Here is a 40,744-nt window from a genome sequence, read left to right as displayed (position 1 = left end):
ACGTTAAACCGCAGTAGAAATACTGCTTGATGCCAATACGTTTTGTATATACACTTTGCGCATGGAGTTCACTTGGTCAGAAACAAAGCGTGCTGCGAACATCAAAGCCCACGGCCTTGACTTCTTGGATGCTGCAAGCGTTTTTGATGGCGTGACATTTACTTTCGAGGATGACCGTTTCTCCTACGGCGAGCAACGCTTCGTTACGCTGGGCATGCTCGCTGGCATCACTGTTTCAGTCGTACATACGGAGAATGAACATGAAATCCGCGTCATCTCGTTCCGAAAAGCTACCAAGCGCGAGTCGCAAATCTACTTCGATGAAATCCAAAACTGATTGGGCACGCCTGAAGTCCGGTGCGGGTGATGCAAAACCGACGTCCGAACACCCTGAGGCCGATGTAAAGCACATTGTTCGCGGCTTGGTTCGCAAGGGTTTGAAGCCGTTGCCGGCCAAAGCATCCATTTCGCTGCGAGTGGATCAAGATGTGCTTGAGTGGTTCAAGGCACAAGGGACTGGCTACCAGACACGGATCAATACAGTGCTCAGGGCGTTCCGTGACGCTTCGGTTTAACAGGTTGCTCGTCGCGGACACGCAGCCTCAGGTTGCCGCTTCGCGGCGCATGCTGCGTGCCGGACAGCGCCGACGTTGTCTGGAAACCATGAGCAACTGCAGGCGCTGATTTCCGCCGTTGCTGCGCACGGTTGGCAGGTTCAAAAAATCTTTTGAGCCATTTTTTAAGGTCAAATCGCCCTCCAGCCCAATCAGTGCGTGCGCAATAAGCTATCAAATTTATAGCATACAAAAAACCACGCCTAGTCTTCCGGCTCGGTTTTTCGCGGTGGCTTGGGCCGTGGCGGCTGGCTGGTGTGGATCAGCATGGTGGCTTTTTCCATCTCGCCGGCCAGCAGCTCGGGCACCGCCTTCAGGCAGCGCGCAATCGCGTCTTCCATCGCCGTGCGGTGTTCGGCCGAGGGCTTTTTCAGCACCCAGCTCACCACCTCGGCCTTGACGCCCGGATGGCCGACGCCGATGCGCAGGCGCCAGTAGTCGGGCGTGCCGAGTTGCGCATGAATGTCGCGCAGGCCGTTGTGGCCGGCATGGCTGCCGCCAAACTTGAGCTTGACCTGGCCCGGCACGATGTCCATCTCGTCGTGCGCCACCAGCACTTCGCTGGGCAAGACCTTGAAGAAGCGGGCCAGCGCGGCGACCGACTTGCCCGAGACATTCATGAAGGTCAGGGGCTTGAGCAGCCACACGGTTTGCCCGTTGACCGTGGTGCGGGCAACCTGGCCGTGGTAGCTTTTGTCCAGGCTGAGCGGCGCCTTCAGCTCACGCGCCAGTGCGTCAAGCCACCAGAAACCGGCGTTGTGGCGCGTCGCTTCGTATTCCGGGCCGGGGTTGCCCAGGCCAACAAACAGTTTGATCATGTTGCGTGATTGAAAGAAGGGTAGGCCCAGCGGGGCGGGCGCGTCGGGCAATTATCCGGCCTGATGCCTGCGCCCACGGTGGCGCGGCCAAAATGACGCGGGCAAAATCATGCAGCCAGAATGACGGGGCCAAAAGAAACGGCCCTTGTCCTCGGGCGAGGGCAAGGGCCGCAGACCTTTTCAGGTCAATGCTGCAAAGCGCGGTGCTTACTTTTTGGCGGCAGGCTTGGCGGCAGGCTTGGCAGCGGGCTTGGCCGCAGCTTTGCCACCCTTGGCATCGGCAGCGGGGGCGTCGGCGGCGGCCGGTGCGGCCTCGGGCTCGACCAAGAGGGCGGCAACCGACACCAGAACCGGGTTGTCCTGACCCTTGGCCACAAACTTCACGCCTTTTGGCAGCGTGATGTCCTTGACGTGCAGCGAGGTGCCTTTTTTCAGGCCACTCAAATCAACCGCGATGAACTCGGGAATGTCGGCCGGGAAGCACGACACGGTCAGCTCGGTCAGCACATGGTTGGCCAGGCAGTTTTCGGTCTTGATTGCCGGGGACTCTTCTTCGCCGCTGTAGTGCAGCGGCACTTTCACGGTCATGCGGGTCTTGGCTTCGACGCGCTGGAAGTCGATGTGCAGGATCTGCTGCTTGAACGGGTGCATCTGCAGGTCACGCAGCAAGACCTTGTGTTCTTTGCCGGCCAGTTCCATCTGCAGGATGGAGGCGTGGAAGGCTTCTTTCTTGATGGCGTGCCAGAGGGCGTTGTGATCGATCTCGATCAGCGTGGCCTCGGCGGTTCCACCGTAAACGATACCGGGCGTGCGGCCCGTGATGCGGAGACGGCGGCTCGCACCCGTGCCCTGCTTGGCGCGCTCAAAAGCGACGAATTTCATAAACTACTCCTTAAAGGGGCGGGCCGCGACCAGCTTGCCCCGACATAAAAAGGCTGCTCTGGCGCGCGAGTCAAAGGCTCGGGCGCCGGGCAGCCACCTTTTGGTTTCAGCTCAGAACAAACCGTCCTGCTCTGAAAACAAACTCATGACCGACTCTCCCTTGGAGATGCGCTGCATGGTTTCAGCGATCAACGGTGCCACGGAGAGTTGGCGAATTTTTTTGCAGGCCCGCGCGTGGTCGCTCAGCGCAATGGTGTTGGTGATCACCACTTCGTCGAGCGCGTCGCCCTGGGCAATGCGTTCAATCGCCGGACCCGAGAAAACCGGGTGCGTGCAATAGGCATAAACTTTTTTGGCGCCGCGGTCTTTCAGCACTTCGGCGGCCTTGACCAGCGTGCCGGCGGTGTCAATCATGTCGTCCATGATGACGCAGTTGCGGCCGTCGATGTCGCCAATGACGTGCATCACCTCCGACACATTGGCCTTGGGGCGGCGCTTGTCGATGATGGCCATGTCGCAGCCCAGCTGCTTGGCCAGCGCGCGCGCCCGCACTACACCGCCCACATCGGGCGAAACCACCATCAGGTCGGTGTAGTTGCGCTGGCGCAGGTCGCCCAGCAGCACCGGCGACGCATAGATGTTGTCGACCGGGATGTCGAAAAAGCCCTGAATCTGGTCGGCATGCAGGTCCATGGTCAGCACGCTGGTCACGCCGACGGCCTGCAGCATGTTGGCCACCACCTTGGCCGTGATCGGCACGCGGGCCGAACGCGGGCGGCGGTCTTGCCGGGCATAGCCAAAATAGGGAATCACGGCGGTGATGCGCTCGGCCGATGCGCGCTTGAGGGCATCGACCATGACCAGCAGTTCCATCAGGTTGTCGTTGGTCGGCGCGCTGGTGGACTGCACCACGAACACGTCGCGGGTGCGCACGTTTTGCTGGATCTCCACCGTGACTTCACCGTCTGAAAACCGGCCCACATGGGCGGCGCCCAGTGAAATGCCCAGGTGCTGGGCGATCTCGGAGGCCATGCTCGGGTTGGCATTGCCGGTGAAAACCATGAAGTCGGGGTGGTGCGTTTGCATGTGGGACTCAGCGAGAGTTGGACTTGAACGTGGCTGAAATTTCTATCGGGGCAAAAGACGCACGGGTAGCACGGGTTGCAACAGGGACTTGGCAGTGAGTGCCCCATACCGAAAATTGCTGCGTTTCCCAAAACATACAGACCCGCAAGCGGGCCTGTATTTCTCATTGAGATCCACCGCCCTCGGGGCGGGTCTCAACTTCAGCCGCACTTTGGGCGACTGATTCAAATTTTGGCAGGGGTGGAAGGATTCGAACCTGCGAATGCCGGAATCAAAATCCGGTGCCTTAACCAACTTGGCGACACCCCTACACAGGACAATTGCCGGTTTGCGCACCGGGACTTGAAGCAGCCCCAACACACCCACCGCAACCAACCTATAACCTGTCTGTCAATCGTCATCTGTCAATCGTCGTCTGTCAATCCTCGTCCGCTAACGCTTTCTCAAGGGCCGGATTTTACCAACCCGCCAGAGGGTGCGTTTGCAGATTGCTGCATTTTTGAATTTTCCAGTCGCCCGGAGCGTCTGATAAATCCTGCAGATCGACGTCTTGCAGCAACTGCGCAAACACCGCACTTCCAGAGCCGGTCATGCGTCCTTCAAGCCCCTTTGCAGCCAGCCAATCGAGCGATTGAACCATCTGCGGGCAGAGCAACTGCGCGACCGGCTGCAAGTCGTTATGGCCAAATCTGAAGATCAGATTCTTGTCGCCATTAGCATTTGCAGCAAAGCCTTGGATTGTAGCAGTTTTGGTATCGCGTTTTAGGCCGGGCGCGCTGAAAATGCTTTGGGTCGGCAGCCCGGCCGCGGGCTTGACCACCACAAAGTGCGCCGGCGGCAGGGCAATCGGGGTGATGGCCTCGCCAATGCCTTCGACCCAGGCATGGCCGCCGGAGAGGAAAAACGGCACGTCGGCACCCAGCGACAGGGCGATGGCGTGCAGTTTGTCGGGCGGCAGGCGCACGCCCCAGAGCCGTTGCAGCGCCAGCAGGCAGCTCGCCGCGTCAGACGAGCCGCCGCCCATGCCGGCCTGCGCGGGAATGCGTTTTTCAAGGCTGATGTGAACCCCCAGCGCGGTGCCGCAGGCCGCCTGCAGGGCTCTGGCGGCGCGCACGGTCAGGTCGTCGGCCGGCAGCGCCTCTGGGGCAGTTTGCGCCGGCCCGCCCAGATCGGCCCGGCTGATCCGGCCGTCGCTGCGCAGTTCAAAGTGCAGGGTGTCGCACCAGTCGATCAGCATGAACACCGACTGCAGCAGGTGGTAACCGTCGGCCCTTTGCCCGGTGATGTGCAAAAACAGGTTGAGCTTGGCGGGTGCGGGGACGTCGTAAAGGGCTTGGAGTGGGCGGGTCACGTGGGCAGGATGCAAAAAAAGCGCGAGACGGCGGCCAGCCTTATTGATCCAGCACGACCCGCAGGTCGGCCTGGGGCAGGGGCTGGGCTCGGGTGGCGGTGATGCGGCCTTCGCTGCGGCGCGACAGGTCGGCCGACCAGCCGCTGACGCTGGCGTTGTCGCCCTGCAGCCAGGCGAACAACGCGCTGAGCGGCACAGCGGCGCCGGTGGCCTGCGCCATCAGCTCGTCAACCGAGGCGAAGCGCTGAATCTTCTGGTTGCCCGAGTCCAGCGTGGCCTCGCCCGGCGCCCAGCGCAGCACGCCCAGCACATTGCCCAGCGGGCTGATCAGGGTCAGCTCGCCGCGCTCGGGCTGGCCCTTGAGCTCAAAGCCGGCCGAAAACGACTGCGCGGTCTCGCTTTGGACCTGCAGGCTGATGCGGCCCGACCAGAACGATGATTTGGAGTCAATTAGCGGGCTGGTCGAGGCAGGACGTGCGCAACCAGCTATTAAAATAATAGCAAATAGCAGTGCTGAAAGCGGCGCAAGGCGCGGGCGGAGCGTGCTGAACAAGGGGACGGTCCGGGTTACAGCTTCACGCGCAGGCGCTTGAGCGTCTCGAGCAGGGTTTCGTTGTCCGGATTGAGCAGCTTGCCTTCCTTCCAGATCGCCACGGCGCGGTCGCGCTGGCCCATGCTCCAGAGCACCTCACCGTAGTGGGCGGCAATTTCGGCGTCGGGTTTGGCCTTGTAGGCGGCTTCAAAAATCTGCACCGCTTCAGCCTTGTTGCCCATGCGAAATTCGACCCAGCCCAGGCTGTCCTTGATGAAGGGGTCGGACGGCGCGTATTCCAGTGCCTTGCGAATCAGGTCACGCGCTTCCGGCAGCCGCACGCTGCGTTCGGCGAACGAGTAGCCCAGCGCGTTGTAGGCATGGTGGTAGTCGGGCTTTTGCTGTATCACCAGGCGCAGCAGGCGTTCCATCTGGTCCAGGCGGCCGAGCTTTTCGGCCATCATGGCCTGGTCGTAGATCAGATCAGGCTCGTTGGGCGTTTTGACCAGGGCCTGCCCCAGCACATCGTAGGCCAGCTGGTAGTGCTTGAAATCGCGCAGCAGGCTCACCTCGGCCGTGACCTTCATGCGCGCGTCGGCGGGGCTGCGCTCGGGCAACTGGCGAATCAGCTGGCGGCCTTCTTCGAGCTTGCCCTGGCTGGCCAGAATGGACGCGCGCCGGGTCTGCGCCAGGCCGAGGTCGGAGGGGTTTTCGATCTTGTTCAGCCAGCCTTCTGCGGCGGCATAGTCCTTGCGCTTTTCGGCCACTTGCGACAGCGCCAGGTAAGCCTGGGCCAGGCCGCGGTTGCGGTCGGCTTCGGCGCTGGTCTTCAGGGCCAGGGCGACATAGCGCTCCAGCGAAGCCTGCGCCGGCGCCAGCTGGTTGTCCTGCAATTGCAGGGAACCCAGAACCAGCCAGCCCTCGGGATAGTCGGGTTTTTCGCGGGTCACGATCTGCAGCTGCGCGGCCGCTTCGGCATAGCGCTGCAGGTCCAGCAGGGCGCGTGCATAGCTCATGCGGATGTCGGGCTGGGCGGCGGCGTTGCCGCTGAGGTAGGTTTTCACCAGCGCCTCGGCTTCGGGCAACTTCGGGTCTATCAGTTCCAGCGCCACCAGCAGCGGGCCGTCGGCGCGCGGGTCCAGGGCCTGGCCGCGTTTGGCAGCGTCCAGCGCGCCGCGGTTGTCGCCCGCAGCCAGACGCATGCGCCCCACGGCGGTCCAGGCGGCGCTGGCGATGGCCGGATTCGCGGCATTGTTCAGGTAGTCGGCCAGGGCCGCTTCCACCACCACCGCGGTCTGCTTTTTGTCGGTGACGCGGGCGTAAACCCGCGGGACTGCCGTCAGCGCGGCGGCGCGCTCACCGGCGCTGGCCAGCGCAATCTCGGTTTTCAGGGGATCGGCCGAATCGGCGATGCGGTTCAGGGCAATTAGGATCTGCAGCACATAGCGGTTGGCCTCGCGCGAAGCGGGCTGGGCCTGTTTCCAGGCGGTGGCCGCCTGCAGCGCCGAATCGCCCGAGCGCGACTGCAGGGCAATGTCGGTGGCGCGCTGGTAAAGCTGGGCATCGCCGGTTTTCCGGGCGGCATCTAGCATCAGGGCAAAGCCGGCGGCGGGCTCGCCCTCCTGCGTGGTCAGTTCGCCCACCAGCAACTGGTAAAACAGTGCGCTGTTCAGGGTCGATGAGGGCGCGGACTCCTGCGCCGCCTTGGCTTCGGCAAGGCCCGAGCCCGCGGGTTCGGGTGCCGCGGTCTGCGCCAGCACCCAGGGAGCCGCCAGCCACAGGCAACCAAAAGCAATGCCAAGTTTTTTCATCATCAGCCATGATAATTGAAGCTCCAGGCAAGCGGTTTTCAAGACCGTCCTTGGGCTTGATGCCGGTGTTGATGTTGCTACCCCCTTTATTTGTGAGCCCATGCCTGAACTGCCCGAAGTTGAAGTGACCCGCCTGAGCTTTGCCGGCCGCATCGCCGGTGCCAGCATTGAGGCCGTGGCCCTGGGCAAGCCGCTGCGCTGGCCGCTGGGCTGCGAGCCGCAGCGACTCGTTGGCCAGCAGGTGCTGGGCGTGCGCCGGCGCGGCAAATACCTGCTGGTGGACCTGAGCGACGGCCTGCTGCTGCTGCACCTGGGCATGTCGGGCAGCCTGGGTTTTGGCAGCGGCCTGTCCGCGCCGGGCAAGCATGACCATTTTGAACTGGTCACCAGCCAGGGCACGCTGCGCCTGAACGACCCGCGCCGCTTTGGCGCCGTGGTGTATGCGCAGAGCGAAGCCGACCCGGTGGCGCACAAACTGCTGGGCCGGCTCGGCGTGGAGCCGCTCAGCGAGGCCTTTGAGGCGGCCGCCTTTCACCAGGCGCTCCAGCGCCGCCAGACCGCCATCAAGCAGGTATTGCTGGGCGGCGAGGCAGTGGTCGGCGTGGGCAATATTTACGCCTCCGAGGCCCTGTTTCTGGCCGGCATTAGGCCCACCACGCCGGCCTGCCGCATCAGCAGGCCGCGCGCGGCGTTGCTGCATCGCGCCATTCGGGAGGTATTGACACAGGCGGTTACAAAAGGGGGCAGCACCCTGAAGGACTTTTCCAATGCGCATGGCGAGGCCGGTTATTTCCAGCTGGAAGCCATGGTTTACGACCGCGGCGGGCTGCCTTGCAAAGTGTGCACAGCCAGCATCAAGAGCATCCGGCAGGGACAGCGTTCGACTTTTTACTGTGCCCGCTGCCAGAAACCGTAAATTCCACACGGCTTCGGCCATGGTCGTTTCGGGTGGGCGATGCTATATTGGCCAGTCACACTTTTACGGTTGTTCATGTCTTTTAACGAAAAATTTGACCAGCATGGTGTCTGGCGGCGCGAATTTGCGCTGCGCCTGAAGCTGCTCGCCGAGTGGATGAAAGACCACGACCTGCTGGACGCCGCGGTCGAGGAGCGGCTGCACCGGCTGGAATCGCAGGTGCGCTCGGACAAGGTCATGGTGGCTTTTGTGGCAGAGTTTTCACGCGGCAAGTCCGAACTGATCAATGCCATTTTCTTTGCCGGTTATGGGCGCCGCATCATGCCGGCCAGTGCCGGGCGCACCACCATGTGCCCGACCGAGCTCGGTTATGACGCCGAGGTGCCGCCCAGCCTGCGCCTGTTGCCGATCGAAACCCGTCTGCAGCCGCAGGCCCTGGTGGAGTGGCGCCTGGCACCCGAAAAATGGACCCGCATCGACCTGGATGTGAACAACCCGGCGCAGCTGGCGCAGGCTCTCGAAAAAGTGGCCGAAGTGCGGCAAGTCAGCAAGGATGAAGCCCGGGCGCTGGGCTTTTGGCATGACAGCAGCCCCGATGACAACCCGCTGGTGGGCGCGAACGGACTGGTCGAGGTGCCGAAATGGCGCCATGCGCTGATCAATATTGCCCACCCCCTGCTCAAGCAGGGCCTGGTCATTCTGGACACGCCGGGCCTGAACGCGATCGGCGCCGAGCCCGAACTGACGGTGAGCCTGATTCCGCAGGCGCATGCGGTGGTTTTCATTCTGGCGGCCGATACCGGCGTGACCAAATCCGACCTGGCGATCTGGCGCGAACACCTGATTACCGAAGGCGAGGCCAGCGACGGGCGGCTGGTGGTGCTGAACAAGATCGACACGCTGTGGGACGCCCTGAGCTCGCCCGAACAGGTGCAGGCGCAGATTGACCGGCAAAGGGCCACCTCGGCCGAGATCCTGGGTCTGCCCGAATCGCAGGTGATTCCGGTTTCGGCGCAAAAAGGGCTGGTGGCCAAGGTCACGCACGACCAGCAGCTGCTGCAGGCGAGCTGTTTGCCGGCGCTTGAAAAAGCGCTGGGCGAGGGCGTGATGGGCCAGCGCCAGAAAATTCTGCGCGCTGCCGTCGCCGGCGGCATCAACGAGTTGCGGGCCGAGGCTGGCCGCGCCATGAGCATTCGCCGCCGTGACCTGGCCGAGCAGATGATGGAGCTGCGCGGCCTGCGCGGCAAAAACGTCTCGGTGATCCGGCATATGCGCAGCCGCATCGAGCAGGAGCAGGCCGAGTTTGACGGTAGCGGCGCCAAGATTTACGCGGTGCGTTCGGTGCACCTCAAACTGCTGCGCGAGGTGTTCAATCTGCTCAGCACGCCCACGCTACGGGCCGAGCTGGCCGAGTTGACGCATGCGCTCAAGCAGCCCGGCATCAAGCTGGGTGTCAAACGGGCCTATGGCCAGACCTTTTCGCGGCTGCGCGAAGGCCTGCAAAAGGCGCAGATCCTCAGCACCGAAATCCAGTCCATGCTGACCGCATCGTTTCGCCAGCTCAATGCCGAATTCAGTTTTTCGCTGCAGGCGCCCAAAGAGCCCGAGTTGACGCGTTACATCCATGACCTGGACCAGATTGAGCGCAGCCATTTGCAGTACCTGGGGGTCAGCAATGTGCTGAAACTCTCGCAGGCCGAATTTTCCGAGCGACTGGTGCGCGCCCTGGCCACGCGTCTGCGCGGGGTCTACGAATCCGCTCTGGGCGAGGTGGAGCTCTGGAACAAGTCCGCCGCATCGCAACTCGATGCGCAGTTGCGTGAGCGGCGCCGCAATTTTGGTCGCCGGCTGGAGGCCATAGAGCGCATCCAGCAGGCCGCCACCGGGCTCGATGAACGGATTGCGGAAATTGACACGCAGGAAGGCGTGCTCAACGAGCTCGACGCCAAGCTGACGCAGCTGACCTCGCACCTGCTGAGCGGGTCTGCGCCGCAAGCCAGGGCGTCCGTCAGCTTCAATGCCGCGGAACCCGTGGCACTGAGCCAGGCGGCCTGAGGCTTGACGCAAGAAGCGCTTTCAGGCTTTGCCGCGGACATCGTGCGCTGGCAAACGGCGCACGGGCGCAACAGCCTGCCCTGGCAGAACACGCGCGACCCTTACCGGGTCTGGCTGTCCGAAATCATGTTGCAGCAGACCCAGGTAGCCACGGTGCTGGACTATTACCCCCGGTTTTTGCAGCGCTTTCCCAGCGTGGAGCAACTGGCCGAGGCCGACCAGGACGAGGTGCTGGCGCTGTGGAGTGGCCTGGGCTACTACAGCCGTGCGCGCAATCTGCACCGGGGAGCGCAGGCGGTGATGGCGCTGCACGCCGGGCAGTTTCCGCGCACGGCGGAGCAGCTGCAGACCCTGCCCGGCATAGGCCGCTCGACGGCGGCCGCGATTGCCTCGTTCTGCTTTGGTGAGCGGGTTGCCATTCTGGATGGCAACGTCAAACGCGTGTTGACGCGGGTTCTTGGATTCTCGGATGACCTGGCGCAAAGCGCCCATGAACGGGCGCTCTGGAGCCGGGCCACCGAGTTGCTGCCCAACAACCATTTGGCCGACACCATGCCGCGTTACACCCAGGGGCTGATGGACCTGGGCGCGACGATTTGCCGGGGCCGCCAGCCGCAGTGCCTGCTGTGTCCGGTGCAGGCCCGCTGCCGCGGCCTGGCGAGCGGCGAACCCGAGCGCTACCCCGTCAAGACCCGGAAATTAAAGCGCAGCGCGCAGGCACTCAGCCTGCTGTGGGCGCAGCGCCCCGACGGCTCGGTCTGGCTCGAAAAGCGCCCCAGTCCCGGCATCTGGGGTGGCCTGTATTGCCTGCCCGTGTTTGAAAGTGACGAGGCGCTGAAAACCTTGTTGCCGCCAGGCCTGCGGGCCAGGCTCGAGCCGCTGCCCGGGTTTGTGCATGTGCTGACGCACAAGGACTTGCACTTGTCGCCCTGGCGGGCCGGCTTTCGGGCCAGTCAGACCTTGCCCAAGGCCATGGCTTCAGCGCAGCGTCCGGGTGCCTGGTTTGGCTCGGCGGCCTGGCCAGGTCTGGGGCTGCCTGCGCCGATCAGAAAACTACTCGAATCAAGCTCTAGCCCAGTCGCAACAAGCGTATCTAGCTATTAATTTTGTAGCATTCAGCCCGCGTCGAGTTCGCGGTGGCGCTTCAGGGTGGGCCAGTGCCGGGCGAAGGCCGCGCTCAGCTTTTCGACCAGGTAGACCGACCGGTGCTGCCCGCCGGTGCAGCCTATGGCCACCGTGACATAGCTGCGGTGGTCACGCACCAGCGCCTGCAGCCAGTGGCTGAGGAATTGCTCGATGTGCCCGAACATGTCGTCCACTTCTGAGTACGACTTCAGGTAGTCGGCGACAGGCTGGTCACGCCCGCTCAGGTGGCGCAGCGCCGGCTCGTAGTGCGGGTTGGGCAGCATGCGCACGTCAAACACATAATCGGCGTCCAGCGGCACGCCGCGCTTGAAGGCGAAGGACTCAAACACCAGCGTCAGCTGGGTCGCCGGTGTCGAGATCAGCGACTTCACATAGCCCTGCAACTGCGCCGACCGGATCATGCTGGTGTCCAGCACATGGGCCTCTTCGCGCAGCTCGCTAAGCAGCTCGCGCTCCAGCTCGATGGCGTCGACCAGCGCCCGGTGCTGGTCGGAGGCGTCCATGCGCGACAGCGGGTGCAGCCGCCGGGTTTCGGAAAATCGCCGCACCAGGGTTTCGGTATTGGCGTCCAGAAACAGCGACTGCACGGCCACGCCCTGGTCGCGCAATTGCCGCAGCTGCTGCGGCACCAGCGGCAGCGAGGTCGCGCTGCGCACGTCCATCGCGATGGCTACCTTGCGCGCGCCAGGGCGCTGCTCCAGCGCCACGAAAGGGGTGAGCAGCTCGGGCGGCAGGTTGTCCACGCAGTAGTAACCGGCATCTTCCAGCGCATGCAGGGCCACCGACTTGCCGGAACCCGACATGCCGGTGATCAGCACCATTTCCAGCGTCATCGTCATCGCTCCAGCATTTCCTTGGCGTGCGCCAGGGTGGTGCCAGACAGGCGCTCGCCGCCCAGCATGCGGGCGATTTCTGCCACGCGTTGCTCGCCGTTGACATGGTCCACGCTGCTGAAGGTGGCATTTTTCTCGCTGCGCTTGGCCACCACCAGATGCTGGTCGGCGCAGGCCGCGACCTGGGGCAGATGGGTCACCGCCAGCACCTGCCGGTCCTTGCCGAGCTGCTTCATCAGGCGGCCCACGGTTTCGGCGACGGCGCCGCCCACGCCGGAATCCACCTCGTCAAAGATCAGGGTTTGCGCCTGCCCGAGCTGGCTGGTGGTGACGGCAATGGCCAGCGCAATCCGCGACAGCTCGCCGCCAGACGCGACCTTGCCGACCGGTCTGGGCGTGCTGCCGCTGTGGCCGGCGACCAGAAACTCGGCCTGCTCCAGGCCATGCTGGGCTGGCTGCTCAAGGGGGGTCAGCGCGACCTCAAATTTTCCGCCCTGCATGCCCAGGCCCTGCATCGCCAGCGTGATGGCCTTGGCCAGCTGGGGTGCGGCCCTGCCGCGCGATTTTGAAACCAGCCGGGCTTCCTGCAAATAAGCGGCTTCGGCCTGATGCTCGTTTTTCTCGAGCTGGGCCAGGTCGGCCGCTTCGTCGAGCTTGTGCAGCTCGACCTGCCAGGACGCCAGCAACTCGGGCAGCTCGGCCGGCGGGCGTTTGTAGCGCCTGGCCAGGCCAACCCACAGCGACAGCCGTTCGTCCAGCTCGGCCAGGCGCTGCGGTTCCAGCTCGGCATGCCGCGCGTAGCCGTGCAGGGAATGCACGACGTCTTCGATTTGCGCCAGGGCACCATTCAAAACCTCGGTTAGCCCTTTGAATTCGCGCTCTATATGCTCCTGATTTTGTAGCGCATGAAGGGCGCGCGAGACCAGCGCGGCGGCGTTGTCGTCGGCTTCCTGCAGGGCTTCGACGGCGCTCTGCACCGCGTCGCGCAGGGCCTGCGCGTTGGACAGGCGGCCGTGCTGGGCATTGAGTTCGGCCCATTCATCGGCACCTGGGGCCAGCTTGCCCAGTTCGCCGATTTGCCAGGCCAGGCGCTCGCGCTCGCGCTGCAGGCTGTCCTGCGCGGCGCGCGCCTCGGCCAGTGTTTTCTGGGCCAGGCGCCATTGCTGCCAACGCAGGCTCAAGGCTTCGGTGGACAGCTGCGCATACGAGTCGAGCAGGCCGCGCACCGCGTCGGGCCGGGTCAGGCTTTGCCAGGCGTGCTGGCCATGAATGTCCACCAGCCGGTCGGCGATGTCCTTGAGCTGGGTCGCGGTGGCCGCGCTGCCATTGATCCAGGCCCGGCTCTTGCCCTGCGCATCGATCGTGCGGCGCAGCAGCAGGCTGTCTGCCGCCTCGAAACCCGCTTGTTCCAGCCAGGGCATCAGCGCAGCGGGGCGGTCGAACTCGGCGCTGATTTCGCAGCGCTGAGCGCCTTCCCGGATCACGCTCACATCGGCGCGCGCGCCCAGCGCCAGCTGCAGCGCATCTATCAAAATCGACTTGCCGGCCCCGGTTTCGCCGGTGAGCACCGTGAACCCGTCGGACAGGTCCAGGTCCAGTTCTTTGACGATAACGAAATCGCGAAGCGAAATGCTTTTAAGGCTCATAAGTTGGGGTCAATCCGGAGCAGGGCAGGGCATGCCGGGTTCAGGCAACGCCTTCGTTCCAGTGAAGTTTTTTGCGCAGGGTATCAAAGTAGCTCCAGCCCTTGGGATGCAGGAAACGCATCTGGTGCTCCGAGCGCCTGACGGTGATCCGGTCGCCGTGCAGCAGGCTGGCCAGCGACTGCATGTCAAAGTTCGCGCTGGCATCCCGGCCTGCTACTATTTCGATAGCAATTTCGCCAGAATCCGAAAGGACTATCGGCCTGTTTGATAGCGTATGCGGGGCGATGGGGACGAGAATCCAGCCGGGGATGGAGGGGTGCAGCAGCGGGCCGCCGGCCGACAGGGCGTAGGCGGTGGAGCCGGTCGGCGAGGCAATGATCAGGCCGTCCGCGCGCTGGTTGGCCACGAAGCGGCCATCGACTTCGACCCGCAACTCGACCATGCCGGCGGTGGCGCCGCGATTGACGACGACGTCGTTCATGGCCGTGGCACTGAAGACGCAGTGGCCGTCGCGCACCACCTTGGCCTGCATCATCCAGCGCCGGTCTTCCTCATACTCGCCGCGCAGCATGGGCCTGAGCGTGCTCTGGTAGTCTTCAAAGGCGATGTCGGTGATGAAGCCGAGCCGGCCCTGGTTGATGCCGACCAGCGGCACGCCAAACTGGGCCAGCAGCCGGCCTATGCCGAGCATGGTGCCGTCGCCGCCAACCACCAGCGCCAGGTCGCATTGGGCGCCTATCTGGGCCGCATCCAGCGTTGGAAACTGCGTCAGCCCGGTGTTGCTCGCAGTGTCCTGCTCCAGCGCCACATCGCAGCCCTGGGTGCCCAGAAAATGTGCAATGTCTTCCAGCGCAGAACGGGACCCCTGGGCGTGGTACTTGCCGATCAGTGCGACATGGCGGAATTGCGACTTCATCAGCAAATTACATCACAACACGGTGACCGAAGCTTCGTAGAATGACTGCATGCTTGATGATCGTGCCCGGTTGTTGCTCAAAGCGCTGGTGGAGCGCTACATCGCTGATGGCCAGCCGGTGGGGTCGCGCACGCTGTCCAGGGCCTCCGGCCTTGAACTGTCGCCCGCCACCATACGCAACGTGATGAGCGACCTTGAAGAACTCGGCCTGATCGTCAGCCCGCACACTTCGGCCGGCCGCATCCCCACGGCCAGGGGCTACCGGCTTTTCGTCGACACCATGCTGACCATGCAGCGCGACCCGCTGCCCTCCGGCGTTCACATTCCGGTGCCCAGACTGGCGCCCGACCAGCCGCAAAAGGTTTTCAGCAACGCGGCGCACATGCTGTCCAGCCTGTCGCAGTTTGTTGGTGTGGTGATGGCACCGCGACGCACCTCGGTGTTCAGGCATATCGAGTTCTTGCGCCTGTCAGAAAGGCGTTTTCTGGTGATCATCGTCTCGCCCGACGGCGATGTGCAAAACCGCGTCATCTTTACCGAGGCCGACTACACCCAGTCGCAGTTGATAGAGGCGGCCAACTTTCTGAACTCGCACTATGCGGGCATGGCGATTGAAGAGGTGCGCGAGCGCCTGAAAAATGAGGTCGAGGCCCTGCGGGGCGAGATCGCCAGCCTGATGCAGGCGGCGGTGCTGGTCAGTTCCGAGGCCATCGAGTCGCGTGATGAAGTGGTCGTCTCGGGTGAACGCAACCTGCTGGCGGTTAGCGACTTTTCGGGCGACCTGGGCAATCTGCGAAAGCTGTTCGACCTGTTCGAGCAGAAGGCACAATTAATGCGCCTGCTGGATGTTTCAAGCCGGGCCGAAGGGGTGCGAATTTACATTGGCGGCGAGAGCCAGGTCATCCCCTACCAGGAGCTGTCGGTGGTGACGGCGCCGTATGAAGTCGATGGCCAGGTCGTTGGAACGCTGGGCGTGATTGGCCCCATGCGAATGCCTTACGAAAAAATGATCCAGATTGTCGACATTACGTCCAAGCTGGTTAGCTCGGCCCTCAGCCACAGCAAGTAGGCCCTTACAATCGCAGTCTTGGGGGGCGTTAGCTCAGTTGGTTAGAGCAGAGGACTCATAATCCTTTGGTCGAGTGTTCAAGTCACTCACGCCCTACCATTTAAAACTACGCTATAATTTAAGGCTTAGCGGCTGTAGCTCAGTTGGATAGAGTACTTGGCTACGAACCAAGGGGTCGTGGGTTCAATTCCTGCCAGCCGCACCAAACGTCAAGCCCTGGAACTGCAAGGTTCCAGGGCTTTTTCGTTTGCGCTTGTTCGGATATGCTCAGAATGCCAAACCCCAAAGCCATGGTGCTTGCCGCATGAACAAAGCCTTTACCAAAGAAACCGACGCGGACGAGGAAGAACTGCAACTGCCGCCACTGCCGGTGGGCGGCAAAAACTACATCACGCCGCAGGGCTACCAGCGCCTGCGCACCGAACTGCTCGATCTGATCGACAACGAGCGGCCCAAAATTGTGGAGATTGTTCACTGGGCGGCCAGCAACGGCGACCGCTCGGAAAACGGTGACTACCACTACGGCAAAAAGCGCCTGCGCGAGATTGACCGGCGCATCCGTTTTTTGACGAAAAGACTGGAAATTGCCGAAATCAGCAATCCGTCCCTGCATCACGGCAGCGACCAGGTATTTTTTGGCGCCACGGTGACCTATGTTGATGAAAACGGCAGCGAGCGCTGCGTCACGATTCTGGGCATTGATGAAGCAGACAGTGCCCAGGGTCAGGTCAGCTGGATATCGCCGGTGGCCAGGACCCTGCTCAAATCAAGGGTGGGCGATGAGGTCAACCTGGTCACGCCGCAGGGGGTGCAAGTGCTCGAGGTGTTGAAGGTGAGCTACCCAGCCCCCACGGGGGCAGCGCAGCACACGCAGTGAAAAGCGTGGGGGCCGGGCGAACGCCGCGAAGGGCCGCCCCGAGCAAGTTCAGCCCCCTCGGGGGGCAGCGCAGTGCACGCAGTGACCAGCGTGGGGCCAGTCAACCGGTTGACCTGGCCCGCTGCACCCGCAAGACGGACGGCGTGCGCTTGACGCTGCGCAGTGCCGACGCGAGGTGAATCCGGTCGCGCACCGAGACGCCAAAGCGCAGGTCGGTCGCATCATGCGCGGGCTCGTGCCCCATGTCGACATGGGTGATGTCGGCTTCCGCGTTGGCCAGCGCAGCCGCAACCCGCGCCAGCACACCCTTGCCGTTCGAAACCGTGACCAGGAGATTGGTCTCAAAGGTACGCACCGGCTCGTCCGACCAGTCCACGGCAATAAAACGTTCGCTGTCGCGCAGCAGCAGGCGTTTGGCCACGGCGCAGTCGTCGGTATGCACCACCAGCCCTTCTCCCCGACCCAGATAGCCGACGATGCTGTCACCGGGAATCGGCAGGCAGCAGGGGGCAAACTGCACCGAGGCGCCTTCGCTGCCGTCCAGCAAGAGCGCACCCTGCGACACCGATTCATGCGAGGTGTAGCGTTCACGGCTCATGGTCAGGGCGTTGGGCCTTTCGCCGATTTCGGCCAGCAGGGTCACGATGCGCTTGGCCACCATGCTGGCGATGCGCTTGCCCAGGCCGATGTCGGTCAGCAAATCGGCGCGCGTGCGGTTGCCGGTAAAGCGCAGGATTTTTTCCCAGGTGGCGTGATGGGCTTCGTCGTCCTCGGCCAGGTGTTCACGCTCTATGCCCTCGGCGCGCAGTGCCTGTGCCAGCATTTTTTCGCCCAGATCCTGTGATTCCGTCAGCGCCATGGTTTTGAGGTGATGGCGTATCTTGGAGCGCGCCTTGCCGGTGCGCACAAAGCCCAGCCAGCCCGGATTGGGGCTGGAAACAGAGGCGGTGATGATCTCGATGACATCGCCGTTGTGCAGCTCGGACCGCAGCGGAACCTGCTCGCCATTGACCTTGGCCGCGACGGCACGGTGTCCCACGTCGCTGTGAATGGCATAGGCAAAATCGACAATGGTGGCGCCTCTTGGCATCGCCATGATCTGGCTTTTGGGAGTGAAGACATAAACCGCTTCGGGAAACAGGTCAATCTTGACGTGGTCCCAGAACTCGGCGGCGTCACGCGTTTCCTGCTGGATATCGAGCAGCGACTGCAGCCATTGCGAGCCCAGGCGCTGAGACGCGTCACTGTCCGGGTCGGTCGCCTTGTAGAGCCAGTGGGCCGCCACACCCGACTCGGCCACCACGTGCATGGCCTCGGTTCGCATCTGGAACTCGATGTTGGTGCCGAACGGGCCGATCAGCGTGGTGTGCAGCGACTGGTAGCCGTTGATTTTCGGAATCGCAATGTAGTCCTTGAATTTTCCGGGCAGCGGCTTGTACAGCTGGTGCGCAACGCCCATGGCGGTGTAGCAGGCCGTCAGGTCCTGCACGATGACGCGAAACCCATAGAGGTCATTGACCTGGGCAAAGGACAGGTGTTTTTCGTCCATCTTGCGGTAGATGGAATACAGCGTCTTTTCGCGTCCATAAATACTGACCGGGATTTTGGCGGTGACAAAAGCCGCCTCGACCTCGGCCTGCACCCGCTTGATCACGTCGCGGCGCCGGCCGCGGGCGCGCTGCAAGGCCTTGGCCAGAATGGCATAGCGCCAGGGGTGCAAATGCTGGAACGACAGGTCCTGCAGTTCCCGGTAGGTGGTGTTCAGGCCCAGACGGTGCGCAATTGGGGCATAAATGTCCAGGGTTTCGTGCGAAATGCGATTCCACTTGGAGCGCGGCGCATCGCTCAGGGTGCGCATGTTGTGGCTGCGGTCGGCCAGCTTGATCAGGATGACACGGACATCGCGCGCCATGGCCAGCAGCATCTTGCGAAACGATTCGGCCTGGTTTTCTTCCCGGGTGTTGAACTCCAGTTTCTCCAGCTTGGTCAGGCCGTCGACCAGCTCGGCCACCGAGGCGCCAAAGCGCTCAATCAGTTCCGGCTTGGTGACGCCGCAGTCCTCAATCGCATCGTGCAGCAGGGCCGCCATCAGCGCCTGAGCGTCAAGCTTCCATTCCGCGCATTGCTGGGCGACCGCAATCGGATGGGTGATATAGGGCTCGCCGCTGTTGCGCAGCTGGCCCAGATGGGCTTCGTCGGCGAAGCGGTAGGCCCGGCGGACATTGTCAATGTCCGCGGCACTCAGGTAGTCAAGTTTGGACGTCAGCGCAGCAAAGCTCGCCGCTGCGGCGTTGGCGGCGGCCGGGGTCGACTTGCTGGAAATGACGGGCGAAAGCATGGCGCTCATGCATTAAATGTATCGTGGCATGAAAAAGACGTGAAAAAAAGTGGAATATACCGCCGCCAGAATGAAAAAAGCACCGGCAAGCGGTGCTTTTTCAGTCAGCCTGGGCTGTATCAGTTGGGGACTTTTTTCAGCATTTCCAGGCCAATTTTGCCATCGGCAATTTCGCGCAGCGCGGTCACGCCGGGCTTGTTCTTGCTTTCAATCTTGGCGGTGTGGCCCTGGCTGAGCATGCGCGCCCGGTAAGTGGCGGCCAAAACCAGCTGAAAGCGGTTCGGGATTTTTTCGAGGCAGTCTTCAACGGTAATGCGGGCCATGGTGATTCTTTCGCTGTGATCGATAAAAGAGGACGTCAGACTTTAAGGAATTTGAAGGGCCTCGAAAGTTTCGGCGCGGGCACGTCGCTGGGCCGAAAATTTGAGCCTTTGGGCATGAACAATGGTTTTCAGGTCGAAAACTGCCCGCTCAAACAACTCGTTGATTATAACGAAGTCGAATTCCCGGGCCTGCGCCATCTCTATTGCGGCATTCTTGAGCCGCAGTTCTATCACTTCGGCCGCGTCTTCTCCGCGCCGCTGCAGCCGAGAGCGCAATTCTTCCCAGCTCGGGGGCAGGATGAATACCAGCACGGCGTTCGAAAAAATCCGTTTGATGTTGATGGCCCCCTGAAAATCAATTTCCAGAATCACATCGGCACCGTGCGCGATCCGCTCTTCAATGGTGTGGCGCGAGGTACCGTAACGGTGGCCGTGAACATGGGCCCACTCCACAAACGCATCGCGCAGCACCATGCTGTCGAACTCTTCAGGCGATAAAAAGTAGTACTCCCGCCCATGCTTTTCCTGTCCGCGTGGCGGGCGGGTGGTGTGCGACACGGCGGGCTGGATGCGTGAATCGAGCTCCATCAGAGCCTTGACCAGGCTGGACTTGCCGGCCCCGCTGGGGGCCGCTACTACAAACAGATTTCCGGGATAATCCATGTTTTACGGGCACTGGTTGCTATAAATTTGGTAGTAAAAAGCTCTAAAACCTAGCTCGGGCCTCGCCTGAAGCCCTCAATCTTCATTCGATGTTCTGCACCTGCTCACGAATCTGCTCGATCAGCACCTTCATGTCGACCGAGATTTTGGTCAGTTCCAGAGACGCGGATTTGGAGCCCAGGGTGTTGGCTTCGCGGTGCAGTTCCTGAATCAGGAAGTCCAGCCGTTTGCCCAGTTCGCCCCCGCTGGCCAGCAGGCGGTCAATTTCGTCCAGGTGCGACGACAGCCGGGTGATCTCTTCGGCCACGTCAATGCGGATGGCAAAGGCGGTGGCTTCGGTCAGGGCGCGGTCCTGCGCCACTTCGGGCAGGGCGGTGCTGCTGCCCAGTGCCATCGCCTCCTTCCAGCGTTCCAGGAAGCGGGCCTTTTGCTGCTCCACCAGCCTGGGAACCATGGGTTCGGCCAGCGCTGCCAGGGTCCGCAACTGCGCGGTTCGGTCCAGCAGCATGGTGGCCAGGCGGGCGCCTTCGCGCTCGCGGGCCGTCATCAGCTCTTTCAGGGCCTTTTTGCTGAGTTTGAGCAGTTCGTCGCTGTGGTCGTGTGGTTTTTTGTCTTCGTTGGTGGCGATTCTGAGGACATCGGCCACGCTGAGGACCGCGGCCTGGGGCAGCCACGACTTGATGCTGTCTTCCAGCGAACCCAGACGCTGCAGCGTGGCTGACGAGGGCGGGCGCAGGCTGCTAAACAAGGAGCTTTCAAGCGATACCCGAAGCTCGATCTTGCCGCGTTTGAGCTTGCCGGTCAGCAGTTCACGCAGCGCCGGCTCGGCCTGGCGCAGTTCATCAGGCAGGCGAAAGGCCAGGTCCAGGAAGCGGCTGTTGACCGAGCGTATTTCGACGCCGAGCCGCGAATTGGCGTCCTGGCCGGGATCAGCTTCCGTGGCCGACTGCGCCGTGCTGGATTGCACGGTCGCGTAACCCGTCATGCTGTAAACTGACATTTGCTAATACGCTTTACTAAAGAGAGAGAACAAGACGTGGTTGACGTGGTCACCATGGCTCATCCCAAATTATGTCAAAGGTCAAGCCCGCACCACTGCCGCCCGACACCGTGATTGGTGGCTACCGCGTTGTGCGAAAGCTTTCGGCCGGCGGGTTTGGTGTAGTTTACTTGGCCGTTGACAACGAGGGCCAGCAAATCGCGATCAAGGAGTACCTGCCCTCATCGCTGGCCAGCCGGGCGCCCGGCGAGTTGCTGCCGCAGGTGCAGCCCGACAAGCTCTCGCTGTACCGGCTCGGGCTCAAGAGTTTTTTTGAAGAAGGCCGGGCGCTGGCGCAGATTTCGCACGGCTCGGTGGTGAGCGTGCTGAACTTCTTTCGCGAAAACGAAACGGTTTACATGGTGATGAACTACCTGGAAGGCGGCACGCTCCAGGACTTCATCATCACGGCCCGCGAACTGAAAAAGCAAAAGGTTTTCCGCGAATCGACCATCCGCTCGCTGTTTGACGAAATCCTGCGCGGCTTGCGCATCGTGCACCAGCACAAAATGCTGCACCTGGACATCAAGCCCGCCAACATTCTCATCACCGACGACAACCGCGCGGTGATGATTGACTTTGGCGCGGCGCGCGAGGTGCTGAGCAAGGAAGGCAACTTCATCCGGCCCATGTACACCCCTGGCTTTGCCGCGCCCGAAATGTACCGCCGCGACTCCTCCATGGGGCCGTGGACCGACATTTATGCGATTGGCGCCTGCATCTACGCCTCGATGCAGGGCTACCCGCCCAATGATGCGCCACAGCGGCTGGAAAAAGACCGCCTGTCGCTGGCCCTGTCGCGGCTGCGCGGTGTCTATTCGGACAACCTGATTGAGGTCGTCGAGTGGTGCATGTCGCTCGATCCGCTGTCCAGGCCGCAATCGGTGTTTGCCTTGCAAAAGGAATTGAGCCGGGAAGGTGAGCGCCGTTACACCAAGCTCACCGTTAGCGAGAAGGTGCGCCTTCAGTTTGACAACATGGTGTCCGATACCAAAAAAACCGCGCGCCGGGCCACTGGCTTTGCGACCAAATTGAAATGAAATTTTCTGTCTTTCAGGTTAGCCGCAAGGGCGGGCGCGAGAACAACGAAGACCGCATGGGTTACTGCTACACGCGCGAGTCCGGCCTGTTTGTGCTGGCGGACGGCATGGGTGGCCACCCGGAAGGCGAGGTGGCGGCGCAACTGGCGCTGCAGACCATTTCGGCCCTTTACCAGAAGGAAGCGCGTCCCACCATCAGGGACACCGCCGCGTTTCTCACCAGCGCCCTGATGGCGGCGCACCACCAGATCATTCGCTACGCCAGCGAAAAAGGCATGCTGGACACGCCCCGCACCACGCTGGTGGCGGCCATTTTGCAGGGCACCGGGGCGACCTGGGTGCATTGCGGGGATTCACGCCTTTATGTGGTGCGCGATGGCGAGTTGCTGACGCGCACGCGCGACCACTCCTACCTGGAGCAGCAGGGCAACGGGGTGATCAAGCTGGCGCGCATCAATCGCAACATCCTGTTCACCTGCCTGGGTTCGCCGACCAAGCCGGTGTTTGACATTGCGGGCCCGGTGGTGCTGCAACAGGGCGACAAGCTGCTGCTGTGTTCTGACGGCCTGTGGGGTAGCCTGAGCGATGACGAGATCGTGCGCGAACTGGCCAGCAAGGGGGTGTCGGACGCGGTGCCCGACCTGGTTGAAAATGCCTTGCGCATAGGCGGCGAGCACGGCGACAACGTCACGGTGCTGGCCATGGAGTGGGAAACGCCCGACGCTTTCGAGTCCACCCGCGGCGTTTCCACCGACAGCATCATGGACGGTGTGTTTGCCTCCACCATTCAGGCGAGCATGCTCGACACCGGGGCCGACGAGCTGGATGAGGCGACAATCGAACGTTCCATCGCTGAAATCAACGAAGCGATACGCCGCTCGGCCGCCAGAAAAGCCTGATCGGGCCGACGGCCTCCGCCAGGTACGGCTCGCGTTGCGCACCGCAGGGCCTTGTTTCGCCCTTTCCTTTTCCATTCGCGCGGCGTTTCGTCGCCAGAAAGCCTCACCATGACCCAGTTTGCCAGAGCCGATGCACGCGCTGCCGACGCGCTGCGCCCCGTGCGCATCACCCGCCATTACACCGTTCATGCCGAAGGCTCGGTGCTGATTGAATTTGGCGCTACCAAGGTGCTGTGCACCGCCTCGGTCGAGGAAAAAGTGCCTGGCCACAAAAAGGGCAGCGGCGAAGGCTGGGTTACCGCCGAATACGGCATGTTGCCGCGCGCCACCCATACCCGCAGCGACCGCGAAGCCGCCCGCGGCAAGCAAAGCGGCCGCACCCAGGAAATCCAGCGCCTGATCGGCCGCTCCATGCGCTCCGTGTTTGACCTGAAAAAACTGGGCGAACGTACCATCTACCTGGACTGCGACGTGCTGCAGGCCGACGGCGGCACCCGCACCGCCAGCATCACCGGCGCCTTTGTGGCGGCGCAGGATGCGGTCAACCGCCTGCTGGCCGACGGCAGGCTCAAGGAAAACCCCATTCTTGACCACGTGGCCGCCATCTCGGTCGGCATTGTCGAGGGCACGCCGCTGCTGGACCTGGAATACACCGAAGATTCGGCCGCAGGCACCGACATGAATGTGGTCATGACGGGCGTGGGCCATTACGTTGAAGTGCAGGGCACGGCCGAAGGCGCGGCTTTTTCCCGCCAGGAGATGGACGCCTTGCTGGTGCTGGCTGAAAAAGGCATCGCCCGGCTGGTCGCCTTGCAAAAACAATCGCTATCAAATTAATAGCTACATGCGCACTTTCTATATGGGCTGGTGCCACTTTTAATGATGAAAATCGTTCTTGCATCGAATAACCACGGCAAACTCGCCGAGTTGCAGGCCATGCTGGCGCCGCTGGGGGTGCAGTTGCTGCGCCAGGCCGAACTGGGCATTCCAGAGGCTGAGGAGCCGTTTCGCACCTTTGTCGAAAACGCGCTGGCCAAGGCCCGCCACGCATCCCGGCTCAGCGGCCTGCCGGCACTGGCCGATGACGCGGGCCTGTGCGTCAACGCCTTTGGCGGCCTGCCCGGCGTGGACACCGCGTTTTATGCGACGCAGTTTGGTTATGCCAAGGGGGACGACAACAACGTCAGGGCCTTGCTGGAGCAGATGGCCGGCATCACCGACCGGCGCGCGGCGCTGGTCAGCACGCTGGTGGCGCTGCGTTCGGCAGACGACCCGGAACCGCTGATTGCCAGCGGCCGGGTGCCGGGCGAGATCGCGCGCGAGCCGGTGGGCGGCAACGGCTTTGGCTTTGACCCGGTGATGTTTATTCCCGAATTCGGCCAGACCTTTGCCCAGCTGCCGGTCGAGGTAAAAAACGCCAACAGCCACCGCGGCAAGGCCACACGCCAGATGATGGCGCTGATGCGTGAGCGCTGGATCTGATGTTGACCCCCACGCTTGCCACTGCATGTGCTGCGCTGCCCCCCGAGGGGGCCGGCAACGCTTGGGGCGGCCCGGCGCTGGTTGCCATGATTCCCCCCCGTTGCCGGCGCACTGCGTGTCGCGGCCTCCCCCTCAGGGGGCGACGCCTGCGGCCCGGCAAAGCCGGTTACGCGGCGTCCGCTGGTTCATACCGTGAGAGTTGGGGTGCAACATGGTGACCGACATTCAGCACTACATGCGCAGCGGCACGCTGCAACTCAGCGCGCTGCCGCCGCTGTCGCTTTATGTGCATCTGCCCTGGTGCCTCAAAAAGTGCCCTTATTGCGACTTCAACTCGCATGAGGTGGCTGGCGAGATGCCCGAGCAGCGCTACATCGACGCGCTGGTGGCCGATCTGGAGGCTTCGCTGCCCCTGATCTGGGGCCGCACGGTGCACAGCATTTTTATTGGCGGCGGCACGCCCAGCCTGTTTTCGCCGCAGGCCATTGACCGCCTGCTGGGCGACCTGCGGGCGCGCCTGCGGCTCGAGGCCGATTGCGAAATCACCCTCGAAGCCAACCCCGGCACCTTTGAAAAAGACCGCTTCAGGGCCTTTCGCGGCGCCGGCGTGACGCGGCTTTCGGTCGGCGTGCAGAGCTTTGACGACCGCCACCTCAAGGCGCTGGGCCGCGTCCATGACCGCGCCCAGGCGATTGCCGCGGTGGAAGAAGCGGCGCAGGCGTTTGACACCTTCAACCTCGACATCATGTACGCGCTGCCGGGCCAGACGCTGGAAAATCTGGAGCAGGACATGCGCCAGGCGCTGGCCCTTGCGCCGCCGCATATTTCGATTTACCACCTGACGATTGAGGCCAACACCTACTTCGCCAAGTTCCCGCCGGTGATTCCCGAGGACGACGCGGCCTACGCCATGCTCGACAGAATCACCGAGCTGACCGAAGGCGCCGGGCTGCAGCGCTACGAAGTGTCGGCCTACGCCAAACCGGGGCACCGCTGCTTTCACAACCTCAATTACTGGCAGTTTGGCGACTACCTGGGCATCGGTGCCGGCGCGCACAGCAAGCTCAGCTTTGCCCACCGCGTGGTGCGCCAGGTGCGTTACCGCGAGCCCAAGCTCTACATGGACAAAGCCCTGGCCGGGGGCGCGGTGACGCAGGAAACCGAAGTGAGCCGTGCCGAGCTGCCGTTTGAATTCATGCTCAATGCGCTGCGCCTGAAGGATGGCTTCAGGTTGCAGGACTTTGCCGAAAAAACCGGCTTGCCCGTCACGGCGATCCAGCAGGGGCTGGCCGAGGCCGAGCGCAAGGGCTTTATTGAGCGCGACCTGGTGCGCATCCAGCCGACGGCGCAGGGCTTTGATTTTTTGAACGACCTGCAGGCGCTGTTTCTGTAGCGCCGCCGCCTACGCCCTGAAAGTATGGAAACCTCAAGCATCATTCTGCTGGCCGTCAGCAGCGCCGTCAGCTTTGGCCTGGGCCGAACTTTTGTGCACTTTCGGAATAAAAAACGCAAGCAACAGGAAGATGCGTTGCGCCAGCGCCAGGCCCGGGCGCTGCGCAAGGCGCCGCCCGAGCCCGAATCCAGAAACAAGGCCAAGCGCAAACGGCAGTTGCAGCAGCTTGAAAAAACGGCCAAAAAGCCCTGAGTCAGGATTGAGTTAGCCCCGCGGCGACGCGCCGGGGCTTGTTCAGCCGCAGTTCACGCGCGTGACCCGGCCGCTGGCGTCCAGCGTCAGGTTCAGGCGTTCCGCGCTGAAATCCATCGTCACCACCTGGTTCGGCCGCAACACCCGCACAATTTGCGCGCCGGCGCGGGTTTTGGCATCGAGCTCCAGCGCCGCATCGGCCACGCGGCCCACGGCAAACTGCGCCGGTGCGGCATTGCAACGCCCCGACAGGGGCGCGGGCGCCGGCAGGGTGGGCGCGGCCGTGTAGGCGCATGAGGAAAGCAGAAGAAGGGCTGCCGCGGCAAGACCGATGGGGGGCAGTCGCATGGCGGATTCCTCTTGGGACTCTGGACTCTTGGGGGTAGGGGCCCTTAACCAGGGCCCATAAATGGCGGAAGCGGTGAGATTCGAACTCACGGAGGACTCGCATCCTCGGCAGTTTTCAAGACTGCTGCATTCAACCGCTCTGCCACGCTTCCGGGTTGGTGATTCTAACCGCTGGTCACGCGGCCCCTGGTCGCTGCCGCCCACAATGGCCGGTTGCCGGCCCGGCGCGGCCCGGTTTCAAGCGCAGTTTTGGCAGAACGCTATAATCAGGGGTTCGGTAAAGCATCAGCTTTTTACATCGAAGCCCTTTTCATCCGCGGCTTCCTTCTCAATGGCGGCGCTTCTCAGAGCCCGAATTTCCAGTGCCTTCAGTGCCCAGACAGCACTGAGCCCCACCCGCACTGTTCTATTTCCTGGCGAGCACTTCCCCCAACGGTGCCCACTTCAAGGCTCAACCGGCCCCGTTCTTTTTTAAAGAGCGTGGCAGGCAGAAACCGAACACCGTTGGCTTGCTTGCAGGCCCGTTATTTCTTATTATTTTCTTTTATATCAAGCCGGGAAAAATACCCGGCCCAGGACTTTTATGAACAGTGATCACACCCCGATAGCGGTGGGCAAATACCTCGTATCGCCGCTGGCCAAACAGCAGGGCGAAGGCCGTTTTGCGGCATCGGTTTCCATCCGCTCCGGACGCGGCAGCGCCACGCACGACCGCGTGATGCGTTTCAGCGGGCTTTTTGACAACGCCGCCAGCGCCTTGCATTACGCCACCGAGCATGCCCTGGGCTGGATTCGGGAACGCTCGCTCCCGGCCTGTGTCTGACCTGAACAACACCCGCCTTATCCCAGAAATTTTCCCCAATCTCAAGGAGTTACATCATGGCCAAAGAAGAACTGATTGAAATGCACGGATTGGTAGATGAAGTGTTGCCGGACTCGCGTTTTCGCGTGACCCTGGACAACGGCCACAAGCTGGTGGCGTACACCTCCGGCAAGATGCGCAAAAACCATATCCGCATTCTGGCCGGCGACCAGGTGTCGCTGGAGCTGTCGCCTTATGACCTCAGCAAGGGCCGCATCACCTTTCGTCACATCGCCGGTCGTGGACCCGGCCCCGCGCAACGCAACGCGCACTAAGCAGACCTTTTCTCTCAGGTCTAGCGAGCCGCCCCGCTGCCACCGTCACCGGTGCCTGCAGCCGGGCGCGCCATCCACGCAATCAGCGAGGAGCGCATCGCTTCCTCCACCGACATGGCTATGGGTTGCACCCAGTCGGTCGGCACAAACACGGTGTAACCGCCAATCATGTAGCCCATCGGCAGGTATACGGCCACGCGCTCGCCCGGCAAAAAGCCCGGCGGCAAATCGGCAAAGCTGCGCCGCGTGATCAGTCCCACAATTTCCAGTGCGTGCCCCGGCATGCGCAAAATCACCACGCTTTGTTCGCCCTGCTTGCCCGTGGGTGAGAAGTAGTCGGCAAAACTCTTGAGTGACGAGTAAATGCTTTTCACCACGGGCAGATTGGTGAAGGGCAACTCGGCAAACGACAGCAGCTTGCGCACGCCTGGCTTGGACACCAGGTAGCCAATGGCCAGGATGCCCAGAATGCCAAACAGCAGGCCCAGACCGGGCACATAAAAGCTGCCAATCAGCGGACGCAAAACCCACAGCGCCGCGGTTTCCGTCCAGTTCAGGAACAGATAAAGCAGGTACAGCGTCAGGGCCACCGGCAAGATGGTGATGAGGCCGCGAAAAAAATATTTGTACAGGCTTTTCATGAGTGCTTTGCCGGGTTGCTACGGGGTTGCTACGGGGTTGCTACGCGGTTGGGCGGGGCGCGAGCCCATCCGCAATATAACCAGTTCGGGAATACGTCCGGTCCGTACGGGCCAGGGCGCCAGCCCATCCGTTTTTTCCTACAGACACGGGCTCCAAAACACTGCAGACGCACGGTCGGCGGTTTCTTAAAGTTACTTTATCAGGCGGCCTGTTGGCTTGTTCCGCGCAGGTTAGCCACTACCTAAAGGGCTCAACGATTTAAAGGGGTCAGCGATTGACCCGCACCGAACCGACCATGCTTGCCGCAAGCTCCCAGGCGTTCACGCCTTTCCTGACAACTCCAAACACCAATTTCGATAGAACCGGTGCCGCCAGCCATTGCCGCAAGCGCGCTGCGCCCGTACCGGTCTTTCCAGGGAACCCACACCATGAGCCATGCCACTTTGTCCACTTTGGTTAACGCGCAACTTCAAATGCCCTTGCGGGCACTGGCCTTGACGGTCGAAGAAGACGGCCCCGGCGAATTTCGCTGGCGTGTTCTTGAACGCCGGGGCCAGGCGCCGGTTTTTGAGGCGCTCGCCTGCTCCGACATCACCTTCGCCGCCTATGACACGGCGCTGGCCAGCGGCTATGGCGAATTGCAGCGCCTGGTCGGGCCTGACCTGCAATACGGCCCGCGCCTTGAGCCGGATTTTTCCGGTAATGGCGTGCCTCGCAGCGGATTATCGGCTCCGGCCCCGCAGCGGCCGGGCGCCGCGGCGTGAATGCAGCATTCTTTGCATTTTGTGACCTCGCTTGTCCTACACATAGCCTCGCATCAAACCGACGGCGCAGGCTTGGGCGGGGGGTAAATTGAAGTCAGCTGGCAATTCGGCCAGCCATTCACCCACTGACTGCCCTTGAGGGGCATGACGCAAGGAGTATCGATATGAAAGCAAGTAAAACCCTGGCTTCTGCTATAGCTGCAGCCGCTGTTGTTGGCGCCATTGGCCTGGCCTACGCCCAGACCCCTGACGCCGCCACCCAGCCGGTCAAGCCGGCCGAGAGCGGCGGACAGACCATGCAAAACCAGAGCACGACCACCCCAGATGCGATGCAGACACCTGCTGCAAGCACCACTGACACGGCCGGCTTTCAGGGCGAGCGTCCTGCTCAGGCAGACCGCAACTAAACCGGGCCTGACGTGCCCTCTGGTATGAAGTGGGTCCGGGCTGGTCGCGCGTTTTTCGCGTGCTGTCCGGACTGCCCTGACTACCGATGCCCCCTTTCAATAAATCCTTTCTGCATTGTGTGATTCTTCATGCAGGATTTCACGCCATCGAACCCTGAGCTGCCCCCGGCGCCTGCTCCAGGCGCCGGGCGACAGGAATGGCTGGACGGCCTGAAGCAGGGCGTAATGCTGGGCGCCGCGATACTGGCACTGACCCTGCCGCCGTTTCGTGGCGGCGTGGCGCCGACCGGGGCCGCGCCGGCAGGCGCAAACGCTGTCCAGCCGCGCGCGGAGCCGCGCTTTGCCGATTTCGCGGGTGAAGAGGCTTCGCCCGAGTCCCGCCATGTGGCGGACTGGGTGGTTGACTCGGGTGACAACCGCCAACTTTCCTTTGTCATCATTGACAAGAAAAACACCCGCGTCTATGTGTTCGATGCGGCCGGCAAATTGCGCGGCGCCACGCCGGTGCTGATCGGTTCGGCCAAGGGCGACGACGCGGTGACCGGCATTGGCGGGCGGCCGATTGCCGAGGTGCAGCCGCATGAGCGCACCACGGCGGCGGGCCGCTTCCTGGGTGAGCCGGGCCGCAATGCGTCGGGCGAGGACGTGGTCTGGGTCGACTACGATGCGGCCGTGTCCATGCACCGCGTGCGCACCCATGAACCCAAAGAGCGCCGGCTGGAGCGCCTGGCCTCGGCCAGCACCGACGACAACCGCATTTCCTACGGCTGCATCAACATGCCGGTGGCGTTTTTTGACAACGTGCTCAAGCCCGCCTTTAACGCCAGCTATGGCGTGGTCTATGTGCTGCCGGAGGTCAAATCGGTGGCCGAAGTCTTTGGCTCGGCCTATGACGTGGCCGCGCGGCATGGGGCCACCCCGGCAAGTTGACGCCAGAACCGGCGAAATTGCGCGGAAACGTATAAATCTGTGCGGAAAAATTACCACGAAGCGCTAGCGTTACAAAAAACTGGCTGGGTGGTAAAAACCGGGTCTGGCCCATACTCAATGGGCGCTTTAAGCTATCAAAATAATAGCTATTGAAGCCCGCCGCTGAGGGTTATTCCGTTGTCAGCCAGCACGGCCCTCATTAACATCGGAGCCATCCAAAGCCGGTCCCGCATCGTGGGGCCGGCTTTTATCTGTGCGCTTGCGCACCCCCATGGCGCAGACCACAGGAATTCTCCCGATGTTGTTGACTGGCAAGAAACTGCATGCCCGGCTGGTTTTGAGGGCGGCCATGGCCGCCACAGCGCTGCTGTCCGCGCTGTCCGCGGTCCCCGCAGCGGCGGTCGAACCGGTCGCCAGCCCAGGGTCGGAGCTGGTGCTGGAGTCCGCCTCGGCCGACGCCCGCTATGCCAGGCGCTGGGTGCTGGCGCTGGGCGACAACCAGGCCCAGCCTTTTGTGATCGTCGACAAGAAAAGCGCCCGCCTGTTTGTGTTTGAGGCCAGCGGCCAGCTGCGCGGCGCCTCGCCCGCCTTGCTCGGGCTCACGCCCGGCGACCGCGCGGTAGCGGGCATCGAGCAGCGCGAGGTGGCCAGCCTGCGCGGTGATGAGCGCAGCACGCCGGCCGGCCGCTTTGCCTCGGAGCCCGGCCACAACCTGCAGGGCGAGGCGATCGTCTGGATTGACTACGCCGCCAAGCTGGCCATCCACCGCCTGCGCCCGGCCCCGGCCCATGAGCGCCGCCCGGAGCGTCTCGCCTCGGCCACGCCCGGCGACAACCGGATCTCGCTGGGCTGCGTGGTGGTGCCGGTCAGCTTTTACGAGTCTGTGGTGAGCCCGCTGCTGGGAAAAAACTACGGCGTGGTCTACGTGTTGCCCGAAGACCAGCCGGTCGAGCGCATGCTGGGCGCGTTGCAGCTCAGCATGCGTTAATTTTTTGCTATCGTATTGATAGCTGCTTGCGCAGGTGTTCATTGGGCTGGAGGCTTGTTTTGCATCCAGCCAGGCTAAAAATGGGCGTTAGGGGCCCCCTTCACCCGCCAGCCCACTACACATCCGTCAGCGTTTTCTTACCGGCTTCAGGCCTGAAACCCGGCATCGGCATGCCGACGCGCCTTTTAAAGTGGATGGGTATTTCAACCCAATTCACCTCAAGGAGAAGCAAATGCCCATCATTGCCTGGCTACTCGGTGTACCCATCAGCGTTATCTTGCTGTTGATGCTGTTCGGGGTGTTTTGACCCTGTTGCGTACCGGTCTCTGTCGGTCGCCGGCGCGGGCGTTTTCACCCGCAGGTGGTTGAACTGCCACCAGCCTGGCAGCAGCTTTTTCACCTCGGACCGGGCAAAGCGGTCGTCCATCAGGTAAATCACGCCCTGGTCTGAAGGGGTGCGTATCACCCGCCCGGCGGCCTGCACGACTTTTTGCACGCCGGGGTAAAGATAGGTGTAGTCGTAGCTCTGGTCCGCGCCAAAATTGCTGCCCATGCGCGCCCGGATCTGCTCATTGATGGGGTTCAGTTGCGGCAAGCCCAGGGTGGCAATAAAGGCGCCAATCAGCCGGTCGCCGGGCAGGTCAATGCCCTCGGCAAACGCGCCGCCCAGCACCGCAAAGCCTATGCCCTGCGACTGCGCCGTGAAGCGCGCCAGAAATGCCTCGCGCGCCGCCTCGTCCATGCGCCGCGTCTGCTCCCAGCTCGCAATCTGCGGGTAGCGCGCCCTGAACAACAGCAGCAGTTTTTGCAGGTAGTCGTAGCTGCTGGTAAAGGCCAGGTAGTTGCCGGGCCTGGCGCGGTACTGCCGCGCCATCAGCTCAACGATCGGCGACAGCGAGGCGTCGCGGTGCTGGTAGCGCGTCGAGACATCGCTGACCACCCGGATCGCGAGCTGGTCGGCCAGAAACGGCGACTGCACCTCAGTCCACACCGTGCTGCCGGGCAGGCCCAGCGTGTCGGCGTAATAGTTCTGCGGGCTCAGCGTTGCCGAAAACAGCGCGACCGAACGCGCCGCCGCAAAGCGCGGGGCCAGAAACGGCGCGGGCACCACATTGCGGATGCAGAGCTGGGCCAGCGCGCGGCGGCTTTTGACCTGGCCTTGTGCGTGATCGAGGGTGACGTCAAACAGCGAATGCGCACCAAAGCTGTCGGCCATGCGCGAGAAGTGCAGCGCATCAAAATAAAACCGCTGCAAGCCGGCGTCGACCCGCGTCGGGTGCTCGGTCAGCTCGTCGGTGATGGCGCTGCTCGCCTGCTGCAAGGCCTGCAAGAATTTCTCGGGAATGTGGTCATGTACCTGATAGGGGTCACTCTGCGCCTTGTGCAGCGCGTTCCAGCTGCGCTGCAGCCTGTCCAGGCTTTTCTTCAGCGCGGCGGGCGCGGACTGCCGCAGTCCGGCCAGATCGGCCTGGTCCAGCCCGGCCGAATACATCTTGCGGGCCCGCTCCACCAGGTTGTGCGCCTCGTCCACCAGCACGCTGACGCGCCACTGGTTGGCCGCCGTCAGCCCGTGCAGCAGGGCGCTCACATCAAAATAGTAGTTGTAGTCGCCCACCACCACATCGGCCCAGCGCACCAGGTCCTGGCTCAGGTAATAGGGGCAGACCTGGTGCGCCAGCGCGATGTGGCGCAGCGCGGTTTTGTCGAGCAGGGCGCTGGCCTGCGGGCTGGAAATCGCCGCGCTGCGTGCCGCCGGCAGGCGGTCATAAAAGCCCTTGGCCAGCGGGCAGGAGTCGCCGTGGCAGGCCTTGTCCGGGTGCTCGCAGGCCTTGTCGCGCGCCACCAGTTCCAGCGCGCGCAGCGGCAGGGTGGGCGCACTGGCCTGGATGCGCGCCAGCGCGTCGAGCGCCAGTTGCCGGCCCGGGGTTTTGGCGGTCAGAAAAAATACCTTGTCGAGCGCCTGCCCCGGCGCCGCCTTGAGCAGCGGGAACACCGTGCCCATGGTTTTGCCGATGCCGGTGGGCGCCTGCGCCATCAGGCAGCGGCCGCTGCTGCCCGAGCGGTACACCGCCTCGGCCAGTTCGCGCTGGCCGGGCCGAAAGGCCGGGTGCGGAAAGGCCAGCGCCGTCAGCGCCGCATCGCGCGCGGCCCGGTGGGCCAGCTCCTGCGCGGCCCAGTGCAGAAAGCTTTCGCACTGGGTTTCAAAATAAACCTTGAGCGCATCGGCCGTGAACGGCTCGCTCAGCACGGTTTCCTGCTGGCTGCCGATGTCAAGATAAACCAGCGCCAGCCGCAACTCGGCCAGACCGAGCTTCTGGCACAGCAGCCAGCCGTAAATCTTGACCTGCGCCCAGTGCAGCCGTCGGTGGTTGTCGGGCAGCCGCGCCAGGTCGCCGCGAAAGGTCTTGACCTCTTCGAGCCGGTTGTTGCCGGGGTCATAGCCGTCGGCCCGGCCGCGCACCCGCAGCTGCTTGTAGTCGCTGCTCAGGCTGACTTCGGCCTGGTAGCTGTCGGCCCGGCGCCCGGCCACCAGCGCATGACCGGCCATGCCCTCCTGGGCGGACGGCGAGGGCGTGAAGCGCAGGTCCAGATCGCCGCGCTTGGCGGTGAACTCGCACAGCGCCCGAACCGCTACAACGTAGCGCGGGGGGGCCTGACTCACCCCGGCTGTTTCATCCACTTGACAGTTCCTGGGCAGTGGCGGGCGTCACTGCGGCTTGCTGTGGTTGAGCGCGTTTTCAAACTCTGCGCGCGACAGCGCGCCGTCGTGGTTCAGGTCGGCTTCGTCAAAGTGCCTGGCCACGCCGCGAAAGCCGGCTGCTTCCTCGCGGCTGAGCCGGCCGTCCTGGTTGGCATCGATGTAGCCGAAGGCGCGCTCAATGTCTCTGGCGGCGTATTTGGGGGCCGGCTGCGGGGGCGTGTCGGCCGTGGCGGGCGGCGGCGGCGCTGGTTCGGCGGTCTGCGCCGCAACAGGGCCGGCAAGCAGCGCCGCGCCGCACAGGGCCAGCAGGGCGCTGCGCAGGGGAAACGGGTTTTTCAGAAAGCGCATCAACATGCCGCTATTGGACGGCAATAAGCGCCATGCTGCCAGCGTTCTTTCAGGCTGTTGCGCCGGTTTACATCGGCGGGGCGACGCTACACATAACTTTGCCTGCAACACCGCTGAACCCCGGCAGATGGGCGGCCGGGAATACACAAAGAAACAGCTTTCTGTTTCGAGGCGGTTGACAGTCTGGGTGAACGGCCAAAACCTAAGCCATATTCTTTCGGATCATCAACCTGCACACAGGAGACGAACATGCTTGCAAGCAAAGACGCCATGGCCACGATTGCGGTCAGGACGATTGACGTGGCCAGAAAATTTTATGAACAGAAGCTGGGTTTCAAGCCTCTGGAAAGCAGCGAGGACAGCGTGCTCAACTACCAGAGCGGCAAAACCACGCTGCTGGTGTATGTCTCGCCCTTCGCCGGCAGCAACCAGGCCACATCGGCGACCTGGGCGGTGGGCGACGATTTTGACGGCATCCTGCAGTCGCTGCAGGCCAGGGGCGTGACGTTTGAGCATTACGACCTGCCGGGCCTCCTGCGCGAGGGCGATGTGCATGTCGCCGGCGCATACAGGGGCGCGTGGTTCAAGGACCCCGACGGCAACATTCTGCATATCCTCAATCAATAGCTCGCGAGCACCCCAGGATAGTTCAAAAGCAGGCGGCGCGAACGGGCAGGCCTGGCGGGCATCGCCTCGCCTCGTGTGAAACGGTTGATGCAACTCAAGCAGAAACTCGCATGCTGCTGGAAAACAAGCTTGCCGTGGCCCATGGTGCTGCCGCGGGATAAAATTTGCCGCTAGCCCAGGAAGTACGAGGATAGCTTGCTATTTTTTTGATAGTAAATAGAGTTCAAGTTTTGCCCCTGCCTGCGCCGGCCCACAAGAAACTAGGGAAAACCCTATACTGGCTCTTTGCTCGTCAAGCACCCCGTGCACCGAGAAGGAGTCTTCATGACCGTCAGCCCCGATGCCATCGTCATCAACCGCCCCGGCTTTATGCCGACCTCAGCCCTGGCGCGGCTCAAGCGCCTGGGGCGCCACGCGCCGAGCCGGCTCAACCTGGCGCTGCAGGGCGGCGGCGCGCACGGGGCGTTTACCTGGGGCGTGCTGGACGCGCTGCTGGAGAGCCCGGGCATTGAATTTGAAGGCTTGAGCGGCAGCAGCGCCGGCGCCATGAACGCGGTCGTCCTGGCCGACGGCTGGATGAAGGGCGGGCGCGAGGGCGCGCGCCAGGGCCTGGCCGATTTCTGGACCGAGGTCGGCAAGCAGATGCCCTGGCCCACCATGACCCAGGGCGAGGGCGACAGCACCAGCCCGTGGCCCGCCAGCAAGCTGTTGGCCCAGTGGGCCGGGCAGTTTTCGCCCTCGCAGCTCAATCCGCTGGACCTTAATCCCCTGCGCCGCCAGCTCCATCAGCAGATTGATTTTGAACAGCTGCGCGCGCGCAGCCCGTTCAAGCTGTTTGTCGGCACCACGCAGGCCAGCACCGGCAAGCTGCGGGTGTTTCGCGAGACCGAGCTGACGCTGGAGGTGCTGCTGGCCTCGGCCTGCCTGCCCAAAATCCATCACTCGGTCGAGATTGACGGCGAGCCCTACTGGGACGGCGGCTATGCGGCCAATCCGGCGGTGTTTCCGCTGTTTTATGACTGCGATTCGCGCGATGTGCTGCTGGTGCTGCTGAGCCCGCTCAGGCGCGAAGGCACGCCGCAAACGGTGGAAGAGATCGAGTCGCGCATCGTGGAGCTGGCCTTCAGCGCCAACTTCATGCGCGAGATGCGCATGTTCGCCCAGGCCACCGATTTTTCGAGCCCCTCATTCCTGACCTGGGGCCGGCTGGAGCGGCGGCTGCAAAAGGCGCGCTTTCACATGATCGACTCCAGCCAGCTGGCCAGCCTGGAGCGCACCGACACCAAGCTGCTGGCGCATGGCCCGTTTCTGGAGCATCTGAAGGAGCAGGGCCGCGCGCGCGCCGCCGACTGGCTGGCCGAGCACGCCGGCGCCATTGGCCGGCAATCCACGGTCGATGTGAAGCAGTGGTTTACCTGAGCGTGCGGGTGTAGGCTGTCGCGTGCTGCGCCGCGTCCGCCGTGCCTTGCCACCGCAGGATTCCCGATCAACGCAAAGGAAAAAGAAATGCAACACCGCTCAGATGGCCGTTATGGCGCGGTCGCCCAGGCCTTTCACTGGCTCACGGCCATTTTTGTGCTGGCCGCCTTCATCTATGGGCCGGGCGGCTCCGAGCAGCGGGTGTATGCCGCCGCGCGGGATTTTGAGCGCCAGCTTCACGAGACGCTGGGGCTGTGCGTGCTGGCGCTGGTGCTGCTGCGCCTCGTGTGGCGCATGGTTGACACCCGGCCCGCGCCGGTGCAGCTGGCGCGCTGGATGGATCTGGGCTCCAGGGCCGTGCAGGCGGCGCTCTATCTGCTGCTGTTGGCGGTGCCGCTCACGGCCGTTGCCGGCGCCTGGCTCGAAGGTCATGCGCTGACCTTGCTGGCGGGGCTGCGGATGGCGCCGCCCATCGCCGAGTCGCACGCGCTGGGGGCCCAGATCGCGGAAATCCACACTTTTCTGGGCGATGCCATTTTGTGGCTGGCCGGGCTGCATGCGCTGGCCGCGCTGTTTCACCATTTCTTTTTGAAGGATGGGGTGCTGGCTTCCATGCTGCCGCGGTGGTTGCCGCTGGGGCCGCGCAAACGTCCCTGACGCGCAGCGCTCAGGCGGCCGGCTTGCGCCAGACGCTGGCCAGCCACGGCTGCTGCGCCAGCGGCAGGCCGGCCGGGCGGTAGTAGTGCGCCAGTTCGACAAAGCCGGCCGCCGACAGGTAGCGCTGCCAGGCCGCCAGGTCATGAAAAGTGCCGTAGCGCTCGCCGCTCCAGCCCTCTTCGCCGTGGCCGCGCGGGTTGGAGCTGAACAGCACGCCGCCGGGTTTGAGCGTGGCATGCAACTGGCCCAGCACCCGCGGCAGGGCCAGGCTGGGCACATGAAACAGCACCGCATTGGCAAACACGCCGTCGAAGTGCGCGGCCGGCAAATCAAGTTCGAGGAAATTTTGCTGCCATACCTCGCAGCCGCTGTAGGCGCGCGCCATCGCGGCCAGCGGACCAGCGCCCTCCAGGCCGGTGGCGTGATGCCCCAGCGCCGTGAAGGTCTTCAGATCGCGCCCCGGTCCGCAGCCGAAGTCGAGCAGTTCAAACGGCGCGGGCGCCTCGATGTGCTGCAGCAGCGCGGCAATGTTCTGGCTCACGTCATGGTCGCGCGTGCCTTGCCGGAACGCCTCGGCATGCTGTTCGTAATGCGCCAGCGTGCGCTGGGCGATGCGTGCGATCTCTTGCGGCGTCGCGGGGGTGGGCACGGTCATGGAAGGCCATGCTACGCCATTTGATGGCGGCAGCGGGCCGCACCCGAACGGGCAGCAATTTCCTCTTGCAAAGGCTGCAAAGTGCGCAGTACTATTCGCTTTCCCTGCTTCTGAGCTTCGGTTAGCCATCGTCTGCACAACGAAAGCAACACCATGAACAACAACAAATACCGCAGGCCTGCCCTGCTTGCTTCGCTGCTGGCCTTTCTGCTTGCCGGCACGGCCTGGGCGCAGAAGCAAACCCGGCTCGAACGCGGCAAATACCTGATGGACGGCGTGGTGGCCTGCGGCAACTGCCATGTGGCGCGCGGCGACAAGGGCCAGCCGCTGTTTGACAAGGGGCTGTCGGGCGGCATGCTGTTTGACGAGCCCAATGTGTTCAAGGCCTATGCCGCCAACATCACGCCCGACGCCGACACCGGCATCGGCAAATGGACCGACGCACAACTGGCCAAAGCCATTCGCGAGGGCGTGCGGCCCGACAAGAGCCTCATTGGCCCGCCCATGCCGATCGAGTTTTACCGTCACCTGTCCGACGCCGACCTGGCCGCCATCATTGCCTACCTGCGGGCGCAGCCGGCCGTCAAGAGCGAGGTGACCAGGTCCAGCTACAGCATCCCGCTGCCGCCCGGCTATGGTCCGCCTGTTAGGCACGTCGTGGCGCCGCCGGCCCGCAACCAGGTCAAGTACGGCGAGTACCTGGCCAACATCGGCCACTGCATGGAATGCCACACACCGCGCAATGCGCAGGGCATGCTCGAGCACGCCCGCCTGGGCGCGGGTGGTCAGGTGTTCAAGGGGCCGTGGGGCGCCAGCGTGTCGCGCAATCTGACGCCGCATGAAACCGGCCTCAAGGGCTGGACCGACGCGCAGATTGCCCGCTCCATCCGCGAAGGCATGGACAACAACGGCCAACCCTACAAGCCGCCCATGGGCTATGGTTTTTACAAGAACATCAACGACGCCGACATGAGCGCGCTGATCGCCTATCTGCGCTCGCTCAAGCCGCAGGTGTTTGCCGGAAAGCCCTAGCCGCTTGAAATCGAGAGAGGGGTCGAGCTGTGGCTGCAGTGGCCGCAGCCCGAACAGCAGGCCCGAAGTTGCCGGCCCGCGGCGCTGGCCCCCGGCGCCATCGGTGTAGGCATTTCGGGCTTGTAGCCCAGGTAAAACGGGCATGAGTAGCTATCTATTTTGTAGCAACCGAGTGCTGGCTGCCGGTGCCCGTTAGCCGCTGTGGCGAGACACTATTGCCGTTCATCGCGTGATGGACCGGTTCATCGGATGGCCGCTTGCCAAAAAGCCCGGAAAATACCGGATAAAAGCTTTATTCAAGCTGAAAATTATCTTTGGCGACAGAGATTACACAAAGCCACATCAGCCAAACGCATGGCCCGGCGCCGTCGGCACAGTGCCAATAATTCCCCCAAGAATTTCGATCCTGTAAGGGATTTTTTGTGAGTGAAAACTTACTTTTTTCTTAATTTTTGCCATCCTGGTAAGTCAAAGTAGGTAGATTTGCAGGGGATTCGCGAGGCATGCATGGCGCCGCACACTCACGGCCGGCGTGCGTTAGCGAACAGACAACGGCAAGATTTCTGTGAAGAAAGTTTTGTTTGTTGACGCCACCCAGGCTCCGGATGACCCAAAACACCCGACGAAACGCCACGGTGATGATCGGTTTTCCGGTTTTGATTTCAGTTTTTTGTTGGGTCCGCCCAGCGTGAGTATTCAGAACACGCGGGGCAGGAAACCGGCTTAAAGGGGAAACAGCCATGGCGTCATTCAGCAAAAGCGATCTTGAATTCATTCTCAAACAAATCCAGATCGCGGAAGCGCACGCTGCCGGCAAGCTTTTGACCGACTTGCTGCCCAATGTCGAAGTGCCTTTCGGCCTGCGCACGGTGACCGGTGCCTTCAACAACCTGGTGCTGGGGCAAAGCGGGTTCGGCGCCGCCGACACGATCTTTCCGCGCCTGACCACGCCACAGTTCCGCGCCGTCACGTTCGATCCTGACGGCACCAGCTTCGACACCAATGGCGCGGCCGATACCGCCCCCGTCACCACCTCGTATTTGCAAACCAGCGGTGCCGTATTCGATACCGCGCCGCGCACGATCTCCAACCTGATCGTTGACCAGACCGCCAGCAATCCGGCGGCGCTCGCCGCGGCGGCGGCCAACCCGGGCGCCCAGGTCGTCGCCAGCCCTGGCCTGGATGGCCTCTTCGGTACGCCAGATGACCGCCCGGTCAACTTCATCCCCAATATTCCGGCGGACGCCGGCCTGTCGGCGCCGTTCAACGCCTGGATGACCTTCTTCGGCCAGTTCTTCGACCATGGCCTGGACCTGGTGACCAAGGGCGGCTCGGGCACGGTGTTCATTCCGCTGCTGCCGGACGATCCGCTGATTCCCGGCGCCGACGGCATACTCGGCAACGCCGATGATCTGCCGGTAGGTCAGCGCTTCATGGTGCTGACGCGCGCCACCAACCAGCCCGGCCCCGACGGCATCCTGGGCACCGCCGACGACATCCACCAGCAGACCAACACCACCTCGCCGTTCGTCGACCAGAACCAGACCTATTCCTCGCACCCCTCGCACCAGGTGTTCCTGCGCGCCTACGAACTCAACGCCGCCGGCGACCCGGTCGCCACCGGCCGGTTGATCACCAACCGCAATCTGGGCGCCGATGGAAATTTTGGCGGTATCGGTGTTAACGCGGACACTGAAATCGGTGGCATGGCGACCTGGGCCGTCGTGAAGGCACAGGCCCGTGCGCTGCTCGGCATCAACCTCACCGACGCCGACGTGTTCGACGTGCCGCTGCTGGCGACCGATGCCTATGGCAATTTCATCAAGGGCCCCGGCGGCATGCCGCAGGTGGTGATGCGCACGGCAGGCGCCAACGGCATCATCGGGGACGCCGACGACGGACGGGTCCTGGTCGAAGGCAACCGGGCTGCGCCCATCAACCTGGCCAATGCCTACCGCACCGGGCACCAGTTCCTCATCGACATTGCGCACAGCGCCGATCCATCGGCCGCGCCGGGGCTGGTGCGCGACAACAACGGCGTCATAGGCGGCGTGCAGCCGGCCGGCACCTACGACGGCGAACTGCTGGACAAGCACTTCATCGCCGGC

Annotated in this window: 42 protein-coding genes and 4 tRNA genes; 26 read left to right on the top strand and 20 right to left on the bottom strand. The window is 63.0% G+C overall.

From position 1 onward, the window contains the following. The first annotated feature begins 61 nt into the window (after positions 1–61). Entirely contained in the window at positions 62–337 is a 276-nt protein-coding gene (locus tag RMO23_RS08220; protein ID WP_309680313.1) for a BrnT family toxin, read from the top strand. Further along, positions 321–575: a BrnA antitoxin family protein gene (locus RMO23_RS08215; RefSeq protein ID WP_309680311.1), complete on the top strand. Its 255-nt coding sequence runs from the start codon at positions 321–323 to the stop codon at positions 573–575. The genes RMO23_RS08220 and RMO23_RS08215 overlap by 17 nt, the downstream gene beginning before the upstream one ends. A gap of 242 nt (positions 576–817) precedes the next feature. Here the strand turns inward: RMO23_RS08215 and pth are convergent, their stop codons facing one another. The 7 genes from pth to RMO23_RS08180 all read right to left on the bottom strand — a co-directional run bounded on the left by pth (position 818) and on the right by RMO23_RS08180 (position 7,097). Beyond that, positions 818–1,432: an aminoacyl-tRNA hydrolase gene (pth, locus tag RMO23_RS08210; RefSeq protein WP_309680309.1), complete on the bottom strand. Its 615-nt coding sequence runs from the start codon at positions 1,430–1,432 to the stop codon at positions 818–820. Positions 1,433–1,639: 207 nt separating this feature from the next. Continuing rightward, entirely contained in the window at positions 1,640–2,314 is a 675-nt protein-coding gene (locus tag RMO23_RS08205) for a 50S ribosomal protein L25/general stress protein Ctc (protein WP_309680307.1), read from the bottom strand. Positions 2,315–2,425: 111 nt separating this feature from the next. Next, complete coding sequence (locus RMO23_RS08200) at positions 2,426–3,400, bottom strand: ribose-phosphate pyrophosphokinase (RefSeq protein ID WP_309680305.1); 975 nt, start codon at positions 3,398–3,400, stop codon at positions 2,426–2,428. A 232-nt stretch (positions 3,401–3,632) separates the two neighbouring features. After that, positions 3,633–3,709 (bottom strand) — tRNA-Gln (locus RMO23_RS08195). Positions 3,710–3,857: 148 nt separating this feature from the next. After that, complete coding sequence (ispE, locus tag RMO23_RS08190; RefSeq protein WP_309680304.1) at positions 3,858–4,751, bottom strand: 4-(cytidine 5'-diphospho)-2-C-methyl-D-erythritol kinase; 894 nt, start codon at positions 4,749–4,751, stop codon at positions 3,858–3,860. A gap of 40 nt (positions 4,752–4,791) precedes the next feature. Next, positions 4,792–5,304 carry a lipoprotein insertase outer membrane protein LolB gene (locus RMO23_RS08185; protein ID WP_309680302.1) on the bottom strand — a complete coding sequence of 171 codons (513 nt, stop codon included), beginning with the start codon at positions 5,302–5,304 and terminating at the stop codon, positions 4,792–4,794. A 14-nt stretch (positions 5,305–5,318) separates the two neighbouring features. Beyond that, positions 5,319–7,097: a tetratricopeptide repeat protein gene (locus RMO23_RS08180; protein ID WP_309680300.1), complete on the bottom strand. Its 1,779-nt coding sequence runs from the start codon at positions 7,095–7,097 to the stop codon at positions 5,319–5,321. 97 nt (positions 7,098–7,194) lie between these two features. Between RMO23_RS08180 and mutM the strand changes: the two genes are divergently transcribed. The 3 genes from mutM (at position 7,195) to mutY (ending at position 11,169) form a co-directional block, all read left to right on the top strand. Beyond that, positions 7,195–8,010 carry a bifunctional DNA-formamidopyrimidine glycosylase/DNA-(apurinic or apyrimidinic site) lyase gene (gene mutM, locus RMO23_RS08175; RefSeq protein WP_309680298.1) on the top strand — a complete coding sequence of 272 codons (816 nt, stop codon included), beginning with the start codon at positions 7,195–7,197 and terminating at the stop codon, positions 8,008–8,010. Positions 8,011–8,085: 75 nt separating this feature from the next. Next, a complete protein-coding gene (locus RMO23_RS08170; protein ID WP_309680296.1) occupies positions 8,086–10,065 on the top strand; it encodes a dynamin family protein in 1,980 nt (659 codons plus the stop codon). 3 nt (positions 10,066–10,068) lie between these two features. Beyond that, a complete protein-coding gene (mutY, locus tag RMO23_RS08165) occupies positions 10,069–11,169 on the top strand; it encodes an A/G-specific adenine glycosylase (protein WP_309680294.1) in 1,101 nt (366 codons plus the stop codon). A gap of 11 nt (positions 11,170–11,180) precedes the next feature. Here mutY and rapZ read toward each other — a convergent pair whose 3' ends face one another. From rapZ to RMO23_RS08150, 3 genes are read right to left on the bottom strand one after another with little or no spacing between them, the layout of a single operon-like run. Continuing rightward, positions 11,181–12,044 (bottom strand): RNase adapter RapZ, encoded by an 864-nt coding sequence (rapZ, locus tag RMO23_RS08160; protein WP_309680315.1) that lies wholly within the window; start codon positions 12,042–12,044, stop codon positions 11,181–11,183. Between the two features lie 2 nt (positions 12,045–12,046). Beyond that, positions 12,047–13,690, bottom strand: coding sequence for a DNA repair protein RecN (recN, locus tag RMO23_RS08155; RefSeq protein ID WP_309680292.1), 1,644 nt, complete (start codon positions 13,688–13,690; stop codon positions 12,047–12,049). Between the two features lie 40 nt (positions 13,691–13,730). Further along, complete coding sequence (locus RMO23_RS08150) at positions 13,731–14,606, bottom strand: NAD kinase (protein ID WP_309680290.1); 876 nt, start codon at positions 14,604–14,606, stop codon at positions 13,731–13,733. A gap of 49 nt (positions 14,607–14,655) precedes the next feature. Here RMO23_RS08150 and hrcA point away from each other — a divergent pair, with 49 nt between their 5' ends. The 4 genes from hrcA (at position 14,656) to greB (ending at position 16,552) form a co-directional block, all read left to right on the top strand. Then, complete coding sequence (gene hrcA / locus RMO23_RS08145) at positions 14,656–15,675, top strand: heat-inducible transcriptional repressor HrcA (protein ID WP_309680288.1); 1,020 nt, start codon at positions 14,656–14,658, stop codon at positions 15,673–15,675. A gap of 22 nt (positions 15,676–15,697) precedes the next feature. After that, a tRNA-Ile gene (locus RMO23_RS08140) sits at positions 15,698–15,774 on the top strand. A gap of 29 nt (positions 15,775–15,803) precedes the next feature. Continuing rightward, positions 15,804–15,880: transfer RNA gene (locus RMO23_RS08135), tRNA-Arg, on the top strand. A gap of 99 nt (positions 15,881–15,979) precedes the next feature. Further along, positions 15,980–16,552, top strand: coding sequence for a transcription elongation factor GreB (gene greB, locus RMO23_RS08130; protein WP_309680286.1), 573 nt, complete (start codon positions 15,980–15,982; stop codon positions 16,550–16,552). 100 nt (positions 16,553–16,652) lie between these two features. Here greB and RMO23_RS08125 read toward each other — a convergent pair whose 3' ends face one another. From RMO23_RS08125 to RMO23_RS08110, 4 genes are all read right to left on the bottom strand, one after another. Beyond that, the gene (locus RMO23_RS08125) at positions 16,653–18,899 is read right to left on the bottom strand and encodes a bifunctional (p)ppGpp synthetase/guanosine-3',5'-bis(diphosphate) 3'-pyrophosphohydrolase (protein ID WP_309680285.1); all 2,247 of its coding nucleotides are present in this window, start codon (positions 18,897–18,899) and stop codon (positions 16,653–16,655) included. A 110-nt stretch (positions 18,900–19,009) separates the two neighbouring features. Continuing rightward, a complete protein-coding gene (gene rpoZ / locus RMO23_RS08120) occupies positions 19,010–19,213 on the bottom strand; it encodes a DNA-directed RNA polymerase subunit omega (protein WP_309680283.1) in 204 nt (67 codons plus the stop codon). Positions 19,214–19,255: 42 nt separating this feature from the next. After that, positions 19,256–19,876, bottom strand: a complete 621-nt coding sequence (gmk, locus tag RMO23_RS08115) for a guanylate kinase (RefSeq protein ID WP_309680282.1) — start codon at positions 19,874–19,876, stop codon at positions 19,256–19,258. A gap of 82 nt (positions 19,877–19,958) precedes the next feature. Next, positions 19,959–20,876 carry a YicC/YloC family endoribonuclease gene (locus RMO23_RS08110; protein WP_309680280.1) on the bottom strand — a complete coding sequence of 306 codons (918 nt, stop codon included), beginning with the start codon at positions 20,874–20,876 and terminating at the stop codon, positions 19,959–19,961. A 71-nt stretch (positions 20,877–20,947) separates the two neighbouring features. Here RMO23_RS08110 and RMO23_RS08105 point away from each other — a divergent pair, with 71 nt between their 5' ends. From RMO23_RS08105 to RMO23_RS08080, 6 genes are all read left to right on the top strand, one after another. Then, entirely contained in the window at positions 20,948–21,955 is a 1,008-nt protein-coding gene (locus RMO23_RS08105) for a serine/threonine-protein kinase (RefSeq protein ID WP_309680278.1), read from the top strand. Beyond that, a complete protein-coding gene (locus tag RMO23_RS08100) occupies positions 21,952–22,854 on the top strand; it encodes a serine/threonine-protein phosphatase (protein WP_309680276.1) in 903 nt (300 codons plus the stop codon). The genes RMO23_RS08105 and RMO23_RS08100 overlap by 4 nt, the downstream gene beginning before the upstream one ends. A 108-nt stretch (positions 22,855–22,962) precedes the next feature. Then, on the top strand, positions 22,963–23,691 hold the full coding sequence (gene rph / locus RMO23_RS08095; RefSeq protein ID WP_309680274.1) for a ribonuclease PH: 729 nt from the start codon (positions 22,963–22,965) through the stop codon (positions 23,689–23,691). A 45-nt stretch (positions 23,692–23,736) separates the two neighbouring features. Continuing rightward, on the top strand, positions 23,737–24,336 hold the full coding sequence (gene rdgB / locus RMO23_RS08090) for an RdgB/HAM1 family non-canonical purine NTP pyrophosphatase (protein ID WP_309680272.1): 600 nt from the start codon (positions 23,737–23,739) through the stop codon (positions 24,334–24,336). 211 nt (positions 24,337–24,547) lie between these two features. Continuing rightward, on the top strand, positions 24,548–25,729 hold the full coding sequence (gene hemW / locus RMO23_RS08085; protein ID WP_309680270.1) for a radical SAM family heme chaperone HemW: 1,182 nt from the start codon (positions 24,548–24,550) through the stop codon (positions 25,727–25,729). 24 nt (positions 25,730–25,753) lie between these two features. Beyond that, positions 25,754–25,981 (top strand): hypothetical protein, encoded by a 228-nt coding sequence (locus RMO23_RS08080; RefSeq protein WP_309680269.1) that lies wholly within the window; start codon positions 25,754–25,756, stop codon positions 25,979–25,981. A 42-nt stretch (positions 25,982–26,023) separates the two neighbouring features. On the opposite strand, the gene RMO23_RS08075 is transcribed toward RMO23_RS08080, so the two are convergent. Continuing rightward, positions 26,024–26,329, bottom strand: a complete 306-nt coding sequence (locus RMO23_RS08075) for an I78 family peptidase inhibitor (protein ID WP_309680267.1) — start codon at positions 26,327–26,329, stop codon at positions 26,024–26,026. 62 nt (positions 26,330–26,391) lie between these two features. Next, positions 26,392–26,481: transfer RNA gene (locus RMO23_RS08070), tRNA-Ser, on the bottom strand. A gap of 431 nt (positions 26,482–26,912) precedes the next feature. On the opposite strand from RMO23_RS08070, the gene RMO23_RS08065 reads away from it, so the two are divergent. Together RMO23_RS08065 and infA are read left to right on the top strand one after the other, a co-directional pair. Then, on the top strand, positions 26,913–27,152 hold the full coding sequence (locus tag RMO23_RS08065) for a hypothetical protein (RefSeq protein WP_309680265.1): 240 nt from the start codon (positions 26,913–26,915) through the stop codon (positions 27,150–27,152). A gap of 56 nt (positions 27,153–27,208) precedes the next feature. Then, positions 27,209–27,466, top strand: a complete 258-nt coding sequence (gene infA, locus RMO23_RS08060; RefSeq protein ID WP_309680263.1) for a translation initiation factor IF-1 — start codon at positions 27,209–27,211, stop codon at positions 27,464–27,466. A 20-nt stretch (positions 27,467–27,486) separates the two neighbouring features. On the opposite strand, the gene RMO23_RS08055 is transcribed toward infA, so the two are convergent. Continuing rightward, complete coding sequence (locus tag RMO23_RS08055) at positions 27,487–28,107, bottom strand: DUF502 domain-containing protein (protein WP_309680261.1); 621 nt, start codon at positions 28,105–28,107, stop codon at positions 27,487–27,489. 429 nt (positions 28,108–28,536) lie between these two features. Here RMO23_RS08055 and RMO23_RS08050 point away from each other — a divergent pair, with 429 nt between their 5' ends. The 4 genes from RMO23_RS08050 to RMO23_RS08035 all read left to right on the top strand — a co-directional run bounded on the left by RMO23_RS08050 (position 28,537) and on the right by RMO23_RS08035 (position 31,197). Beyond that, positions 28,537–28,872 carry a hypothetical protein gene (locus RMO23_RS08050; RefSeq protein ID WP_309680259.1) on the top strand — a complete coding sequence of 112 codons (336 nt, stop codon included), beginning with the start codon at positions 28,537–28,539 and terminating at the stop codon, positions 28,870–28,872. A 164-nt stretch (positions 28,873–29,036) separates the two neighbouring features. Beyond that, positions 29,037–29,279 carry a hypothetical protein gene (locus RMO23_RS08045; RefSeq protein WP_309680257.1) on the top strand — a complete coding sequence of 81 codons (243 nt, stop codon included), beginning with the start codon at positions 29,037–29,039 and terminating at the stop codon, positions 29,277–29,279. A 129-nt stretch (positions 29,280–29,408) separates the two neighbouring features. Next, positions 29,409–30,209: a L,D-transpeptidase gene (locus RMO23_RS08040; protein ID WP_309680255.1), complete on the top strand. Its 801-nt coding sequence runs from the start codon at positions 29,409–29,411 to the stop codon at positions 30,207–30,209. 298 nt (positions 30,210–30,507) lie between these two features. After that, on the top strand, positions 30,508–31,197 hold the full coding sequence (locus tag RMO23_RS08035) for a hypothetical protein (RefSeq protein ID WP_309680253.1): 690 nt from the start codon (positions 30,508–30,510) through the stop codon (positions 31,195–31,197). Positions 31,198–31,447: 250 nt separating this feature from the next. Here the strand turns inward: RMO23_RS08035 and RMO23_RS08030 are convergent, their stop codons facing one another. Both RMO23_RS08030 and RMO23_RS08025 read right to left on the bottom strand, forming a co-directional pair. Then, on the bottom strand, positions 31,448–33,859 hold the full coding sequence (locus RMO23_RS08030) for an ATP-dependent DNA helicase (RefSeq protein ID WP_309680251.1): 2,412 nt from the start codon (positions 33,857–33,859) through the stop codon (positions 31,448–31,450). Between the two features lie 45 nt (positions 33,860–33,904). Beyond that, on the bottom strand, positions 33,905–34,252 hold the full coding sequence (locus tag RMO23_RS08025; RefSeq protein WP_309680250.1) for an EF-hand domain-containing protein: 348 nt from the start codon (positions 34,250–34,252) through the stop codon (positions 33,905–33,907). Between the two features lie 243 nt (positions 34,253–34,495). Here RMO23_RS08025 and RMO23_RS08020 point away from each other — a divergent pair, with 243 nt between their 5' ends. The 3 genes from RMO23_RS08020 (at position 34,496) to RMO23_RS08010 (ending at position 36,949) form a co-directional block, all read left to right on the top strand. Next, positions 34,496–34,873, top strand: coding sequence for a VOC family protein (locus tag RMO23_RS08020; RefSeq protein WP_309680248.1), 378 nt, complete (start codon positions 34,496–34,498; stop codon positions 34,871–34,873). A gap of 324 nt (positions 34,874–35,197) precedes the next feature. Next, positions 35,198–36,292, top strand: coding sequence for a patatin-like phospholipase family protein (locus tag RMO23_RS08015; protein ID WP_309680246.1), 1,095 nt, complete (start codon positions 35,198–35,200; stop codon positions 36,290–36,292). 87 nt (positions 36,293–36,379) lie between these two features. Then, a complete protein-coding gene (locus RMO23_RS08010) occupies positions 36,380–36,949 on the top strand; it encodes a cytochrome b/b6 domain-containing protein (protein ID WP_309680244.1) in 570 nt (189 codons plus the stop codon). Between the two features lie 10 nt (positions 36,950–36,959). Here the strand turns inward: RMO23_RS08010 and RMO23_RS08005 are convergent, their stop codons facing one another. Next, the gene (locus RMO23_RS08005; RefSeq protein ID WP_309680242.1) at positions 36,960–37,604 is read right to left on the bottom strand and encodes a methyltransferase domain-containing protein; all 645 of its coding nucleotides are present in this window, start codon (positions 37,602–37,604) and stop codon (positions 36,960–36,962) included. 153 nt (positions 37,605–37,757) lie between these two features. On the opposite strand from RMO23_RS08005, the gene RMO23_RS08000 reads away from it, so the two are divergent. Continuing rightward, a complete protein-coding gene (locus tag RMO23_RS08000) occupies positions 37,758–38,636 on the top strand; it encodes a c-type cytochrome (protein ID WP_309680240.1) in 879 nt (292 codons plus the stop codon). A 740-nt stretch (positions 38,637–39,376) separates the two neighbouring features. Next, positions 39,377–40,744 (top strand): peroxidase family protein (locus RMO23_RS07995; RefSeq protein WP_309680238.1); only part of this gene is annotated, 1,368 nt, incomplete at its 3' end.

Source organism: Polaromonas sp. (assembly GCF_031411155.1).
Classification (GTDB): domain Bacteria; phylum Pseudomonadota; class Gammaproteobacteria; order Burkholderiales; family Burkholderiaceae_C; genus Polaromonas.
This window is presented reverse-complemented; position numbering and strand designations above follow the sequence as displayed.

Excerpts from the sequence above, each read along its gene's own strand:
- RMO23_RS08220 (WP_309680313.1), top strand. The coding sequence starts at position 62 with ATGGAGTTCACTTGGTCAGAAACAAAGCGTGCTGCGAACATCAAAGCC.
- RMO23_RS08200 (WP_309680305.1), bottom strand. The coding sequence starts at position 3,400 with ATGCAAACGCACCACCCCGACTTCATGGTTTTCACCGGCAATGCCAAC.
- RMO23_RS08050 (WP_309680259.1), top strand. The coding sequence starts at position 28,537 with ATGAGCCATGCCACTTTGTCCACTTTGGTTAACGCGCAACTTCAAATG.
- RMO23_RS08170 (WP_309680296.1), top strand. The coding sequence starts at position 8,086 with ATGTCTTTTAACGAAAAATTTGACCAGCATGGTGTCTGGCGGCGCGAA.
- rph (WP_309680274.1), top strand. The coding sequence starts at position 22,963 with ATGACCCAGTTTGCCAGAGCCGATGCACGCGCTGCCGACGCGCTGCGC.
- rdgB (WP_309680272.1), top strand. The coding sequence starts at position 23,737 with ATGAAAATCGTTCTTGCATCGAATAACCACGGCAAACTCGCCGAGTTG.
- RMO23_RS08065 (WP_309680265.1), top strand. The coding sequence starts at position 26,913 with ATGAACAGTGATCACACCCCGATAGCGGTGGGCAAATACCTCGTATCG.
- RMO23_RS08020 (WP_309680248.1), top strand. The coding sequence starts at position 34,496 with ATGCTTGCAAGCAAAGACGCCATGGCCACGATTGCGGTCAGGACGATT.
- RMO23_RS08000 (WP_309680240.1), top strand. The coding sequence starts at position 37,758 with ATGAACAACAACAAATACCGCAGGCCTGCCCTGCTTGCTTCGCTGCTG.
- mutM (WP_309680298.1), top strand. The coding sequence starts at position 7,195 with ATGCCTGAACTGCCCGAAGTTGAAGTGACCCGCCTGAGCTTTGCCGGC.
- RMO23_RS08010 (WP_309680244.1), top strand. The coding sequence starts at position 36,380 with ATGCAACACCGCTCAGATGGCCGTTATGGCGCGGTCGCCCAGGCCTTT.
- rpoZ (WP_309680283.1), bottom strand. The coding sequence starts at position 19,213 with ATGGCCCGCATTACCGTTGAAGACTGCCTCGAAAAAATCCCGAACCGC.
- RMO23_RS08080 (WP_309680269.1), top strand. The coding sequence starts at position 25,754 with ATGGAAACCTCAAGCATCATTCTGCTGGCCGTCAGCAGCGCCGTCAGC.
- RMO23_RS08055 (WP_309680261.1), bottom strand. The coding sequence starts at position 28,107 with ATGAAAAGCCTGTACAAATATTTTTTTCGCGGCCTCATCACCATCTTG.
- RMO23_RS08025 (WP_309680250.1), bottom strand. The coding sequence starts at position 34,252 with ATGTTGATGCGCTTTCTGAAAAACCCGTTTCCCCTGCGCAGCGCCCTG.
- infA (WP_309680263.1), top strand. The coding sequence starts at position 27,209 with ATGGCCAAAGAAGAACTGATTGAAATGCACGGATTGGTAGATGAAGTG.
- RMO23_RS08015 (WP_309680246.1), top strand. The coding sequence starts at position 35,198 with ATGACCGTCAGCCCCGATGCCATCGTCATCAACCGCCCCGGCTTTATG.
- RMO23_RS08045 (WP_309680257.1), top strand. The coding sequence starts at position 29,037 with ATGAAAGCAAGTAAAACCCTGGCTTCTGCTATAGCTGCAGCCGCTGTT.
- RMO23_RS08035 (WP_309680253.1), top strand. The coding sequence starts at position 30,508 with ATGTTGTTGACTGGCAAGAAACTGCATGCCCGGCTGGTTTTGAGGGCG.
- RMO23_RS08180 (WP_309680300.1), bottom strand. The coding sequence starts at position 7,097 with ATGATGAAAAAACTTGGCATTGCTTTTGGTTGCCTGTGGCTGGCGGCT.
- hrcA (WP_309680288.1), top strand. The coding sequence starts at position 14,656 with ATGCTTGATGATCGTGCCCGGTTGTTGCTCAAAGCGCTGGTGGAGCGC.
- RMO23_RS08105 (WP_309680278.1), top strand. The coding sequence starts at position 20,948 with ATGTCAAAGGTCAAGCCCGCACCACTGCCGCCCGACACCGTGATTGGT.
- RMO23_RS08125 (WP_309680285.1), bottom strand. The coding sequence starts at position 18,899 with ATGAGCGCCATGCTTTCGCCCGTCATTTCCAGCAAGTCGACCCCGGCC.
- RMO23_RS08040 (WP_309680255.1), top strand. The coding sequence starts at position 29,409 with ATGCAGGATTTCACGCCATCGAACCCTGAGCTGCCCCCGGCGCCTGCT.
- RMO23_RS08205 (WP_309680307.1), bottom strand. The coding sequence starts at position 2,314 with ATGAAATTCGTCGCTTTTGAGCGCGCCAAGCAGGGCACGGGTGCGAGC.
- RMO23_RS08075 (WP_309680267.1), bottom strand. The coding sequence starts at position 26,329 with ATGCGACTGCCCCCCATCGGTCTTGCCGCGGCAGCCCTTCTTCTGCTT.
- RMO23_RS08110 (WP_309680280.1), bottom strand. The coding sequence starts at position 20,876 with ATGTCAGTTTACAGCATGACGGGTTACGCGACCGTGCAATCCAGCACG.
- RMO23_RS08100 (WP_309680276.1), top strand. The coding sequence starts at position 21,952 with ATGAAATTTTCTGTCTTTCAGGTTAGCCGCAAGGGCGGGCGCGAGAAC.
- hemW (WP_309680270.1), top strand. The coding sequence starts at position 24,548 with ATGGTGACCGACATTCAGCACTACATGCGCAGCGGCACGCTGCAACTC.
- greB (WP_309680286.1), top strand. The coding sequence starts at position 15,980 with ATGAACAAAGCCTTTACCAAAGAAACCGACGCGGACGAGGAAGAACTG.
- pth (WP_309680309.1), bottom strand. The coding sequence starts at position 1,432 with ATGATCAAACTGTTTGTTGGCCTGGGCAACCCCGGCCCGGAATACGAA.
- RMO23_RS08005 (WP_309680242.1), bottom strand. The coding sequence starts at position 37,604 with ATGACCGTGCCCACCCCCGCGACGCCGCAAGAGATCGCACGCATCGCC.
- RMO23_RS08215 (WP_309680311.1), top strand. The coding sequence starts at position 321 with ATGAAATCCAAAACTGATTGGGCACGCCTGAAGTCCGGTGCGGGTGAT.
- rapZ (WP_309680315.1), bottom strand. The coding sequence starts at position 12,044 with ATGACGCTGGAAATGGTGCTGATCACCGGCATGTCGGGTTCCGGCAAG.
- recN (WP_309680292.1), bottom strand. The coding sequence starts at position 13,690 with ATGAGCCTTAAAAGCATTTCGCTTCGCGATTTCGTTATCGTCAAAGAA.
- gmk (WP_309680282.1), bottom strand. The coding sequence starts at position 19,876 with ATGGATTATCCCGGAAATCTGTTTGTAGTAGCGGCCCCCAGCGGGGCC.
- RMO23_RS08150 (WP_309680290.1), bottom strand. The coding sequence starts at position 14,606 with ATGAAGTCGCAATTCCGCCATGTCGCACTGATCGGCAAGTACCACGCC.